45 protein-coding genes and 1 pseudogene are annotated in these 50,743 nt (G+C 38.2%); 21 read left to right on the forward strand and 25 right to left on the reverse strand.

All coding sequences use genetic code 11. From position 1 onward, the window contains the following. The 4 genes from GN157_RS12280 to GN157_RS12295 all read right to left on the reverse strand — a co-directional run. Positions 1-1,613, reverse strand: a 1,613-nt coding sequence (locus GN157_RS12280; RefSeq protein WP_197429447.1) for a SprB repeat-containing protein, incomplete at its 3' end; no start/stop codon positions are given. Positions 1,614-1,915: 302 nt separating this feature from the next. After that, a complete protein-coding gene (locus GN157_RS18030) occupies positions 1,916-4,117 on the reverse strand; it encodes a S41 family peptidase (RefSeq protein ID WP_157483687.1) in 2,202 nt (733 codons plus the stop codon). Positions 4,118-4,210: 93 nt separating this feature from the next. Further along, positions 4,211-5,719 carry a histidine ammonia-lyase gene (hutH, locus tag GN157_RS12290; protein ID WP_157483688.1) on the reverse strand — a complete coding sequence of 503 codons (1,509 nt, stop codon included), beginning with the start codon at positions 5,717-5,719 and terminating at the stop codon, positions 4,211-4,213. A gap of 74 nt (positions 5,720-5,793) precedes the next feature. After that, the gene (locus GN157_RS12295) at positions 5,794-7,287 is read right to left on the reverse strand and encodes an NAD(P)H-hydrate dehydratase (protein ID WP_157483689.1); all 1,494 of its coding nucleotides are present in this window, start codon (positions 7,285-7,287) and stop codon (positions 5,794-5,796) included. 303 nt (positions 7,288-7,590) lie between these two features. Between GN157_RS12295 and GN157_RS12300 the strand changes: the two genes are divergently transcribed. From GN157_RS12300 to GN157_RS12320, 6 genes and pseudogenes are all read left to right on the forward strand, one after another. Further along, positions 7,591-8,175, forward strand: coding sequence for an SMI1/KNR4 family protein (locus GN157_RS12300; protein ID WP_157483690.1), 585 nt, complete (start codon positions 7,591-7,593; stop codon positions 8,173-8,175). A gap of 140 nt (positions 8,176-8,315) precedes the next feature. Then, positions 8,316-9,398, forward strand: a complete 1,083-nt coding sequence (gene gcvT / locus GN157_RS12305; RefSeq protein WP_157483691.1) for a glycine cleavage system aminomethyltransferase GcvT — start codon at positions 8,316-8,318, stop codon at positions 9,396-9,398. A 6-nt stretch (positions 9,399-9,404) separates the two neighbouring features. Beyond that, entirely contained in the window at positions 9,405-9,557 is a 153-nt protein-coding gene (locus GN157_RS12310; protein ID WP_157483692.1) for a hypothetical protein, read from the forward strand. 12 nt (positions 9,558-9,569) lie between these two features. After that, positions 9,570-10,241, forward strand: a pseudogene (locus GN157_RS18035) (PDZ domain-containing protein); the annotation flags it as partial. Positions 10,242-10,400: 159 nt separating this feature from the next. Next, on the forward strand, positions 10,401-11,447 hold the full coding sequence (locus tag GN157_RS18040) for a S41 family peptidase (RefSeq protein ID WP_394350073.1): 1,047 nt from the start codon (positions 10,401-10,403) through the stop codon (positions 11,445-11,447). Between the two features lie 91 nt (positions 11,448-11,538). Further along, positions 11,539-12,252, forward strand: coding sequence for a YebC/PmpR family DNA-binding transcriptional regulator (locus tag GN157_RS12320; protein WP_157483694.1), 714 nt, complete (start codon positions 11,539-11,541; stop codon positions 12,250-12,252). Between the two features lie 664 nt (positions 12,253-12,916). Here GN157_RS12320 and GN157_RS12325 read toward each other — a convergent pair. Beyond that, the gene (locus GN157_RS12325) at positions 12,917-13,411 is read right to left on the reverse strand and encodes a DUF6646 family protein (protein WP_157483695.1); all 495 of its coding nucleotides are present in this window, start codon (positions 13,409-13,411) and stop codon (positions 12,917-12,919) included. Between the two features lie 183 nt (positions 13,412-13,594). Here GN157_RS12325 and GN157_RS12330 point away from each other — a divergent pair, with 183 nt between their 5' ends. From GN157_RS12330 to GN157_RS12345, 4 genes are all read left to right on the forward strand, one after another. Beyond that, a complete protein-coding gene (locus GN157_RS12330; protein WP_231749130.1) occupies positions 13,595-14,149 on the forward strand; it encodes an RNA polymerase sigma factor in 555 nt (184 codons plus the stop codon). Next, entirely contained in the window at positions 14,146-14,694 is a 549-nt protein-coding gene (locus GN157_RS12335) for a hypothetical protein (protein WP_157483696.1), read from the forward strand. The genes GN157_RS12330 and GN157_RS12335 overlap by 4 nt, the downstream gene beginning before the upstream one ends. Then, positions 14,675-15,718, forward strand: coding sequence for a DUF4097 family beta strand repeat-containing protein (locus tag GN157_RS12340; protein ID WP_157483697.1), 1,044 nt, complete (start codon positions 14,675-14,677; stop codon positions 15,716-15,718). Before GN157_RS12335 ends, GN157_RS12340 begins: the two co-directional genes overlap by 20 nt. A 97-nt stretch (positions 15,719-15,815) precedes the next feature. Next, complete coding sequence (locus GN157_RS12345) at positions 15,816-16,547, forward strand: head GIN domain-containing protein (RefSeq protein WP_157483698.1); 732 nt, start codon at positions 15,816-15,818, stop codon at positions 16,545-16,547. Positions 16,548-16,746: 199 nt separating this feature from the next. On the opposite strand, the gene GN157_RS12350 is transcribed toward GN157_RS12345, so the two are convergent. After that, the gene (locus tag GN157_RS12350) at positions 16,747-17,787 is read right to left on the reverse strand and encodes a PLP-dependent cysteine synthase family protein (protein WP_157483699.1); all 1,041 of its coding nucleotides are present in this window, start codon (positions 17,785-17,787) and stop codon (positions 16,747-16,749) included. Positions 17,788-17,867: 80 nt separating this feature from the next. Further along, the gene (locus tag GN157_RS12355; protein ID WP_157483700.1) at positions 17,868-19,997 is read right to left on the reverse strand and encodes a S9 family peptidase; all 2,130 of its coding nucleotides are present in this window, start codon (positions 19,995-19,997) and stop codon (positions 17,868-17,870) included. A 266-nt stretch (positions 19,998-20,263) separates the two neighbouring features. Here GN157_RS12355 and GN157_RS12360 point away from each other — a divergent pair, with 266 nt between their 5' ends. Then, entirely contained in the window at positions 20,264-20,587 is a 324-nt protein-coding gene (locus GN157_RS12360) for a YbaB/EbfC family nucleoid-associated protein (protein WP_157483701.1), read from the forward strand. A gap of 62 nt (positions 20,588-20,649) precedes the next feature. On the opposite strand, the gene GN157_RS12365 is transcribed toward GN157_RS12360, so the two are convergent. Both GN157_RS12365 and GN157_RS12370 read right to left on the reverse strand, forming a co-directional pair. Continuing rightward, on the reverse strand, positions 20,650-21,090 hold the full coding sequence (locus tag GN157_RS12365; RefSeq protein WP_157483702.1) for a hypothetical protein: 441 nt from the start codon (positions 21,088-21,090) through the stop codon (positions 20,650-20,652). 67 nt (positions 21,091-21,157) lie between these two features. Beyond that, positions 21,158-22,183, reverse strand: a complete 1,026-nt coding sequence (locus GN157_RS12370) for a threonine aldolase family protein (RefSeq protein ID WP_157483703.1) — start codon at positions 22,181-22,183, stop codon at positions 21,158-21,160. 48 nt (positions 22,184-22,231) lie between these two features. Here GN157_RS12370 and prfB point away from each other — a divergent pair. The 3 genes from prfB to GN157_RS12385 all read left to right on the forward strand — a co-directional run bounded on the left by prfB (position 22,232) and on the right by GN157_RS12385 (position 26,052). Further along, positions 22,232-23,327, forward strand: a protein-coding gene (gene prfB / locus GN157_RS12375; RefSeq protein ID WP_157483704.1) for a peptide chain release factor 2 whose coding sequence is annotated in 2 segments (ribosomal slippage) — positions 22,232-22,294 and positions 22,296-23,327 — 1,095 coding nt in all. Because the reading frame shifts where the segments join, the coding sequence is not laid out codon by codon here. 152 nt (positions 23,328-23,479) lie between these two features. Continuing rightward, positions 23,480-24,703 (forward strand): GAF domain-containing sensor histidine kinase, encoded by a 1,224-nt coding sequence (locus GN157_RS12380; protein WP_157483705.1) that lies wholly within the window; start codon positions 23,480-23,482, stop codon positions 24,701-24,703. A 125-nt stretch (positions 24,704-24,828) separates the two neighbouring features. Beyond that, the gene (locus GN157_RS12385; RefSeq protein WP_157483706.1) at positions 24,829-26,052 is read left to right on the forward strand and encodes a GAF domain-containing sensor histidine kinase; all 1,224 of its coding nucleotides are present in this window, start codon (positions 24,829-24,831) and stop codon (positions 26,050-26,052) included. Between the two features lie 94 nt (positions 26,053-26,146). On the opposite strand, the gene GN157_RS12390 is transcribed toward GN157_RS12385, so the two are convergent. Then, positions 26,147-26,806, reverse strand: coding sequence for a hypothetical protein (locus GN157_RS12390; RefSeq protein WP_157483707.1), 660 nt, complete (start codon positions 26,804-26,806; stop codon positions 26,147-26,149). A gap of 145 nt (positions 26,807-26,951) precedes the next feature. On the opposite strand from GN157_RS12390, the gene GN157_RS12395 reads away from it, so the two are divergent. Continuing rightward, entirely contained in the window at positions 26,952-27,881 is a 930-nt protein-coding gene (locus tag GN157_RS12395; RefSeq protein WP_157483708.1) for an AraC family transcriptional regulator, read from the forward strand. Here the strand turns inward: GN157_RS12395 and GN157_RS12400 are convergent. The 11 genes from GN157_RS12400 to GN157_RS12450 all read right to left on the reverse strand — a co-directional run bounded on the left by GN157_RS12400 (position 27,878) and on the right by GN157_RS12450 (position 38,876). Next, positions 27,878-28,252 carry a DUF779 domain-containing protein gene (locus GN157_RS12400; protein ID WP_157483710.1) on the reverse strand — a complete coding sequence of 125 codons (375 nt, stop codon included), beginning with the start codon at positions 28,250-28,252 and terminating at the stop codon, positions 27,878-27,880. The two genes, GN157_RS12395 and GN157_RS12400, sit on opposite strands and share 4 nt — an antisense overlap. 140 nt (positions 28,253-28,392) lie before the next feature. Continuing rightward, positions 28,393-29,427, reverse strand: a complete 1,035-nt coding sequence (gene adhP, locus GN157_RS12405; protein ID WP_035134837.1) for an alcohol dehydrogenase AdhP — start codon at positions 29,425-29,427, stop codon at positions 28,393-28,395. Positions 29,428-29,516: 89 nt separating this feature from the next. After that, entirely contained in the window at positions 29,517-31,022 is a 1,506-nt protein-coding gene (locus GN157_RS12410; protein WP_157483711.1) for an aldehyde dehydrogenase family protein, read from the reverse strand. A 180-nt stretch (positions 31,023-31,202) separates the two neighbouring features. Then, positions 31,203-31,787 (reverse strand): SMI1/KNR4 family protein, encoded by a 585-nt coding sequence (locus GN157_RS12415; RefSeq protein WP_157483713.1) that lies wholly within the window; start codon positions 31,785-31,787, stop codon positions 31,203-31,205. Positions 31,788-31,819: 32 nt separating this feature from the next. Further along, on the reverse strand, positions 31,820-32,263 hold the full coding sequence (locus GN157_RS12420) for a hypothetical protein (RefSeq protein ID WP_157483715.1): 444 nt from the start codon (positions 32,261-32,263) through the stop codon (positions 31,820-31,822). 15 nt (positions 32,264-32,278) lie between these two features. After that, positions 32,279-33,196 (reverse strand): phospholipase A, encoded by a 918-nt coding sequence (locus GN157_RS12425; RefSeq protein ID WP_157483717.1) that lies wholly within the window; start codon positions 33,194-33,196, stop codon positions 32,279-32,281. A gap of 98 nt (positions 33,197-33,294) precedes the next feature. Further along, positions 33,295-34,914, reverse strand: a complete 1,620-nt coding sequence (locus GN157_RS12430; RefSeq protein ID WP_157483719.1) for a M1 family metallopeptidase — start codon at positions 34,912-34,914, stop codon at positions 33,295-33,297. Positions 34,915-34,982: 68 nt separating this feature from the next. After that, a complete protein-coding gene (locus tag GN157_RS12435; protein WP_157483721.1) occupies positions 34,983-35,477 on the reverse strand; it encodes a hypothetical protein in 495 nt (164 codons plus the stop codon). Positions 35,478-35,557: 80 nt separating this feature from the next. After that, positions 35,558-36,208 (reverse strand): class I SAM-dependent methyltransferase, encoded by a 651-nt coding sequence (locus GN157_RS12440; RefSeq protein WP_157483723.1) that lies wholly within the window; start codon positions 36,206-36,208, stop codon positions 35,558-35,560. Positions 36,209-36,307: 99 nt separating this feature from the next. After that, the gene (locus GN157_RS12445) at positions 36,308-37,213 is read right to left on the reverse strand and encodes an alpha/beta hydrolase (protein ID WP_197429449.1); all 906 of its coding nucleotides are present in this window, start codon (positions 37,211-37,213) and stop codon (positions 36,308-36,310) included. A gap of 34 nt (positions 37,214-37,247) precedes the next feature. Then, on the reverse strand, positions 37,248-38,876 hold the full coding sequence (locus GN157_RS12450; RefSeq protein ID WP_157483727.1) for an acyl-CoA carboxylase subunit beta: 1,629 nt from the start codon (positions 38,874-38,876) through the stop codon (positions 37,248-37,250). A gap of 198 nt (positions 38,877-39,074) precedes the next feature. Here GN157_RS12450 and cls point away from each other — a divergent pair, with 198 nt between their 5' ends. Further along, positions 39,075-40,547, forward strand: a complete 1,473-nt coding sequence (gene cls, locus GN157_RS12455) for a cardiolipin synthase (RefSeq protein WP_157483729.1) — start codon at positions 39,075-39,077, stop codon at positions 40,545-40,547. A 60-nt stretch (positions 40,548-40,607) separates the two neighbouring features. Here cls and GN157_RS12460 read toward each other — a convergent pair whose 3' ends face one another. After that, the gene (locus GN157_RS12460; protein ID WP_157483731.1) at positions 40,608-41,729 is read right to left on the reverse strand and encodes a hypothetical protein; all 1,122 of its coding nucleotides are present in this window, start codon (positions 41,727-41,729) and stop codon (positions 40,608-40,610) included. A 292-nt stretch (positions 41,730-42,021) separates the two neighbouring features. Here GN157_RS12460 and GN157_RS12465 point away from each other — a divergent pair, with 292 nt between their 5' ends. The 3 genes from GN157_RS12465 to GN157_RS12475 all read left to right on the forward strand — a co-directional run bounded on the left by GN157_RS12465 (position 42,022) and on the right by GN157_RS12475 (position 44,447). Beyond that, positions 42,022-42,666, forward strand: a complete 645-nt coding sequence (locus tag GN157_RS12465) for a DUF47 domain-containing protein (RefSeq protein WP_157483733.1) — start codon at positions 42,022-42,024, stop codon at positions 42,664-42,666. A 32-nt stretch (positions 42,667-42,698) separates the two neighbouring features. Then, complete coding sequence (locus tag GN157_RS12470) at positions 42,699-43,760, forward strand: inorganic phosphate transporter (protein ID WP_157483734.1); 1,062 nt, start codon at positions 42,699-42,701, stop codon at positions 43,758-43,760. A gap of 93 nt (positions 43,761-43,853) precedes the next feature. Next, positions 43,854-44,447 (forward strand): DUF4291 domain-containing protein, encoded by a 594-nt coding sequence (locus GN157_RS12475; protein ID WP_157483737.1) that lies wholly within the window; start codon positions 43,854-43,856, stop codon positions 44,445-44,447. Between the two features lie 393 nt (positions 44,448-44,840). Here GN157_RS12475 and GN157_RS12480 read toward each other — a convergent pair whose 3' ends face one another. The 3 genes from GN157_RS12480 to GN157_RS12490 form a co-directional block, all read right to left on the reverse strand. After that, positions 44,841-45,272 carry a hypothetical protein gene (locus GN157_RS12480; RefSeq protein WP_157483739.1) on the reverse strand — a complete coding sequence of 144 codons (432 nt, stop codon included), beginning with the start codon at positions 45,270-45,272 and terminating at the stop codon, positions 44,841-44,843. A 153-nt stretch (positions 45,273-45,425) separates the two neighbouring features. After that, positions 45,426-46,472 carry an AMP-binding protein gene (locus GN157_RS12485; protein ID WP_035134805.1) on the reverse strand — a complete coding sequence of 349 codons (1,047 nt, stop codon included), beginning with the start codon at positions 46,470-46,472 and terminating at the stop codon, positions 45,426-45,428. A gap of 17 nt (positions 46,473-46,489) precedes the next feature. Then, positions 46,490-47,401 (reverse strand): CPBP family intramembrane glutamic endopeptidase, encoded by a 912-nt coding sequence (locus GN157_RS12490; RefSeq protein ID WP_157483741.1) that lies wholly within the window; start codon positions 47,399-47,401, stop codon positions 46,490-46,492. Between the two features lie 75 nt (positions 47,402-47,476). On the opposite strand from GN157_RS12490, the gene arsC reads away from it, so the two are divergent. Then, complete coding sequence (gene arsC / locus GN157_RS12495; protein WP_157483743.1) at positions 47,477-47,818, forward strand: arsenate reductase (glutaredoxin); 342 nt, start codon at positions 47,477-47,479, stop codon at positions 47,816-47,818. 87 nt (positions 47,819-47,905) lie between these two features. After that, positions 47,906-50,398, forward strand: a complete 2,493-nt coding sequence (locus tag GN157_RS12500) for a TonB-dependent receptor domain-containing protein (protein ID WP_157483745.1) — start codon at positions 47,906-47,908, stop codon at positions 50,396-50,398. Positions 50,399-50,743 lie beyond the last annotated feature (345 nt).

Here is a 50,743-nt window from a genome sequence, read left to right on the forward strand (position 1 = left end):
AAACCTGTTGCAGTTGCTGTAGTTTGTGCGTTGATATCATCCCATAAGTATGTATAAGCACCTGTACCGCCTGTTACATCTATAGTAGCACTACCAGTTGCTTCACCATTACAAAGTACATCAACCTGGGTTGTAGCTGCTGTTGCTGTTATAGCATCTGGCTCAGTAATGGTAAAATTATGTGTATAAGTACAATTATTAACATCGGTAACAACTACTGAATAAGTTCCTGCGGTTAAACCTGTTGCAGTTGCTGTAGTTTGTGCGTTGATATCATCCCATAAGTATGTATAAGCATCTGTACCGCCTGTTACATCTATAGTAGCACTACCTGTAGCAGCTCCATTACAAAGTACATCAATCTGGGTTGTAGCTGCTGTTGCTGTTATAGCATCTGGCTCATCAATAGTAAAATTATGTGTATAAGTACAATTGTTAACATCGGTAACAACTACTGAATAAGTCCCTGCGGTTAAACCTGTTGCAGTTGCTGTAGTTTGTGCATTACTATCATCCCATAAGTAAGTATATGCCCCTGTACCGCCTGTTACATCTATAGTAGCACTACCTGTAGCAGCTCCATTACAAAGTACATCAACCTGGGTTGTAGCTGCTGTTACTGTTATAGCATCTGGCTCAGTAATAGTTACATTTAATGTTCCGCATCCATTACCATCAGTAAAAGTAACGGTATGATTTCCTGCTGCCAAATTTATAGCTGTAGGTGTTGTTTGACCATCACTCCATGAATAGGAATATGGAGGTGTACCATTTGTAATAGTAACTGTAGCAGAACCAGTGTTATCACCATTACATGTTGTTATATTATTTTGAGCAGTTATTGAAGCCTCAGGCCCATTAACAGTAACCGTAAATGATGTTGTTGACACATTTGATGAAGAATCTGTTACTGTATAAGTAACCGTACTAACTCCATTATTAAAAATTGTTCCACTTGCATCACCTGTCCCCGAAGCTGTTGTAGCTCCTGTAATATTATAAGTTATTGTAACAGGATCTGTACAATTATCTCCCGCTAAAATCCTAATACGGTTTATTTGCGTTATACAACTACCAGAACCATTAACTACAACATTTGCAGGTGGAATTAAAGTAGGTGTTCCGCCAACGTGGATAACTGCCACAGCAGCATAAGAATTATTAGGATTGAAGCCTGTTAAAAGCCCATCACAAAAAAATTCCCAAGTTGCTCTTTGTGTTATATAATAAGATCCCGGAGTTGTTGGTGCTGTAAAAGACAACGATTTTGAACCTGAAATTGGACCTGAAAATGGATCTAAGCTATGACACTCAGAAAAGATATTATTAATACCTAAATAATGCTGTGTAACACACCCAGGGCATTCGCCTCCAGCATTATATTGCATAGAATAATCATATGAAAAAGTAACGGTTGCTCCTGCTGCTACAAAGGCTTCGTTTGTACCAGTTCCATTAAGGTTAATATTTGAGTAAGTTGTAGTTCTTCCTGCCTGACTGACATTAATTGAACCTGAAGGTACACCTGCATAAGGAGTTTGTGTGTCTCCCGGGCATTGTCCCCGGGCATTCATAAAAAGCAATAATGCTAAAAATAGTAATATTTTTTTCATTGTAAATATATTTAATTGTATTTTTTGGACAGGCTAATATACAACAAGCCTACATTAAATTTAAGTTTTTATTAACATATTTTATTTAGTTAAGGCTCAACTTATTTTAAACAAAAAAGAAAGCGTTCGCGAATATAATTTTTTGATTTTGTTAATTTTAGAGTAGAATTACCTATTTTTAAATAACAGGTATTTATACGTAAGAGAATATACTTTTACCTCTTCATCCAAATATCTTTTGGATAAAAACAAAAAAATACCCTTTTAGGGTATTTTAAAACTTTGTTTCTAAATACTAATAATTAATGAGTTAATGTTTTAATAGCTTCATTAATAAACGCATCATTATCCTGTTTAATATCTGTTACAGACTCAATAACTAAAACATCAGGGATTACCCCTATTGAGTGAAACTGACTCCCATCGGGGTTTTTAACTTTCATTCCGGTAAATGAAACTCTAAAATTACCTAAAAGTGCAATACTGTTTACATTTCCATTAGCACCTGCTGTAGGCTTACCTATAACTGTTGCCAAATTATAATGCTTAATGTATTGCGCTAAAAACTCTGCATTGCTTAAAGTAGTTTTATCAACAAGTAACACGTTTTTGGTTTTTAAAACTGTTTTTGATTTATGCCTGTTAAGTCCATACCCGCTACAGTATTCCTCAATATTATTAAATTCAGGCTCCAAAAACCTTTGCCTGCACATCCATTTAGCAGTATCTGAAACCTGTAAATAACTCAGTATTCTATGAAACCTGTCTTTTGGATATCCTCTAAGGTCTATAATAAGGCCTTTATAGTTATTAATTGTTGGTATAAGCGAATCAACCTCTTTACTACTTAACTGATTAAGGTTTATATAAAAAATACTACTGTTAATTTCTTTGTATTTATCATGAGTACCTGCCTTACTGTAAAAATCTAAGTTCCTGCTGTAAGAAACATTGCGCTCTAAAATCATTTCTTTACCAAGAGTTGTTTTTACATTTATATGAGAATCTTTAAGCCCAAAATTTAACCTCTCAAGCAGTCTTACCTCCTTCCATTGTTTACTTCCCGATATATACTGCGAAATACTATCTAAAAATCTATTGACAGGAATACCGTTTATTTCTTTTATAACATCACCTTTTTCAAGACCCGAAACTCCATGTAATAAATTCTTTACAGTTAATTCACCATCATTAATCGTAAATTTTACAGGTGTAGCATATACATCATCAATAGGAGTATCTATATCTTTATTTCTTACATTTATATGCGCATCTTTAAATTTCTCAGTAAACTTTTCCAGCGTTAAACTATGCTCATTTTTCGTACTGCTATTAAAAGCGTTTTCTAGCCCAAAAGATAAAAGAGCATCCCAATCTAAATTAACTTCATTAAAGTAAGGGTAGAAATGCCTGAAAGCATTCCATAAAACAACAATGTTTGCTATAGATACATTAGTATTAAATTCATTTTTATCGATTGAAGCTATTTTATTTTGAAGCCTCTCAAATAACTGTGATTTAACAATAGGTAATGTTTGCTCTTTATTAGCATATACAACAGTAGGGACAATTACATCTCCAATACTTAAATGCAATGTAAAAAACGGGTTTAAAGGCAGGTTATCTTCTGTTTTACGCAATTGTTCACTACGAGCCATACCTAAAACTGTCAATTGATTTTCTTTCCTAATCAGGTAGTCGGCTTTGGGTTCTGCAAACCAATTTTTATATGTAAACAAAGGTAAATTTACAGTAGTGGTCTCATTATTTACATTTGTTACTGTAAGTTTTAAATTTCTGAAAGAACTGTCTCCTTCTTCAGAAAACAAACCTATTAAGAGTCTACTTAAATTATTAAAATTATTTATTAAAAGCTCCCTAGTCTCCCATTGCCCGCCTGTGTTTGAAATTTTACTGTTAACAGCATGAGTAATCAGTTTATTATTTTTATCAAAAAGCTTAATAATACCAGAAGAAAAGCCTTTAGTATTTACCTCATAAACCAGTTTTATAGCTTTACCTTTTTCTATATTAAAAGGCAGAAAAAGTCCTGCACTTTTTAAACTGAAATTAGCTCTTGTTTTATTAAATCTTTCACCAGAATACATGTTACTACTATTAGTATCCAGTCCTAATCCGTTATGTATCCAGTAAACAGGATATTTTGCTTCACTACCCCATTTATAAAAATTATTAGTAAATGAAATTGACGGAGCTACAGGTAAAAAAAGTTCATTAAGCTTTTCTTTAAAATCCTGTTTTGTTTTGGCTTTAGATATCTCATTTACTCCATGTACAGCAAAAGCTTTCCAGTCAATCAACGAAGCTTCATCACTGGGGTGAAAGTAACGAACAACACCATACAACTTTGCAAAATCCTGTAACTTTTGAATCTCAAAAGCATTTTGCCCAAAAGTAAATGAACTTGTAAGGATAAAAACCGATAAAATAAAAGTCTTTTTAAAACACTGCTTTACAAGGCTTTGTTTTGCTATATTAATCACTATAATACTAAAATTGTTTAGTTAAGTAATATAAGTAGAAATTACTGATTAATTCAATAAAAAAGCCTCCTTAATCAAGGAGGCTTTTTTATATTAGTCTGTTACAGTTTCGTCTATTTGCATGTTATTTAAGAAGGCTATAGTATTCTCAATATCATAGTGTAGTATTCTGTCGTCTTCCACTAGCGGAACTTCTTCCCTGTAGGACTTAAGGAACATTTCTATAAAGTCGCTTGATTTAAGCGGTCTTCTAAATTCAATAGCCTGAGAGGCATTCATAAGCTCTATGGCAAGTATACGCTCCAGGTTTTCTATAATTCTAAGTGCTTTTGTAGCAGCATTAGCTCCCATACTCACGTGGTCTTCCTGCCCGTTGCTCGATACTATACTATCGGCACTTGCAGGGGTACATAACTGCTTATTCTGGCTTACAATACTTGCTGCAGTGTACTGCGGAATCATAAAGCCCGAGTTAAGGCCCGGGTTTGCCACAAGGAATGGTGGTAATCCACGCAGGCCTGATATTAACTGATACGTTCTTCTTTCTGAAATACTACCCAGTTCAGACAGGGCTATACCTAAAAAGTCAAGCGTTAATGCCAGTGGCTGACCGTGAAAGTTTCCTCCCGATATAATCTGGTCGCTGTCAATAAATATATTTGGGTTATCGGTAACCGAATTAATTTCGGTACGGAATACCTTTTTCACATAATCAATAGTGTCTTTTGTAGCACCGTGTACCTGTGGTATACAACGGAACGAATACGGATCCTGAACGTGTTGTTTAGGGTGTGCTATAATCTCACTATCCTCAAGCAACTGGTTAAAACGTTGTGCTGTTACAATTTGTCCTTTATGAGGGCGCACCATGTGGATAAGTTCGTTAAACGGTTCTATTCTTCCGTCAAAACCTTCAAGGGAGATAGCACCAATAACATCGGCAAGGTAAGAGTACTTAATTGATTTAAGCAGTACATACACACCGTATGAACTCATAAACTGAGTACCGTTTAACAATGCAAGTCCCTCTTTAGATTTAAGCACAATAGGCTTCCACCCCATTTTCTCCAATACTTTTGAAGCAGGCTGACGGAAACCGTCCATATTTACCTCTCCCTCACCTAATAATGGTAATGAAAGGTGTGCCAACGGAGCAAGGTCGCCCGATGCTCCAAGAGATCCCTGATTGTAAACAACCGGTAAAACATCGTTATTGTAAAAATCGATAAGCCTTTGTACGGTTTCAAGCTGAACGCCCGAATGTCCGTAGCTTAACGACTGTATTTTTAAAAGAAGCATAATCTTAACGATTTCCTGAGGCACTTCCTCCCCTGTACCACAAGCATGTGATTTTACAAGGTTCTCCTGTAGTTTAGAAAGGTTTTCGTTAGATATTTTTACATTATATAATGAACCAAACCCTGTATTTATTCCATAAATAGGGTCACTGTGCGATTTCATTTTTTCATCAAGGTACGTTCGGCATTTTTCAATGTTAAGCCTACCTTCTTCGCTAAGCTCCAGTTTTTTTCCCTGAGTAATAATTTCGTTTACGACTTCAATAGAAAGCAGGTCGCTGCTTATATAATGTATAGTTTCCATTTATAACTTGAATTGAAGCCCCAAAATTCACTAAACCTTATTTAAAAAACAAGATTTTTATCAACTTTTCAATATTAAGGATGATTTGATTCGATTTCATGATAGGCTTTCCCTATATAATCGGGTATCATAGATGCAGTGAAAGCCTGCATTCCGGTTTTCGGCAGGGCAATATCTGCTGTGAGTCCGTGCAGGTATACTCCAAACACGGCAGCATCGGCAGCAGTGTAACCCTGTGCCAATAATCCGGTAATAATCCCTGTAAGTGTATCGCCGCTCCCGCCCGTTGCCAGTGCAGCATTACCCGATGCGTTTATGTGTACCTCATTACCATATACCACCATAGTACGGGCATCCTTAGCTACGAGTATTACATGGTACTTTTTACAAAAAACTTTCATTTTCTCTATTTTGTCAAAGCCGTCATTCCAAGCCCCCATTAAACGTTCCAGTTCTTTGGGGTGCGGAGTAAGTATGGTATTTTCAGGAAGTAGTTCCAGCCACTCTTTATTATAGGAAAGTATGTTTAGTCCGTCGGCATCTATAACTAACGGGTGTTTATACCGAATTAAAAAATCATGGAAAGCTTTTTGGGTTTCGGGATGCTGTCCCATCCCCGGGCCTATACCTATTGCTTTGGGTTCAAAATCAAAATTGATATGTGTAATATGTTCGTCACCATCGGTTATTGCCATTGCTTCGGGGAAGGCTGTTTGTATCACTACATAACCACATTTGGGCAGATAGGCCGTTATGAGTCCGCAACCTGATTTTAATGCCGACTTCGCTGCAAGGCATACCGCCCCTATTTTACCATAGCTACCACCAATAATAATCGCGTGTCCCTGTTTACCCTTGTGCGTAAAGGGATCTATAGGTATGTAGCGTTTGTGTGCTTCAAAACCATCAGTAAGGTAATAGTTGGTTTCAACAGTATTAATAAAACCTCTGTCTAACCCTATATCCAGTATCTCTACTTTTTTTAGATACTGGTAATTATCTGAAAGATAAAACGAAAGCTTGGGCTGCTGGAAAGTCAACACGGCATCACTGTGTACCGCAAAATTTGTTTTCCTGTCCATAAACACCCCCGAAGGCACATCTATAGAAACCACATAAGCATTACTGTGGTTAATTTTTTCGATCATTTCTTTAACCGAACCTTCCGGCTCACGGCTAAGCCCAATCCCGAAAATGGCATCTATCACCACCAGCTTACCATCGGTATACTGGTATATCTCTTTGTTATTGTATTTAATTCCGTCCTTATTAATACGCTTTAGGTTAGCCGTAAAATCAGGGGTTGGTTTACCGGCATCTTCCAGTATATCGAGTACAACGCGGTATTTGGACTCATACAGTAGGCGGGCAACTACCAGTCCGTCACCACCGTTATTACCCTGTCCGCATATTACATGAAAAAGCGTTTCCTTATCAGGGAAATTACGTTTTAACCACAGGAACACCTCTGTCCCTGCCCTTTCCATAAGCTCGTAGTAAGTTATACCCTGTCGTTCTACAGTTACCCTGTCGGCTTCCCTGTTTGCTGCAACGTCAAAAATTTTCATGGTTTATGGTATATTAGTACTACTTTTACTAAGTAAATTTATAATAATGCTTTTACATAGCAGGCAGATAAAACAAATATTTAACTTGAAGTTTAAGTATGTACACACTGCTGGCACGAGCGTCCCGCTCGTGCTAAAAATGTAATTTTAATTAATACAAAAAGTGCTCGTACCAGCGATGAGTATAATTAGTTTACCAAATAGAAGGTTTTAATTTAACAATGTATATTCAATTCGTATAAGTAAAATGCTCTGGTTATAGTTAGTAATCTAATGCATCAGTTTAATAAAAAAAGGTTATACATGATTCATATATTTAGGTCTACATCCAGCAAAGATGTTATATTCTTTTTACAAAAAATTTTAAATTCTTTACCTAAAGAGTATCAGTATTTATCTATTCAGTTGAATAACGAATTTATATTAGGTATTAGAAAATATAAAGATACTGATGAAAATTGGTATGGTTTAAAATTGAATTCATTACTCTACAAGAAAAACTGTAGTAAAGGAAATTTTCTTTTAAAAAAAATATACATAGACAATCAGGAATTAAAAATAGATGTTTCAAATGGTATAATAATCAGACTGGCTTGTTCAAAACGGAGTATACTTAAAATTAATAGCCTCCAAATTAACACAAAAAATATAGAGCGAATAGATTATGAAGATTCAGATTTACTAGAATTGAATAATATACTCAAAGGCAAAATAGTAGTGAAAGAAACATTTAAAATAAATTTAGACAATCATATATACTATGTAATTGAAGATTTAGGAGATGGGAACTATATTTCTATTGATAAAGATGCAAAAGTGTACAAAATGGAGCATGATCCTTATGAGATAACTTTACTATATCCTAGTTTGGATATGTATATAAAGTAATTGTTTTAATTACAACAATGCATATTCATTTAATATTAAAGCCAAAAATTGTGAAATAATTTGTATTTCCTGAAAATAGCACACCGTTAGTGCATTTTTTTCAATAAATTAGCGCCGTTGAAACTTTATTATTATTCTAGATGAAAAATACTGCGCTAACGCACATACACGAAGGCCTTGGGGCTAAAATGGTACCATTTGCAGGATACAACATGCCTGTACAATATGAAGGGGTAAATGTAGAACACGAAACCGTAAGGAACGGTGTGGGAGTTTTTGATGTATCTCACATGGGTGAATTTTTCATCACCGGGCCAAATGCCCTTGCACTTATTCAAAAAGTTACAACAAACGATGCTTCTACCCTAACTGTAGGGCGTGCTCAATACTCTTGCCTTCCTAACGAAGATGGTGGTATTGTAGATGACCTTATTGTTTACAAAATGGGAGAAGAAAAATACCTTTTAGTAGTAAACGCTTCTAACATTGAGAAAGACTGGAACTGGATTTCGGGTAAAAACGATGTAGGCGCTACTATGGAAAACGCTTCAGAAAACTATTCTCTACTGGCTATACAGGGACCTAAAGCTGCCGAAGCTATGCAGTCTTTAACTTCTGTAAACCTTACAGAAATTAAATATTATCACTTTGAAGTAGCCGATTTTGCTGGTGTTAGCGACGTAATTGTTTCTGCAACAGGATATACCGGTAGCGGAGGATTTGAAATTTACGTAAAAAATTCCGATATTGAACAAGTTTGGAACAAGGTGTTTGAAGCAGGTGCTGCTTATGGTATTAAACCAATAGGACTTGCTGCCCGCGATACTCTTAGACTGGAAATGGGCTTTTGCCTGTATGGTAACGATATTAACGATACCACTTCACCTATTGAGGCCGGTCTTGGCTGGATCACTAAGTTCACTAAAGATTTCACTAACAGCGAAGCCATCAAAAAACAAAAAGAAGAAGGCGTTAGCAGAAAACTTGTTGGTTTTGAGTTAACCGAAAGAGGTATACCAAGACATGATTATGAAATTACAGATAAAGACGGTAATGTAATAGGTATAGTAACATCGGGCACCATGGCACCATCTCTTGGTAAAGGTATCGGGTTAGGCTATGTGCCAACTGCCTATGCTGCACCAGACAGCGAAATTTACATCAGGATAAGGAAGAATGATGTAGCCGCAAAAGTGGTGAAGCTTCCTTTCTACAAAAAGTAAAGGCCTATGAAAAACATACTAGCGATAGCCTGTTTGTTCCCTCTGCTTGCAGGGGCACAAAAACACGAGCAGGCCTGCAGTGTGTTTTACAATATAAACGCGCTTTTACAAAGCGAACATTTTAATCCTAAGCCGACAGACGATAGCCTGTCGGCTTAGGTTTTTAATAGGGTTATGCGGGAAATGGACGATAACCGTATGCTCCTGCTACAGGAAGAGGTTGACCTGCTTTCCAAACACAAATACAAAATAGACGATTACATTACAGGGAACGACTGTTCCTTTTTTACCGATTTTGTTTCGGTATACAAAACAGCCCTGGAACGTAATACCGACATCATCAGTGAAATTGTTTACGACGGAATAAACCTTAACAGTACCGATTCTATTTACTACTCTAAAGAGCATTTCCCCTACCGTACCAGTAAAGAACAGCTTAAAAAATTTATAGGTAAAAAAATTGTGTATGATGTACTGGAGGATATTGCCAAACTAAGCAAAAACCGCGATTCCCTAAAGGCACAAATACCTGCAATGGAAAACAGCATAAAGGCTAAAATAGCCGATGCCTATATGTGCCGAACCGAAGCATTACTTAACCCTAAGGAAGGACTGGACCAAAACATGTATCATAGGTTTTATGAGGCATTTTGCTCCTACTTTGATCCGCATACCAATTACTTTAATTACGACGAAAAATCTACGTTTATATCGGCAGTGTCCGATGAAAATTATTCATTAGGGATTTATGTAAGCCAAAATGAAAATGAGGAAATCATAATACAGGAAGTGGTTCCAGGGGGACCTGCCTATAAAACCCAAAAGATTGACAAAGGCGATCAGATACTCAAATTGGCATCTGAAAATACCGAATACCCCGTTACTTGCGCCTCGCTTGAAACCATAACCAATATAGTGTTTAGTGATGCCTACAGAACGGTTGAACTTACCCTTAGAAAAAACGACGGAACTGTATACACTGTTAACCTTGAGAAAAAGGTAATGCGATCTGAAGATAATACGGTTTACAGCTTTGTTATTGGCGATACACTACCTATGGGTTATGTAAAAATACCCAGTTTTTATACCGCCCGCGATGAGAATAGTTTTCATGGCTGTGCCGATGATGTGGCGCGCGAAATCGCAAAACTTAACGAAGAAAACATAAACGGACTCATAATAGACCTTCAGTTTAACGGTGGCGGTTCTATGGAAGAAGTGACTAAGCTTGCCGGTATGTTTATAGACTTTGGTCCGCTAACAGTCGTAACCGGAAGAAACAGGTCGCGCAATGTGATTAAAGACTACCTTAGAGGCAGTATTTATAACGGACCTATAGTAATACTGGTTAACGGATTTTCGGCTTCAGCAAGTGAATTCTTTACCGGAGTAATGCAGGATTACGGCCGTGCTATTGTTGCAGGGAACACCACTATGGGTAAGGCTACCATGCAAACTATTTTTCAGCTACAACAAAATAACCCTACCGATTTTGTAAAGGTTACCATAGATAAGTTTTACCGCATTACAGGCAAAAGCAACCAATACATAGGCATAGTGCCCGATATTGAGATTCCCTCCTACCTAAACGACTTTTTACCAAGAGAAAATACCGATGCTACTGCCCTGGCTAACGACAGTATTGATGTAAGGCTGAAATTCCGTAAGGAAAAGTTAGACTACAGGGAGTATGCCATAAAACAAAGCAGGGAAAGAATAAGTCAGGATGCCGACTTTAACGAGATACTTTCGGTTAACAAAACCATCAAAAAAATGTATGAGGAAGACAAAGCCCCTGTTGCCCTTAATTTTGACGGCGTTTTTAACGATGTACACACTATGGATGCCATTTGGAAAAGCATAAGCACCTTTGAAGACAAACTACAAATAAACTACATAAAAACGCCGCGCGACACCTATCAGCGCATTATGTATGACGACTTTTTGGTCAATACAAACGAGTACCGCGAAAAGCTGGTAAAAACCAATCCGTACATTAAGGAAGGCATAAACATACTTACTGATATTTATAATTTAGAAAATAAGTAAGTTATAACGTCTTTTTTTACAATCAGCCCTAATAAGATTTTGCAAAAACAGCTAATAACCTTATTTTTGTTCCTCCAAATAAAATTAATTTATGGGAAGAGCGTTTGAATTTAGAAAAGCCAGAAAAATGAAACGTTGGTCGGCAATGGCCAAAACGTTTACCAGAATTGGAAAAGATATAGTAATTGCTGTAAAAGAAGGTGGTCCAAACCCTGAGACCAACGCACGTTTAAGGGCTGTTATACAAAATGCCAAAGCGGCAAACATGCCTAAAGACAACGTTGAGAGAGCAATTAAAAAAGCAAGCGATAAAGATACCGCTAACTTTAAAGAGGTATTATTTGAAGGTTATGCACCACACGGTATCGCCATACTTATAGAAACAGCTACCGATAATAATAACCGTACAGTAGCAAACATTCGTAGTTACTTTAATAAATGTAACGGTACTATGGGTACTCAGGGATCGGTTGAGTTTATGTTCGACCATACCTGTAACTTCCGTATCCCGGCAGAGGGTCAGGATGTAGAAGAGCTTGAGCTTGAAATGATCGACTTTGGTGTTGAGGAAATTTTTGCCGATGAGGATGGCATCATGATGTATGCTCCTTTTGAAAGCTTTGGTGCTATACAAAAAGAACTTGAAAGCCGTGGCCTTGAAATCCTTTCTTCAGGATTTGACAGAATCCCTCAGGTAACTAAAGAGCTTAACGAAGAGCAACAGGCAGACGTTGAAAAACTTCTTGAAAAAATTGAAGAAGATGACGACGTAATGAACGTGTATCATACTATGCAGGAATCTTAATATTCCCTGTTATATACCATATAAAAAAGCAACCCTAAAGGGTTGCTTTTTTTGTATCTTCCCTTCTGCATACAAAATATGTTTATTATGAATATTGTTTCAAAAACTGAAAAATTAAGGAATACAATCTATACCGCTATTGAAACGAAATCCCCCTAGCTGGCGCGAGCGTCCCGCTCGTGCCAAAAAAACATTAGTCGGTACGAGCGAGACGCTCGCACCAGCATTACACTTCTATTTTGAAAAAGCTATTATCTTATGATGTTTTAACTGATACCCCTTGTTCCAACACGACAAATTCCGTTTTTATTGAACTGAATTACTTTATGGAACTTGTTGTCCCAAACCGAAAAATCTCTATCTTTTAAGGTAGCTACTACTTTTTTTATGATTTAAGACTTCTGAATTTCATGTGAATCATCCCTGCGTAAAACAATATACAGACTGTTATTTAAAAAAGTTTGATTAACAATCTCTGTAATCTTTTCTTCATTAATATTTTCATTCCCTATAAAATACCACTCACTCCCGTTATTAACGAAATCCCAAGTAACCTTATTAAGATAAGTTGTGTTAGATTTATAGATTAATCTTGATTCCATATAAGAACTATTAATTTACAATAAAAGCTGCCAATCGGCAGCTTTTATTGTGTTGTATCTTCTTAAAAATTAAACGACACCCCTATTTGCCATACAAACTGGTTGTTGTATTTATCAAAACCTTCGGGGTTGCTTTTATAGGTAGCGATTGGAATACCACCTTCGGTATACAGTCCGAAACCATCTGAGAAAAAGTAACGGAAGCCCAGATGTCCGCCAAAATTACGTAACCCTAAATCAAGCCCCGGGTAAACATCAAACTGATCCCCTATCCCAAATATGTTACCAATGTTGGCGTTAAGTCGGGCTTTTACATCGGCTCTGTCGCCAAAATCGGCTTCCTGACCCAAAATATCATCGGCAGAAAGCATATAACTAGCCGAAAATCCGAACGAAAGATTATCTGCCAGTCCAAAATCAGTAGTGGCAACAATACCGCTACCACCATCCTGTACGGTAGCCCCTATTTGCAGTTTAGTATCTCCTTTTCCGTTAAATGCCTGTGCATTAATAAAGTTGGCACACAATAAAGCGGCCATGGCAATAATAGTCCTCATGCTGTAAAATGTAAAAATTTTCTAACGTAAATATACTTTAAAAACAAGTTAGTCACAATCAGGAAAAGGCAGAAAATACGGGCATAATTTAAAAAATCATTAAATTTAGAAAACTTTTTTTCATTGTAACTGTAACAATAAGGTTATCCTGCCAGTCATTATATTAAACCAGGCAAACAAAAGTTGGAAAGAACGCAAACCGATATAAACCATCTCATTACACTATGTAAGGCGGGCAACCGCAATGCGCAGTTTGAAGTCTATAATATGTACTATAGAGCTATGTACAACACTGCATTACGTATTGTAAAAGATGAACATTGGGCCGAAGATGTTATGCAGGAATCGTTCTTAAAAGCTTTTACAAAACTGGATTCGTTTAAAGGAGAGGTGGCCTTTGGCGCCTGGCTTAAAAAAATTGTAGTAAACCATAGCCTGGACAACTACAAAAAATTAAACAAGGATGCCACCCAACCTATAGACAACATGCTGTATAAACTGGAAGACAGCGATAATGGTGAGGAGGCTAAAGTTGATTTTCAGCAGCTGCAATTGCAACAGGTTTCGCAAGCCATAGCGTCGTTAAAGGAAAATTACAGGATAATATTAACCTTACTGTACATAGAAGGTTACGACCAAGAGGAGATAAGTGAAATAATGCAGATAACAGCCGGCAATTGCCGCACAACCATTAGCAGAGCTAAAGAGAGCCTGCTAAAAAAATTAGCAATGTCATGAACGAGGATAAAAATTTAAACGAGCTATTTAAAAACCTGGAGGGACAGTGGGATAACCACGAACCCCTACTGGGACATCAGCAGCGATTTTTAGACAGACTGGAGGGTAAGAAAAAGCGTTCACCACTAACCCTTATACTGCCTATAGCTGCCGCTATACTTATACTGTTTGGAATTTTTAGCGTGTACAATAATAACGGTACTACTGATGCTACGCAAGAACAAATGGCAAATGTATCGCCCGAAGTACAGGAAACCCAAATGTATTTTGCCTCTATTATAGAAAAAGAACTGGCAAAAGTAGAAAAGGAAAAAAGCCCCGAAACAGAAATGATTATAAGGGATGCCCTTGTACAAATGAAAAAGCTGGAAGACGATTACAACAAGCTCACCCATGAGCTTATTGATAAGGGCGAAAACAAACAGATTATTCATGCAATGATAACTAACCTGCAAACACGTATATCCTTCCTTGAAGAAGTGCTTACACGTATAGAAAACATCAAAAAAATTAAAGAGAACTACCATGAAAACACTACCGCTTAAACTTTTGGTTTTTCTTCTCTTAATTCCGTTTGGCTTGAATGCCGGGCAGGTTAAAGGGAAGTATACCAAAGAGAAAAAGATACAGAAAGTATACCTCGTTAATCCGGATGCCGGACTCGAGGTAGGTAACCAGTACGGAAACATTTATGTGACCACCTGGAATGAAAGCAAAACCAGTATTGATGTGGTTATAAAGGTATCGGGCAATAATGAAGATCAGGTAAATAAAAGAATTAACGGTATAGATGTTAGGCTTAACGCTACCAAAGGACTTGTTGCCTGTAAAACCGACATAAGCAGCTCTAACTCACGCACCAATATTGAGATTAACTATACCATTAAAATCCCGAAAAACGGAAGTATTGTTCTTCATAACCAGTATGGTAACATTGTACTAGGCGATATTAAAGGACATTCGGAATTAAAATGTGAATATGGTAATATTCAAGCCAGTCAACTTAATAATGTGATTGCCAAACTGGAGTACTGCAACGGATCTGATATAGGATACATATATGACGGTGAAATAAAAGCTGAATACTCAAATCTTACAATTGAAAAAGCTTATAAAGCTTTTATTAAAAGCTCTTACAGTAATATCAATATTAAAGAGGTAGATAAAATTATTTTTGATTCAGAATATGGCGATATAAAAATAACAGATGCCGGTTTTGTTAGCGGTAACAGTAACTATATAGGTATTAAATTAGGTACTATAAGCGAGGCTCTTACCATAAAAGCAAATTATGGTAATATTGATATCAAAGAGATTAAACAAAGTACCAACTCTGTATCTGTAATGTGTACGTACACTAATATCAATATCAATTTCAACGAGAACTATGCCTACAATTTTGAGTTCGACCTGCAATACGGTAGCTTAAGAGGTAGCAACAACCTCAATTTCACCGAAAAAAATATACGAAATACCAGTGCCAATTATAAAGGTTACTACAAGAAAAACGGAGCCAACAAAGTATACATAACATCACAGTATGGCAACATCAATTTAGGAAGAAATTAATAAAGTAAGTAATTAAAGTGTAACATTTTATGAAGTACATCGTCTTTAAATAAGACAAAAAAATCATCAATCATCATCAATCAAATCAATTTTTATTATGAAACGACAGTTATTACTGTTAGCAGCGTTATTCACACTGCTAACCGGTACCGCACAGGGTACCCAGGAACTTATTACCGGAAACGGAAACAATGTTAAACAGGAAAAGACAATTACAGCTTACCAGTCACTTAGAATAAGTGGTCCGTTTGAAGTAATCCTTATGTCTGACGAACACGATAACGTGTTAACGCTTGAAGGAAGCGAAAACATTGTTAACCTACTTGAAGTAAAAAACAGTAACGACACCCTGTATATAGGCCTGCCAAAAGGTTTAAACTTCAGGGCACACAAAAACAATAAGGTAAAAATTAAAGTACCTTATTACACTTCACTAAACAATATCTATTTAAAAGGATCGGGTACAGTAAACAGTAAAGCTGCACTAAGAAACAATGTAAAGGTCCAACTGGAAGGTTCGGGGTATATTGACCTTAGGATTTTTAACGCCAGTAGCGAGGCTTATGTATTGGGATCGGGCAATATTACACTAAAAGGTACCGTTCAGGATTTTAAATGCAAGGTTATAGGTTCGGGCAATATTGAAGCCAAACGCCTTGAATGTGCCAATGTAGACATTGACCTATCGGGATCGGGCACTGCCGATATTGTTTGTAACAAAGCCATTAAAGGAAAAATTAGCGGTTCGGGCAAAGTAGTTATTGCCGGACACCCAAAAGAACAGGATTTAAAGCGCCAGGGAACCGGTGAGTTCACGGCAGCTTTATAACCTCCTTTTTATACTTACTTTTACTCACTTCGTGAAAACCATCCCCTGAGCCGGGATGGTTTTTTTAGCACTACACTAAAAAACACATAAATATTATAATAAAATACGGGAAGTAGTAGTCCCGGATATCCTGCATCCAAAAAAAGCCATCCTGTTAAGGATGGCTTTTTGATATCTTTTTGGTACTAATCTCTTATTATTATTTGATGAACTCTATTTTTTGAGTTGCTTCCATGTTAATGCTGTCAAAGAAGCCCTGTTCGTTCATCCATTCATCGCTAAATACCTTGCTCATGTAACGTGAACCATGATCAGGGAATATAAGGATAACATTACTGTTTTCGTCAAATTCACCAGCTTCAGCATACTGTTTAACAGCCTGTAATGCTGCTCCGCTTGTGTATCCTACAAAAAGACCTTCTGTTTTGGCAATATGCCTTGCAGTGTGGGCACTATCTTCGTCAGATACTTTTATGAACTTGTCTATAACATCAAAATCTGTTGCGGTTGGGATAAGGTTTTTACCTAAACCTTCAATTCTGTAAGGGTAAATTTCCTCGTTGTCAAACTCTTTAGTTTCGTGGTATTTTTTAAGTACCGAACCATAAGCATCAACTCCCAGAATTTTAATATTTGGGTTTTGCTGTTTTAAATAACGTGCAGCACCCGATATGGTACCTCCTGTTCCGCTACAGGCAACAAGGTGGGTAATTTTCCCGTTTGTTTGTTCCCAAATTTCAGGACCTGTAGTAGTAAAGTGAGCATCTACATTTAAATCATTAAAGTACTGATTGATATAAACAGATCCTTTTATCTCCTCATGCAGTCTTTTAGCTACATTGTAGTAAGAGCGAGGATCATCTGCCGATACGTTTGCCGGGCAAACATATACCTTAGCACCCATGGCGCGAAGCATATCAATTTTATCTCTTGATGATTTAGAGCTAACTGCCAGTATGCAGTCATAACCTTTAATAATGCTAACCATTGCTACACTAAAACCTGTATTCCCCGAAGTAGTTTCAATAATAGTGTCTCCCGGTTTCAGGATACCCTTTCTTTCGGCTTCTTCAATGATGTATAGTGCAATCCTGTCTTTGGTTGAATGGCCCGGATTAAATGCCTCTACTTTTGCGTAAAAATTTCCTTTTAACCCTTGTGTAACTTTATTGAGCTTAATTAGTGGTGTATTCCCAATTAATTCCAATACATTATTATAGGCTTTTATTTCTTCTTTCATAAAAAATAAGTTAGTAAGGTAAACTATGTACAAAGTTTAATTGACCTCAAAACCTTGCAAATCTAACAAAAAAAATTTAATTACTCCTGAATTCCTTCCAAATCTAGTAAAAAACTATACTCTTTAGCAACCTCTTTTAGTGCCTCAAATCTTCCGGAAGCCCCGCCATGCCCTGCGTCCATATTGGTGTCAAGATACAGCTGGTTTTTATCGGTTTTTACGGCTCTTAATTTAGCTACCCATTTGGCAGGTTCCCAGTACTGTACTTGGGAATCATGTAGTCCTGTTGTTATCAGCATATTAGGATATTCCTGAGCTGTTACGTTGTCATAAGGCGAATATGATTTCATGTAATCATAGTACTCTTTTTCGTTAGGGTTCCCCCACTCGTCATACTCTCCTGTTGTTAACGGTATAGAATCGTCAAGCATGGTAGTTACCACATCTACAAACGGTACCTGTGCAATAACACCGTGGTACAGTTGCGGAGCCATGTTTACCACAGCACCCATTAGCAGTCCTCCTGCCGAACCACCCTCGGCATACAAATGCTGAGCCGAAGTATATTTCTGTTCTATTACATATTTGGAACAGTCTATAAAATCGGTAAAAGTGTTTTTCTTTTTAAGCAGTTTTCCGTTTTCATACCATTCACGGCCTAAATCTTCACCTCCCCTAATATGGGCAATGGCATAAATAAACCCTCTGTCTAACAAACTAAGCCTTATGGATGAGAAGTATGGATCCATACTTGCACCATACGAACCGTAAGCGTATAATAACAACGGATTATTACCATCCATTTTAATACCCTTGCGGTATACCATAGAGATAGGTACTTTGGTACCGTCTTCGGCAGTAGCCCATACCCTTTTCTCTTCGTAGTTGTTTTTATCAAACTTACCACCCAGTACCTCCTGCTCTTTCCTTACGGTCTTTTCGCGGGTTTTCATATTAAAGTCGATAACTGAACTTGGTGTCGCCATAGACTGGTAGCCATAACGAAGCACATCGGTATCAAAATCAACATTGGTAGTAGTATAAGCAGTATAAGTTTCTATATCAAAAGGAAGGTAGTATTCCTCGCTACCGTCCCAAGGGCGGATGCGTATTTTGTTAAGTCCGTTAGAACGTTCGCTTACCACAAGGTAGTTTTTAAAGATATCTACCCCTTCAATAAGCACATCCTCACGGTGAGAAAGCAGGTCTTTCCAGTTTTCCATACCTGTAGCCGTTTCCGGAGTCTCCATTAACTTAAAGTTGGTCGCATTGTCCTTATTGGTTACAATGTAAAACTTATCACCATAATGGCTAATATCATACTCCAGTCCGCGTGTTCTTTTCTGGAAAAGCTTAAACTCGCCATCAGGAGTTTGGGCATCAAGTATCCTGTATTCGCTGGTAAGCGTACTGCTTGAACCTATTACAAGATATTTTTTTGATTTCTCTTTATATATAAACGTGTTAAAGGTGTCGTCTTCCTCGTGGAAAATCAATTCATCTTTAGCCACATCGTTACCCATTTTGTGTTTGTATATCTTTTCAGATCGTAGGGTAACAGGATCTTTCCTGGTATAGAAAAGTGTTTTGTTATCGCCGGCCCAGGTTGAACCTCCCGTTGTATTTTCAATTTTGTACGGAAGCACCTCACCCGTAACCAGGTTTTTAACCTGAATGGTATACTGCCTTCTTGAAACGGTATCTACCGCAAAAGCAGCCCACTGGTTGTCCTCACTAATATTGATTCCTTTTAGCTGAAAGTAACTGTGTCCTTTTGCAAGCTCGTTGCAGTCAAACATAATTTCCTCAGGGGCATCGAGGTTTCCTTTCTTACGGGCATAAATAGGATAGTCTTTACCTTTTTCATAACGGGTAATGTAGTAGTAACCGTTGTAAAGGTAAGGGACAGAAGAATCGTCCTCTTTAATCCTGCCCTTCATTTCCTCAAATAATTCCTTTTGGAACTCCTTGGTGTGGGCAGTACACTGTTGGTAGTATTCGTTTTCTTTGTTTAGGTAGTCTATTACTTCCGGGTTTTCCCTCTCATTTAACCAGTAGTAATTATCGATCCTAACATCTCCGTGTTTTTCCAGTTTTTCTGGTTTAATTGCGGCCACGGGTGCCGCGACGGTTTCTGTCATTTCAGATTTTTTAGTTTGGTCGCATGCAAAAATAACACAAACACAACTTAAAAGTAAGTGTTTTTTCATTCTTTTAAATGATTATTATTCAAACCTGCAATTTAATATTTTTAGCAGATAATTTTTATTAAATACAAAAAATCTTTGCACAATCAATGGTTAATAACCTCCTTATTATAAAAAGAATGTAAAAACACTTTCTTCAAAAATCTTCCTCTTTACGGCTATCTGCCCCACAGCAGGCTACCACACCGTTAAAGCAGCATTAAAACTGTGTAAAAAACATTTTTATTTTGGTAATTTTACGGCAACAAAAACAAATAAAAATCAACACTATGTTTGGAGATATTATGGGTATGATGGGTAAGATTAAGGAAACCCAGCAAAAAATGGAAGAAACCAAAAAAAGACTTGACACCGTACTGGTAGATGAGCAAAGTAATGACGGACTGTTAAAAGTTACTCTTACTGCTAACCGCGAAATAAAATCGGTTACTGTGGCAGATGAACTGTTAGAAGATAAAGAACAACTTGAAGATTACCTGGTACTGGTTATGAACAAGGCTATTGCAAAAGCAACATCGGTTAACGAAGCCGAGCTTGGTGCTGTAGCTAAAGACGGCATGCCTAACATACCGGGAATGGATATGTTTAAATAAAATCTATTTAAAATTTAAGATTGAAAGATTTAAAAAAGCGCGGATTAATTGTCCGCGCTTTTTTAATTGTAAAGAGATTGCCTAATATAATTCAGGATTTCTGTTTCAAAGTATTGCTTTTCAAGCCTGTTTTCTTTACTTGAAAAATCTTTATTTATATACTTCCAGTTACCTAATTTCAAACCATCATTAACTGCTACAAAAGCAAATGAACAGCCCTCATCAGACGTTCTTACCCAAGTATAAAGTATTTTATTTTGAGTTTTGTTATAAAAATAAATATGATACCAATGATCATCAGGCCGATCACTCTTACCATCGTATAATCCTACGGAATCTGGTACAATATATTCCGGATGAGTCCTTTTAAATTCCTCAACCGCCTGTATCAAATTATTATATCCAACTTCTATGGTATATATTTCTGCATATGGATAGCTACCCGGAGCAAAATTACACGATACCAAAAACATCAATGATAAGAAAATCAAGTATTTTTTCATGATATAATTTTAAGATTCTTCCTCCGTAAAGATGACAAATCGAAACAAACAACCCGGAGCCCTAAAACTACAAAGTAAGCTTCTGCAATGTTTCCATTACAAAATCGTGCATTACCCCTTTGTAATCCAAGTGTGTTACTATACGCAGTTTTCCTTTTCCCAGCGAGCTGATATGGATACTTTTATGCTTTAGCTTCTCCATAAGGTCGGCTTCACTGTATTGTGGTTTAAGGGAAAATATAAGTATGTTGGTTTCCACAGGCTCAACCTTGTCTATCCACGGTAACTGCTGTAACAGGTTACCTATATCTTTAGCTCTTTTATGGTCTTCTTCCAGCCTGCCTACATTGTTTTGTAAAGCATATAAACCTGCCGCCGCCAGATAACCTGCCTGACGCATACCGCCGCCTAATATCTTACGCACACGCAACGCCCTGTTCATATCTTCCTTACTACCTAACAATACCGAACCCACCGGAGCGCCAAGCCCTTTACTAAGGCAAACCGAAATGGTATCAAACAGCTCTCCAAACTGCTTAGGGTGTTGCCTTCTTGCCACAAGGGCATTCCACAGGCGGGCACCATCAAGGTGGTATTTAAGGTTGTTTGCGGTACAAACTTCTTTTATCTGCTTCAGGTTTTCCATGTCATAACATGCCCCTCCGCCTTTATTTGTAGTATTTTCTATAGACACTAAGCTCGTTAACGGACTATGGTAAAAATCGGGCGGGTTAATCGCCTCGGCTACCTGCCCTGCTGTAATCATCCCTCTGTCACCATCCAAAAGCCTGCATGAAACTCCGCTGTTAAACGAGGCTCCTCCGCCTTCATAATTATATATATGTGCCCATTTGTCGCATATTACCTGCTCTCCCGGGTTAGTGTGCAATTTAATGGCGGTTTGGTTTGCCATGGTTCCCGACGGAAAAAATAAAGCGGCCTCCATACCAAAAAGTTCTGCAACTGATTCTTCCAGTTCGTTAACCGTAGGATCCTGCTTATAAACATCGTCGCCCACTCTCGCCCTAAACATATGCTGCAACATGTCGTGAGAAGGTTTGGTTACTGTGTCGCTTACTAAATTTATTTCCATATTATGAAAAGTATAGCTTATTTTTGCAATACAAAACTACATTTATTTATGACAAATACCGAACAAATTAAAGGTATTATAGAGCGCCTTGGTGCGCTGAGGAGGTATCTTTGACATCGATAGGAAATTAATCGAGATTACTAACGAAGAAGAGAAAACCTTTGCTCCTGATTTTTGGAACAACGCCAAAGAGGCCGAAATTGTTGTACGAAACCTGCGTTCTAAGAAAAAGTGGGTGGAAGACTACGAAAAGGGAAATGCGATGGCAGAAGAGCTACAGGTTATTTATGAGTTTTTCAAGGAAGGCGATGCTACCGAAGAAGAACTGGATAACCAGTACAGCCAAACCATAGCTCACATAGAAAACCTTGAGTTCAAAAACATGCTTAGCGACGAAGGGGATTCTCTTAGTGCCGTACTGCAAATTACTGCCGGTGCCGGTGGTACCGAAAGTTGTGACTGGGCTTCTATGCTTATGCGTATGTACATTATGTGGGGCGAGAAAGAAGGTTATAAGGTTCGCGAACTTAACTTTCAGGAAGGTGAGGTTGCAGGAGTTAAAACCGTTACCCTTGAGTTTGAGGGCGAATATTCCTTTGGTTACCTAAAAGGCGAGAACGGCGTGCACAGACTGGTACGTATTTCTCCGTTTGACAGTAATGCCAAAAGGCATACTTCATTTGCATCGGTATACGTGTACCCGCTTGCAGACGACACCATTGAAATTGATATAAGCCCTGCAGACATCTCTTGGGAAACCATGCGTTCCAGCGGTGCGGGAGGTCAAAATGTAAACAAGGTAGAAACAGCGGTGCGACTGCGCCACCACCCTACCGGTATTATTATTGAGAACTCCGAAACGCGTTCGCAGCTGGATAACAAAACCAAAGCCATGCAGTTGCTAAAATCGCAGCTTTATGAAATTGAGCTGAAAAAACGTCAGGCGGTGCGTGACGAGATTGAGGCAAACAAAATGAAAATTGAGTGGGGATCGCAAATAAGAAACTACGTTATGCACCCGTACAAACTGGTTAAAGACGTGCGTAGCGGCTATGAAACCAGCGATGTAGACGGCGTTATGAACGGTGAAATAGACGAGTTCCTTAAGGCCTACCTAATGATGATGGGACAAAAAGAGGAATAGCCTTTTTACGGGAAAACCTCAAAAGTTAAAAAAAAGCCAAAATAACACTCTAAAGCTCAGTGTTTTTACGAAAAAATATTGTACTTTAGAGTGTTTTTCACACGCATTTAACACTGTGGAAGTTTTTTTAACTTCTAATACCACACAACCCCATGAATCACACTGCAGACATACTTGTCCCGGAGAATGACAGCCTGCGCTTAAAAAAGCTGTATGAGTATCAAATTCTTGATACCCACCCGGAAGATACCTTTGACAAAATTGCCCTGCTCGCTTCAAAAGTTTTTAAAACCCCTTATGCTTTTGTCACTTTTGTAGATCATGACCGTGTATTTATAAAAGCCAATATCAGTCCGTTTGAAGGTAATGTTATACCCCGCGAAAAATCACTGTGCGGTATGGCAATTATTGATGACGAATGTACCATAATACATGATGCTACAGAAAACGAATGCATGAAAGACAGCCTTTTGGTAAAGAAAAAAGGAGGCGTTCGTTTTTATGTAGGAGCACCACTGCGAAGTCCCGAAGGGTATTTACTGGGAACCGTATGTGTTGCCGATAAAAAACCTCGTTACGGTCATATTAGTAAACGCAAACAGGAAATGCTTAAAAACCTTGCCGACCTGGTTGTAAATAAACTGGAAATGCGCCTTAGGTATAAAACCCAGCTAAAGGCACAGCATGAGTTAATGAACATTACCCTCCACGAAATAAAAAATCCGTTAGCATCTATTAAACTGGCTAACGATGTAATTAAAAAAGACCCCACCCGTTGTGAAAGCATGTATGTAAGGGTTAAAGACAGCATTACCCGTATACAGACAAAACTTCACGATCTGCTTAAAAACAGTGAAGACGAAGAGGTACAGCAAAAACTGTGTATGGAGGAAACCAACCTGAAAGAAATTTTCGAATCGCTTTTAGACACCTTTCAGCTACAGGCTAACAAAAAGAAACAAACCGTAACACTGAGTTATGACACTAACATCCCTCCTGTTTTTATAGATCGGAAAAAGATAACCGACGTGTTTCACAATCTGCTTAGTAACGCGTTAAAATATTCTTATCCTGATTCAGATATTAACATTTTTGTAAGCCGTAACTGCACCTCGGTCGATGTGGAGTTTAGGGATGAAGGTCAGGGACTGGATGAAGATGACATCAATAAACTTTTTACCCGTTTTGCTAAGCTCAGTTCCAAGCCTACAGGTAAGGAAACCTCAAACGGACTGGGGCTTTCCATATGTAAGTTTCTCGTAGAAATGCATAACGGAAAAATATACGCTACAAGCCCCGGTAAAGACATGGGTACTTCCTTTTTTGTATCGCTTCCGCTTATCTATGAGGTGGAAAAAGAACACCAAATGCGTTAATTTATACTTTAACACGGTAAGTGTTATAACATTCTGCTAAAGTTTTATTTGTACGAAATTAAGACTTACCTTCGATGAAGAATAGGAGTTTATTCCCACACAAAAGCACTGTTCTTTAACGAAGTATGATATATACAAAACCTACATCCATAATCCCGTCAAACGACATGCAAAGGCTTGAAAAGCTGTATGAGTATCGCATACTAGATACTCACAGCGAAGAGGCGTTTGACAAGATTGCATTGCTGGCTGCACAAATATTTAACACCACCAGTGCTTTCATTTCGTTTGTGGATCAGGACAGGGTATTTTTAAAGTCTAACCTTAGCCTACTGCCTCATAATGTGATAGATCGCAGAGACAGTTTATGCTCACTGGCTATACTTAATGACAATGTTACCGTTTTTAACGATACCCATACTTCACCTGATTTAATGGAAAGTCCTTATGTTGTAGGCGAAGACGGTATACGATTTTATGCCGGAGCACCCTTAAAAACACCCGAAGGTTACCTTGTAGGTACTGTTTGTGTGATAGACAACGTAGCCCGCGAAGCTACCGATGCTCAAATGGACATGCTTAAAACACTGTCTAAAATTATTGTAAACAAACTGGAAAGCCGCCTGCGCTACCGCAAAAGTATTGAGTCGCAAATAGATCTTACCAATATAGCACTGCATGAAATAAAAAATCCGTTGGCCTCCATTAAACTGGCTAATGAGATTTTAACCAAAGACAGTTCGAAAGTTGAAAGGATGAGCGGCATGATTAAAGCCTGCGTACTCCGTATACAAAACAAACTTGCCGATGTTTTAAAACAGGCCGAGGAAGACGAACACAGACTTACGCTTTCTATTGAAGAGGTAGACCTTAATGAAATGTTTACCAAAATACTAACGAGTTTTGAATTACTGGCAAACAGGAAAAACCAGGCTTTATTGCTGGAACACGACCCTGAGCTGCCTAAAATATATGCCGATAAAGCCAAGATCTCTGATGTTATGCACAACCTTGTAAGCAATGCGCTTAAATATTCTTATGCCGGCACTACCGTAAGAATAATTGCAAGGCAGGAAGAAAACATTATCCGTATAGAGGTACAGGACGAAGGACAGGGATTAAGCCAGGCAGACATTAGCAAACTGTTTACCAAGTTTGCTAAACTAAGCTCCAAACCTACGGGTAAGGAAACCTCAACAGGATTAGGGTTATCCATAACCAAATCGTTTGTAGAGCTACACCACGGTACTATTGAAGCCAAAAGTGCCGGAAAGGATAAGGGCACATCCTTTATCGTTTCACTTCCACTTAAATATGAAAAGGAAGAATTGCAGGAATATTTCGGATAGGTATTTCCTGTTTTTTTGATTCAATATCTATATTCTTAAACCGAAAAAATCCCGTGGGTTGGTGATTAACCACGGGATTTTTCATTTTTATGATTTACTTTTTCTTCATAATATATTGCATTATATCTCCCGCATTCAAGATTGGGGTTGATGTTGGTAAGTAAGCCTCACTAAAGATTAAAAGATAAACACTATCTTCTTTCCTAAAAAAAGCAATATCAGACCTAAGTTTACCTCTTTTATTCTCTTCAACATACATCCTTACATCAGGTTTATCATTAAAATAAGCAGTAAGATAATTATACTCTGTACTATAAACACTAAGGGTATCATTTGAAAATATTTTTTCCATTTCACCATCAGAAGAAAAATGTATTGATTCCTTTTCCTTTATTTTAGACAGTTTAGCCAGATTATATTTTAACTCATAGTTTCCTCCTTCAAGTATATTATATGAAGAGTTAACATTGCTAAAAGATTTATTACCTACAACATTTAGATTATAGTTTTTAGTTAAACTATCAATTTTAATAATGTGAAGCGTATACTTATCATCAATAATATAATCACCTATAATAGCTTTACCCTTATAACTATAACTGCCTAATAATTGATACTGAAAACTTTCGTTTTTAAAAAAACGTTTCAGTCCAATTAAATCCTGTTCGTTACTATAATCAAAAAACTCTATAGGCTCCATACATGAAATAAAAGACAATGGTATAAACAGTAATATCAAAAAGTATTTCTTCATTATTTAAGGTGTTTGGCTAATTTTTTTTTCAAATATAAACAATCGCAACCAGCATAGATTTTCATTAGGATTTTAATTTTTAACACCACCTCTAATTGTATTATTCAAAAATTTTTAGTAATTTTTAACTCTTTAATTTACTGCCATGCACTCCAAAAAATTACTCACCACCCCTGCGCTTACTACAGAAAAATCACTAAAAACGCTGGTGGAAAACAGGTCGGTTTATTCACTGGATAACTGCGAACTCAACATATTTGAAACCTACAAGGAAGCACAGCTGGTTCCGTTAAAGTTTAACGATCTTGTAGTGACCAGTATGCTAAGAGGAAAAAAGGTAATGCATCTTTTTGATGACCCTGAGTTTGAGTACCTGCCGGGAGAAACGGTTATTGTACCCTCTAATGTAGAAATGCGTATTGACTTCCCCGAAGCCTCTACCCACAACCCTACACAGTGCCTCGCCCTTGCCATAGACCATGACAAGATTAGCAGTACCCTTAATTTTTTGAACGAACGCTACCCTAAAGACGGTAAGAACATCTGGAAGCTGGACCACGAAAATTACTTCTTTTATAATAATACCGAACTGGCTACATCTATCAATAAACTGATAAAGGAATGCATGAGTACATCGGTCACTAAAGATGCGTTAGTAGACCTCAGCCTTCAGGAGTTACTGGTTCGCATTGTGCAGTCACAAACCATACAGGGGCTTAACAGCCCTAAAACCTTACAGTCAGGAGGTGACAATGAAAGTGCCATGCATGTAATTGCCGAATACATTAAAACCAATATTACGCAAAACCTAAGCCTTAAAGACCTTAGTGAAAAAGCATGTATGAGTACCACATCGTTTTATCGCTACTTTAAGCGCGAACTGGGCATGACACCACTGGAGTTTATATTAAACGAAAAAATAAAACAGGCCAAGCAGCTTTTAAAACACCCGGGCATACAGGTAAACGAGGTATGTTTCCAGTCGGGGTTTGAGGACTGTAATTATTTTATCAGGCTGTTTAAAAAACATGAAGGTATTACCCCTAAGCAATACCAACAGTTATACATTAATTAATCTTCAAGATATTTAAGCGGTTCAAGGTCATTGGCTTCCTCTTCGGTAAACAGCCTCGACTCTATTAAAAACCGCATACCATAAGGTATTTCGAGCGAAAAACTGGCTCCCCTGCCCTCTACCGCTGTAAGGGTAAGATGCGTGTGTTTCCAGTATTCAAACTGGTCTTTACTCATCCAAAACTCACAGCCTTCAACCACGCCAAGGCACACATCGCTGTAACCCAGCTTAAAGTCTCCTTTCTCAAAACACATGGGCTGACTTCCGTCACAACACCCACCACTTTGATGAAACATGAGTTCGCCGTGCCTGTCTTTTAGTTTTGCAATAAGTTCTGCTCCCTGTGGTGTACAGTCAATTCTTTTATACATAACAGTAGTTTTAGTAAAGTTACTCCGAAAGTTCTATTTTAACCTTGTAGAAAAATCCAAAAAGCGATTATGAGATTTCTCTACTTCATTGCATTACGCCCTAAATGGAAAACAGAACTTCCGGAATAACCGATAACATATTATCCTTCGGCTACCTGAAGCACCATACGTCCTTCAATTTCTCCTTTTTTCATTTTGTCAAAAACATCATTAATATCCTCCAGTTTAGCAGCAGTAACATTAGCTTTTACCTTTCCTTCCTGTGCAAACTGTATGGCTTCCTGCAAGTCTTTTCGTGTCCCAACGATAGATCCCCTCACGGTAATCCTGTTAAGTACGGTATCAAAAATAGGCAGGTCAAAACTTCCCGGTGGCAGTCCGTTAAGAGCAAGCGTACCTTTACGCCTAAGCGTTTCCAGTCCCTGTTTAAAGGCTATGGGCGAAACTGCCGTAACCAGTGCACCATGCATACCTCCGGTTTCCTTTTTCAGGAAAGTCCCGGGATCCTGTTCTTTAGCATTAACAACTAAGTCGGCACCCAGTCGTTTTGCCAGTGCCAGTTTATCATCGGCTACATCAATAGCAGCCACATGCAGCCCCATCGCTTTGGCATACTGTACGGCTACATGCCCCAGTCCGCCGATGCCCGATATGGCAACCCACTCACCCGGCTTGGTATCGGTTTCCTTTAAGCCTTTATATACGGTAACCCCTGCACAAAGTATAGGAGCCATCTCTAAAAAGTTAGGATTATTCCCAAGGTGACCCACATAACGGGCATCGGCAATAACATATTCGGCAAAACCACCGTCTACACTATACCCTCCGTTTTGCTGACTCTCACACAGGGTTTCCCATCCGGTAATGCAGTGTTCACATCCTCCACAGGCACTATACAGCCACGGCACTCCTACAGCATCACCTTCTTTCACATTATGAACATCTGGCCCTACGGCTACAACATAGCCTACCCCTTCGTGTCCCGGTATAAGCGGCATTTTAGGTTTAACAGGCCAGTCGCCATCTACAGCATGCAGATCGGTATGGCAAACGCCACTGGCGATAACCTTAACCAGTACCTGATTGCGCCCCGGGCGCTTTACTTCTACTTCCTCAATTTGCAATGGCTTGCCAAACTCGCGCACCACTGCAGCTTTCATGGTTTTTGGTAACATAGTAATTATTTTTGGTTGGTTGTATCAATATCATATTATAAAAAAAGACAGGCTATGGTACGGCCTGCCTTTTAATCCAAACTCTAAAATCAGAAAAAGCCTAATTTCTTTTTGTCGTAAGAAATCAGCATGTTTTTAGTTTGCCTGTAATGCTCAAGCATCATTTTATGGTTTTCACGGCCAAAGCCCGATTTTTTATATCCGCCAAACGGAGCATGTGCAGGGTATGCATGGTAATTATTTACCCAAACCCTACCGGCCTCTATGGCTCTTGGAACCTGATACAGCTCGTGTGCGTCGCGTGTCCATACACCCGCACCAAGTCCGTAAAGAGTATCGTTAGCAATCTCAATAGCCTCCTCGGTCGTTTTGAAGGTAGTAACACATACCACAGGACCAAATATCTCTTCCTGGAAAATTCTCATTTTGTTATTCCCTTTAAAGATTGTTGGCTGAATGTAGTAACCTGTACCCAGTTCGCCATCCAGTTGGTTTACCTCACCACCTGTTAACACCTGTGCACCTTCATCTTTACCAATTTTAAGATAGGATTTGATTTTTTCATACTGGTCGTTTGAAGCCTGTGCTCCCATTGCAACGGTTTTATCCAGCGGATGCCCTATTTTAATAGCCTCTGTACGTGCTATTACCCTTTCTATAAACTTGTCGTAAATATCTTCGTGTACCAGCATACGTGACGGACACGTACAAATTTCACCCTGATTAAGGGCAAACATTACAGCACCTTCTACTGCCTTATCAAAAAACTCATCATCGGCATCGCCTACAGATTTGAAGAAAATATTAGGTGATTTACCTCCCAGCTCCATAGTAGACGGGATAATGTTTTCGGCAGCATACTGCATGATAAGCCTACCGGTGGTGGTTTCTCCCGTAAACGATACTTTACTTATTCTTGGTGAGGTTGCCAGTGGTTTACCTGCCTCAACACCAAAACCGTTTACAATGTTTATTACTCCCGGCGGCACCACATCTTTAATAAGCTCCATTAATACGATAATGGAAACCGGAGTCTGTTCGGCAGCCTTAACCACTGTACAGTTACCTGCGGCAATAGCGGGTGCAATTTTCCAGGTAGCCATAAGCAGCGGGAAATTCCACGGGATAATTTGTCCCACAACACCTATAGGCTCATGCAAAACGATGCTAACCGTGTTTTCGTCATGTTCTGATATTGTACCTTCCTCTCCTCTTATTACTGAGGCGAAGTACCTAAAATGATCTATACAAAGGGGTAAGTCGGCTGCAAGGGTTTCGCGTATTGCTTTACCGTTATCTATGGTTTCTACCGTTGCCAGGTATTCCAGATTGGCTTCCATAACATCGGCAATTTTATTAAGTACACTGCTACGGTATGCCGGAGAGGCCTTACCCCATGTTTTAAATGCTTCATGGGCAGCATCAAGAGCAAGGTCTATATCTTCTTTAGTAGAGCGGGCTGCTTTTGCAAAAGGTTTTCCGTCTATAGGGGAAATGTTGTCAAAATACTCGCCTTTAACAGGTGGTACAAATTTGCCGCCAATAAAGTTATCATACTTTTCTTTAAACTGCGGTCTTGAAACTATTGAACTCATACTTATAGTAATATTAAAGGTTATATTACCAAAAGTAGATTACTATAACGTTTTAGGATAGCACAATCTTTTCAAATAATAGCACAATTTTGCCACTTTTATTATTTTACTATTATTTTTTTGAATTAATGATAAAATATAAGTGTAATAAATAGAGAGTAGATAATAACAGATTTTTATTTAGACAATATTTATGGTTACGCTAGTTCCATCAGGAAGATTATAAATTTGCCGTGCTATATTAGCATTGATAATTATATAATCAGGAAAATTCATACTGCGTAAGTTTTCCTTTTTGTACTCACCTCCGGTAACAAAAGGTATTTTAGGACATAGTCGTAATTCATGATTAATTATGATGTCTGAAAAAATTTGTCCTGTCAAATAATCTGTCTCATTTTCTAACATAAATAACCATTCGTCAAAAGTTAAACATAAAAAATCCTTTTCTCCTATCTCTATATTAAAAAAGAAAACTCCTTTAGCTGAAAAACAAAACTGATTACCAAAAATATCTTCTCCAAAACTATATAGCCCTTCGAAAATACTTCCATATTCATTCAAAAGTAGCCGATTTACATGTTTAATATCATGATTATCTTCTGTATTAAAACCATACAAATGTAATGCAGAGTTAAAGAAATATCCTCCATTAGTATATCCTATAACAAACTGTAAAAAACCTGCATCAATTAAACTATCCGGCTGATTAACATCTACAATCGATTCAAACTTAACATTAATATTATCAATTAATATCTTCATAACATTATTTATATTACATCAACTCTACAAAGTTATTCTCTATCTTTTAAATCCTGTGCTATCAATATGTCAATCAGTTTAAAAAAATCAGGATTATTTTTTCTCTGTACCCCATTAATCACTATATGTGTATTCCTGCTCATACAAACAGTATCTGTAGTGTGTTGCTTGTGAACCAACATTTGGATTCTCGCATCAAAATCATAATTGGTATTTTCAAGAGCTTTCAGTTGACTGTAAATAGTATCAAATTGTTCAATAAAATTCCCGCTTGTAATATTTTTATAGAAAAACATACTCTCATCATCTTCTCTTACAAAAGTCTTCATACAGCCAATTCTGTAAGGATACAAATGATAAGGTGAAATATATAGAAGTTCAATTGATTTTACGGAATCATGCTCTTCGTTATCTGTTTTTTTACAACCGATAATTAAAAAAGTAAAACCTATTATTACTGCTAACTTAATTTTCATACTGTTCCTGTTTTATTACATCCATTCCACTAATGATATCCCAACCCCAACAATGGTTTGTAACTGGTTATAATCAATAAGCGTTTCGCCATAACCGTGAAAAAACTGTGCATGAAACTTTAGGTTTCCTTTTATACTTCGTGCCCAGTTAAGCTCAATACTGCCCTTCATGTTTTTATTAAAACTGAAATTAGGTACTACCGTGGCCGAAAAAATATCCTTATCGGTCGCATAGGTTACTGTGGCATCGCCATAACCTACATAATGACAAATGTTAGGATTATCGTCTATATCATCGGGAACGCGATACCATGCCCTTACAAAAACCTGCCAGTTCTCCTTCTCAAAAGCGGCATGGGCTATTATCCTATTCCAGCTTCGGGATAAGGGGTACGACCTTCCGTTTGACTGATGGTTAATACTTATCCCTGCCATTCGCCCTTTAAAGCCAAACAGACTGTAATGTGTAGTGAAATTCAAAATGGCTTCGGGCTCGTAGTTGATTTCCCTAAAAGGTCGCGACAGTGAGGCATTATACACCTGCCAGTGCGCTTTTTGTGAATAAGCTCCCCACAGGTCGCCATTACCCCAAAAAAGTCCCTGTGCTACCTTTACCTTAAAGCTTATCTGGAACTTGGCCTCGAGGTTATTAAGGTTCAGGTTATCGGTCACGGTATAATCCGGACTGCTGTTGCCACTACGGGGTTGTCCGTTTGGCGAACTAGACCAACGCAAAGGCAGTATATAAACCGGTTTATAAGGAGTAATTACAAACGTGGCAGGCTTTGATAGCGAATCAAGCTCCCAGCGTTGTGCCAGGCTGTTTAGCCGTTGCCTGTTGAAAAGCGAATTGGTTTGTGCCGTAGCAAACCAACAAAACAGCATTAGGGTAAAAGTAAAATAACGTTGTAAGGCGTTTGGTATTTGTGGCATAATACACGTGTTTCCTAACAAATATAACGTTTTTAAAGAAAAGCTGGGTTATTTGATTCTCCCATATTCTTCATGAGTTATTTTACCAATTATAACTTTTACATCTTATCCACTTTAATGTAAAACTCCTTTGTTTTTGGCTGTACATCTTTAATCTTATCGGCTTCAACAGTTAAGGTTTGCCAATCGTTGGTTCCGTTAAGTCGTATGTTTTTACCATAAATATGAACATCTACCGGCATGGCAAAGTTTTCCTCGTCGGTTACCCAGCGGTACTGTAACTGATGATCTTTCAGCTTTAACTCCAGTTTAGGTATACTTCTGTATCTCAGGTATTGGTTAAATACAGGCTCAAGGTTTATACCGCTTTCTTTACTGAAAAAGCTGATAACATCCTGCCCTTCTATCACCTGTTTTTTATAGGTTTCGGCATATTTAAGCAACATCGCCCACCATTTGTCATCATTGTTTACAATATGCCTTATGGTATTAAGCATTAACGCCCCTTTGTAGTACATATCGCCCGATCCTTCATTGTTCACACCAAATATCCCTACAACAGGTTTATCGTTGCGTACTCCCATGCGCTGACCGTATACATACTGCATTGCCTTATCATAACCCAACATACATTCTAAATACACGGTTTCGCTATACGTCGTAAAACTCTCATGAATCCACATATCGGCAATATCCTTAGAGGTTATACTGTTACCAAACCATTCGTGTCCCGTTTCGTGTATAATGATATAATCAAATGTTAGCCCTACACCAGTATACGACAAATCGCCTCCCCTATACCCCATTTTATAGTTGTTACCATAAGCAACGGCACTTTGGTGTTCCATACCCAGGTAAGGAGTTTCTACCAGTTTATAGCCGTCTTCCTTAAACGGATATTCGCCAAACCTGGTTTGAAAACATTCCATCATCGGTTTTACCTGCTTAAACTGTTCTTCGGCCTTTTCCTTATTATAACTTAATACGTAGTAATCAAGATCAAGTCCTTTGTAGTTATCGTGCATATGCACGTAATCGGCAATGTTTACCGTAATATCGTAGTTGTTAATTGGATTTATAACCTCCCAGTCCCATCGGGTATATCCGTTTTTAAGGTCTTCACTGCCTTTAAAACGTCCGTTAGAAACATTCATAAGTCCGTTTGGAACAGCCACTTTTATAGAGGCTCCGTTATCGGGCTCATCGCTTTGGTGGTCTTTTACAGGGTACCAAAGGCTCGCACCTGTTCCCTGTACTGCCACACCTATCCATGGCTTACCATTACCGTCTTCTGTAAAAACAAAACCACCGTCCCACGGAGCATTGCGTGCCACTTTAGGATTTCCCGAATAGTTAAACCTTAGCGTATGTTCACTCCCTGCTTTAAGCTCGTTAGGGAACGATATAAAAACAGCATCATTATCACGGGTATATTTCAGCTTTTTATTTTTAAGCATTATGCTTTCAATCTTCATATTCTCAAAAAGATCAAGCTGAATTTTTTGGGTATTGCTTACCACTTTAAAAGTAATATCATTATAGCCGCTTATAAATCTTTTATCAGGGTTTACCGTGATGTTTAGATCATAGCGAAGTACGTCAAAACTTGTCCTTTCAGGGCGCAGTCCGCCATGCAGGCTATCCCTTCTGGAAAATTCCTGAGCACTTGCAAAAACAAAGGCAAATAATGAGGCGATAAGCAATAAGGTGTTTTTCATGATAAACAGTTTACACTATTAGTCATGAAATGTAAGAATTTGTTACCAATAAAAAAACAGTAAGTGGTTTAAACCATATTTTGAGGCAATACCTCTGGGTTAATAACCGGCACCGGAATACTACTTTCGGCAGTAACGGCGCAGCCCACCTTGTTAAGGTAATCTACATCTATTTTTAGTTTCAGTAAATCCAGTTCCTTTTTGTTTACTTTTTTGTAATTGTCCAATAAAAAGGTTTTCATAGCATCATACAACACAAACGATAACTGAATATGTAAATCGCCTGCATTTTTAATGCTCTCACCCATTGAGATAAGCACAGGGAATACCTTTGCATTATCGGTTTGGCAAATAAACGGAGGAAGTGAATTAATATATAGCCCGCTTTCAATTAGGTTAATACTAACCTGCACAAGTGTTTTGTACTTGGCGTTCACAGCTATGCCCTTGCGCGCTAAGAGTTCTGAAGTGAAAAAATATTCGAGATAGTTGGTTATCTTCTCTACAGATACCACATTTCGCAGCTCGTCATCACAAGCTACATCAATAGTTAGCTTTTTCATGGCTGATAAGGTTTGGTTTGTTAAAAGTATATACGAAGGATACTTATGGTTGGTTTTCAAAAAAGCGAAAAAAATTCAACTTATTTTAAAACCCCTGTAACTATAGTAATTTCGCGGTCAATATTCTCACCACTGTTACTTAGTACCTGCTCTGTATCTTCATATACATTCCGGATAACAAAACCGGCCTTATCTAATAATTCTGATGTATGCTCTGCCGTATACATGGTAAAGCCATACTTAGCAAACGGAATTTTTATCATGGTGCTTTGGGGAATTAAGCCTATTGATAAAACACCTCCGGACTGCATAACGCGTGCAATCTCGTTAGCATACTCCTGTGGGTTTTGCCAAAAGTAGATTGTGTTTACTGTAAATGCCTTATTGAACTGATTATCCTGAAACGGAAGGGAGTTTCCGTTAGTAAGCACAAAAGAAGCATTAATGTAACCTTTATTTAGCTTTTGCGCCTGCTCTATCATAGTGCCCGATATTTCGGCACCCGTATACCGCATGCTTTCGTTTAAAAGAACATCACCTACGTGGGCACCGTTACCGGGGCCTATTTCCAACACGCTGTCGTTTACAGCCAACGACAAACTGTTTATGGTTTTAATAATGAGATTACTGTTAGTAAAGTTCATCATCTCGGCCACCTTTAACCCGGTATCACCTTCGGGATGGCTTAGCTGGCGTGCCAGCTCCTGTAGTTCGGCGTCTGTCAGTTTCATGTGTGGGAAGTTCTTCAATTAGCAATTACGTTAAATGTACTAATAAAAAACCGACTGCAAAAGCAGTCGGTTCAACAATTGTTAATTATTTACAATATCTTATTTTTCAAACAGAAATAAAAGAACCTCATCAAATCGTTGCCTCCATGCTTTTTCTGTATCCTCTGCTCCTTCAAAAACTTTTGTTACATAGTTAACATTCCCTTTATAACCTGAATTAACCAGTAATGCATCTACCTGTTTTTGATATGGCAATGATATAGCATCCAGCCCTTTTGTTCCCTGATCAAAGTAAAAACGATGATTTTTTGACGAAGGCATATGTGACTCCATGTATTTACTTACTGCATCAAACGGATTAGTATTGTTCTCATCAAACAAAACTGGCCAGTGTGTAGAAAGGCATGCTGCATTACCAAATACCTCAGGATATTCAAAAGTAGCGTACATAGAAATTAACCCACCCATAGAGCTACCGCAAATAGCTGTGTTTTGAGCATCGGTTAAAGTTCTGTACGTTTTATCTACATATACCTTTAATTCACCCACAAGGAATTTTAAATAATCATTCCCCATAAACTCCTGTTTTGAAGCACCTGTTGCTTTAGCCACCTCCAGTGCTTCTTTCAACTCATCGTTAGTAAGATTTTCTAATACTTTTTCAGGAAGATATTCCAAATACCTGTTTTCCGTACTCCAAACAGCAACAATAATAACAGGCTTAATTTTTTTTTGTGCAGCTAAGTCCATCGCTGTATTCCCTGCATTCCATGAAATATAATCCCTTGCTATATCATCATTTAATACGTTTTGCCCATCCTGCATATACAGCACCGGGAAACGCTGGTTTTTATCGGCCTCATATTCTTTTGGCAACCAAATATCTACCCTGCGGGCAGCTACATATTGTGAAGGAAAATGATCAATAGTCTGTACAATTTGCGCCTGCGCAGCAGGTGCAAAAACAGCAAAGCAAAGCAATGCCGTTAAAAAAGCTCTTTTCATACTCATTGTTTATGTTGAAACGTAAAAGTAAAAATTATACCTGTATTACGCCAAGGTTAAACGGTTTTTCTATTGGAGCATGGTTTGCAGCCTCTATCCCTATAGAAATCCATTTACGGGTATCAAGCGGATCGATAATTCCATCGGTCCATATTCTTGATGCGGCATAGTATGGTGACACCTGTGCATCATACCTTGCCTTTATTTTATTGAAAAGTTCTTCTTCTTTCTCCTGAGTAATTTCTTCTCCCCTAGCCTTTAATGATGAAGCTTCAATCTGTAATAATACCTTCGCAGCCTGCGTACCACCCATAACGGCAAGCTCGGCACTTGGCCATGCAAATATAAGCCTTGGATCATATGCCTTACCACACATAGCATAGTTACCCGCTCCATACGAGTTACCCACTACTACGGTAAACTTAGGCACTACCGAGTTACTCACGGCATTTACCATTTTAGCACCATCTTTAATAATACCGCCATGTTCGCTTTTTGAACCTACCATGAACCCGGTTACATCCTGCAGGAACACAAGCGGAATTTTCTTTTGGTTACAGTTGGCTATAAAGCGTGTAGCCTTATCAGCACTGTCAGAATAAATCACACCACCAAACTGCATTTCGCCTTTTTTGGATTTTACCACCTTACGCTGGTTTGCCACAATACCTACAGCCCATCCGTCAATGCGGGCATAGCCTGTAATAATTGTTTGTCCGTATCCGGCTTTATATTCTTCAAACTCGCTGTTATCAACAAGTCTTTTAATAATCTCCATCATATCATACTGCTCAGAACGTTGTTTAGGCAGTATACCGTAAATCTCATTTGGGTCAAGAGCCGGCTTTTGCGGAGCCGTACGGCTGTATCCTGCCTTCTCAAAGTCGCCTATTTTGTCTACAATATTCCTTATTTTATTAAGGGCATCCTTATCGTCTTTGGCTTTATAATCTGTAACCCCCGATATTTCACAGTGTGTAGTAGCACCACCAAGGGTTTCGTTATCAATATTTTCGCCAATAGCCGCTTTTACAAGGTAGCTACCCGCAAGGAAAATACTTCCTGTTTTGTCTACTATAAGTGCTTCATCGCTCATAATAGGCAGGTAAGCACCCCCCGCAACACAACTCCCCATTACGGCAGCAATTTGGGTAATACCCATACTACTCATAACAGCATTGTTACGGAAAATACGACCGAAGTGTTCTTTATCAGGGAAAATCTCATCCTGCATTGGCAGATATACCCCTGCACTGTCTACAAGGTAAATAATAGGCAGTTTGTTCTCTATGGCAATTTCCTGAGCACGTAGGTTTTTCTTTCCGGTAATAGGAAACCATGCTCCTGCTTTTACAGTAGCATCGTTAGCCACAACTATACATTGCTTACCGCTAACGTAACCTATTTTTACCACAACACCACCCGATGGGCAGCCGCCGTGTTCCTCATACATCCCCTCGCCTGCAAAAGCTGCTATTTCAACACTCTCGCTATTTTTATCTAAAAGGTAATCTATACGCTCGCGCGCTGTCATTTTACCTTCGTTATGTAGTTTTGCTATTCTTTTTTCACCACCTCCAAGCTTTACTTTTGCCAGTTTGCGTTTTAGCTCAGAAAGCAACAGTTTGTTATGATCTTCATTCTTATTGAAGTTAATATCCATGGGAATTATATCTTTTTTTGTGATAGTTGTAATTTTCGTGGTGCTAAAATACGAAATCGTTTGAAATTTTCAGTAAAACAGCCTAAATGATTAATATTCATTAAATGTTAAAAATTGAGCTGGCTAAAACTCACTTTCGCCCTACTTTAAAACCTAATCATAAATTTAGTAAATTGTGTAGTACAAAACCACCACTGCATGTTAGCACAAATAGATACAAAATGGATCTTACTCATTGAGATTGTTTATGTACTTATTGTAATTGGCGTATGCATACGCATTATTTATGATACCCGCGCTGTAAGCAAAGCCCTTGCGTATGTACTGTTTGCCGTATTTGTACCCGTTGTGGGCGTAATATTTTATTTCTCATTTGGGATAAATTACCGTAAGCGTAAAATATATTCCAAAAAACTTATGGTAGACGAAAAACTCGCCAAACGATTTAGGGAAAAAATTGCCGAAGCCGACCGTAACGTATATGCTTCACACAACCCTTCTATAATTCAGAATAAGGATTTATACCAACTGCTGTTTAATGAAAAAACAGGACGAAATCCGTTGGTTCCAAATAACAAAGTCACCCTGCTTAAAAACGGAGAAGCATTGTTCCCCGAACTAATACAGGCTCTTAAAGAAGCTCAAAGTCATATCCATATCGAATTTTATATTTATGAAGATGATGCTATAGGCAATACCATTAAAGATGTACTGATAGAGAAAGCCAGACAGGGAGTGGAAATACGGTTTATGTATGATGATTTCGGGAGCAGAAGCATACGTAAAACCATAGTGAAAGAACTGCGCAAAAGCAATATAGCTGCTTTCCCTTTTTATAAAATCAGACTTATGCCTGTGGCTAATCGTATAAATTACCGCAATCACCGTAAAATAGTGATTATAGACGGTAAGACATCGTTTATAGGCGGCATTAACGTGTCCGACAGGTATATCAATACAGGTAAAAACAAAGTGTATTGGAGGGATACCCACATCAGGATAGACGGTCCTGCAACTTATTCACTGCAACGCGTATTCCTTAGCGACTGGAACTTTAGTAGTGGGGAATCTTTAGGGATAGACAGCACTTACTTTCCGCTCTATCCGTTTAATAAAAAGGCTACCGCTAATATGCAGGTGGTTTCCAGCGGACCCGATTCTGACCTACCTAATATACTCTACACCGTAATCAAAGCCATTAGCCTTGCCAAACAGGAAATACTGCTAACCACCCCCTACTACATTCCTGACGAAGCTCTGCAGGAAACCCTCATCATAGCCGCACTTAGCGGTATTGAGGTAAAACTGCTTGTCCCTAAGGAATCGGACTCTAAAATAGTAAACCTTGCCTGCCGTGCTTATTTTGAAAACCTGTTAAGGGCTGGCGTGCGCATATTTTTATACGAAAAAGGATTTATACACAGTAAGACTTTTGTGGTAGACAGGACACTGGCATCTGTAGGAACGGCCAATTTAGACCTGCGTAGCTTTGACCTTAATTTTGAGGTCGCTACTGTTATTTATGACGAAAACATAGCACAGCAACTTGCCACTCACTTTGATGAAGACTGCCAAACTGCAACCGAAATACAGCCACAGGAGTGGTTTAAACGATCTAAATCCATAAAAGTGACCGAACGTTTGGTAAGGCTCATATCGCCCTTTATGTAAAAAGGGGATGCTTTTAAAAAACATCCCCTTTTTAGCTTAACTAATAAACTAAAACAATATTTAAATTAAGCCTATAAAGCTTAATACATCATTTTTAATAGCCGGGTTTACCGTTGCTGCAAGAGCAACAGATATTATAAGACCTATAAAAGCGAAAGAGAAATCTTTAGCAATCATCTTAAGTGCTTTGTTTTTATGTTTTTTACCTTTTTTCAAACGGGCAAGGTTAATAGCAATTTCACGACCGCCTATTAAACCAAGGAAAACCCATGTTGTACTCATTGGTACAGTACTGATAAACAGCTTGTAAATAAGTATAAGTGCATACGAGAAATCGATTAGCGTAGCAGCCCTAACGTCTGAAACGCGTGATTTTTCACTAACCACTTTCTGGATCCTGTCACCACGAAGGTAAAACAGTATACCAAGACCAAGGAAAATTACAAGTCCGAATATTACAAACTGAAAGCCATCCAGCCTTCTTGGTAAGAATACCGCAACGTTTGCACCATCCTGCATTACCCAAACAGACCATAATATACCACTCACAATCCACTGAGCTACCATCCATGACGGGTGTACTTTACGCCCTTTAAACTTCCTACGGATGTAGTTATAACCAAAAAACCATATAAGTACCGAGAATACAAAAGCAATTACATAACCAGACAAACTCTTGGTAATCATTGAGGTAATACCACTTGAACTTGAACTGAATACACTCAGCATAAGGAATGTAGTAGAAACCGGCATTCTTAACCTTGTAAGGATAAGCAGTACAAGCGGCGCCATAAGCATAAAGAACGAGAAGTTCTCAGGGTGCGGATACTTACTTACCTCTTCAGCATTAATAAGCCTACCGTAAGTAACATCTCCGTTAAGGGTAAACCAGCTTATGGAAATGGTTACTAAAAATATAATACCTATATACAACCAAAGTGTATACCATTTGCGGTGTTTGTTACTTTCAATAAAGGTACCAAGCGACTGTATACTGTCGTTAGAAACCGTTGCATAGGCTGCCGTAAGGAAACCTATCCACATTGCCACCTGCGGCTGATTGTAAAAAAGTGCACTGAAAATGAAGATAGTTGATATAATTACCAGGAATATCTTTTCATTCGAAAACTTCTCAATTAAACTTAAAGGAGGAATCGACTTTTTCTTGTATTTCATTTTCATGTGTAGGGTAGTTTAAAAATCGTTGCAAAAGTAACCAGTTAATAAAGTTAGTTACAAGGTCTAATTTTAAGTTATTGTTAATTAATCGATAATTAAAAATTAATTTTGAAGATAACTATTTTTTAATTCATTTCCAGTAGTTTATTTGCATCGTCCCAAAAATTATTTTCCTGATTTTTAAAATAATGTAAAATTAACACTCGCAAAACACCTTGTTTTAATAACACTCGGTTCACTATAACTTAACGATTTCTTAACATTGGTTGAGTACATTTGCGGCAAAATGTTATTCATGTCAATAAACAGTATCTTCCAGTTTCTTGTTCCGAAGGATAAGAAATTTTTCCCGCTATTTGAGCAGGCAACGCAAAACCTTGTAATACTTGCCGAAACACTACATGAAGCGGTTAACGCTCCTAAAGGCAAAAGAGATGAGTACTTTACCAAAGTAGAAGAGTTAGAAGGCATTATTGAAGGCATTGCCCATAAAACAAACCTTGAACTTAGCCGTAACTTTATCACACCTTTTGACAGGGAAGATATCTACTCGCTAATCACAGCTATTGACGATGTGGCCGACTATACCTATGGTGCTGCCAGCAGAATGAGACTGTACCAGGTAGAGAAAATTACCAAGTCGATTAGAAAGATGACGGAAATTAACCTGGAAGCCTGCCAGCTTATACAGGGTGCCGTTGCCGACCTGAAAGACATGAAAAACCTTAAAGGTATTACAGATGCCTGCAAGAAAATTGCAAAATTGGAAAACAAATCAGACAGCGTTTTTGACAAGGCTGTAGCCGATATATTTGAAAACGAAACCGATGCTATTAACGTGATTAAGTACAAAGAAGTACTATCGGCACTGGAGTCGGCATCAGATAAATGCAAAGGGGTAGCAAACGTTTTAGAGTCTATTGCTGTAAAACATTCGTAAAACAAACCAAAACCCCTAGAAACTGATTCATCATGGTTTTACTCTTTATAATCATATCTTTAGCATTAATATTCGACTATATTAACGGATTTCACGATGCGGCAAACTCTATTGCAACCATAGTTGCAACAAAAGTACTTACGCCATTTCAGGCTGTGCTATGGGCTGCATTCTTCAACTTTATGGCTTACTTTATATCCAAGTACTGGATTGGTGAGTTTAAAATTGGTAATACCATAGCCAAAACCGTTAGTGAAGACTTTATTACGCTCGAGGTTATCCTTGCCGGGCTTATAGCTGCCATTACATGGAACCTGCTTACCTGGAAACTAGGTATACCTTCGTCGTCATCACATACCCTTATAGGGGGCTTTATGGGAGCTGCACTGGCACATGCCTTTACAATACCGGGAGCCGACCTGAACACGGTTGTTAACTATGCTAAAGTACTTCCTATTGTACTTTTCATATTTATGGCTCCGTTTATTGGTATGGTGGTCGCTTATTTTCTGGCTATATTGGTGCTCAACATCTGCCGCAAGGCAAACCCTTCTAAGGCCGATAAATGGTTTAGGAGATTACAGTTGGTATCTTCGGCATTATTCAGTTTAGGTCACGGTGCAAACGATGCTCAAAAGGTTATGGGTATTATTGGAGCTGCCGTAATTTATTATCAGGTTAACATAAAGCACAATGTAGAATACATAACTTCAACTAACAAGTTCGCCTATTTTGTAGATCACTGGAGCTGGGTGCCGCTTGCTAGTTTCGTTATGATAGGTTTAGGTACTATGAGTGGCGGTTGGAAAATCGTTAAAACCATGGGATCTAAAATTACCAAAGTAAACTCGTTTGAAGGTGTTGTTGCCGAAACTGCAGGTGCTATTACCCTGTATACTACAGAGCATTTTGGTATCCCTGTATCTACAACCCATACCATTACCGGTTCTATTATTGGTGTTGGTGTTACAAAAAGGGTATCGGCAGTACGCTGGGGTGTAACCATAAGCCTGCTTTGGGCATGGATATTAACCATTCCAATATCTGCAATAATCGCTGCATTGGTATACTATTTTATTACGATTTTTAGCTAAAAGAAATAAAGCTTACAAGCATCAAAAAAGCATATATCTTTTGGGTATATGCTTTTTTGTTTACTTTTATTTTTATTACACACTTTACAAATTATGACAAACAATCAAATCAGAGCCGAGCATAACGACACTACAATAACTGTATATCAGGCCTACAACAGTGCCATAGCAAAAGGCGCTGTAGAAAACCAAACCTTTGTACCCCCGTTCAAAATGGAACGAATGACTTGGATTAAACCCTCTTACTTATGGATGATGTACCGTTCGGGCTGGGCACAAAAGGAAGGACAGGAACACATTCTTAAAATAAAAATTAAGCGCGAAGGGTTTGAATGGGCTTTAAGCAACGCCTGCCTTTCTCATTTTGACAGCAATACCCACCAAGACCGTGAAAGCTGGAAAACAACACTACAGCAAAGCCCGGTAAGGATACAATGGGATCCTGAGAAAAATATCTTTCTGGAAGCCCTTCCCTACCGTTCTATACAAATAGGACTATCGGGTGAAGCAGTAGGTAAATATGTAAACGAATGGATTACAGAAATTGAAGATATTACCGATGACTGTAAAAAAATTCATCAGCTTATAACCGATGGCAAAATCGAGGAAGCCAAAACCCTTTTACCTGTAGAGGAGATTTATACTGTCCCTACTGCAATTGGCGAACCTATTGCTGCGTCGATATGATATAAAAAACTATTTAAATAAAGAAAACATGACAGCATTAGAGATAGATAGAGTCTTAACAAATATGATAAAAACTAATCACTATTTACAGGCGTTATAGCATTTACTTTTTTTATGTAATATACTTTTGTATCTTCTTCAAAAACAAGTTTTTCACCATCTTCGTTAACCCTATTTACAGGAAGGATACCATGATAGATGCACAGTAAATCTACTTGATATAAATAGTAGGTAATACAACCGTCAAAAGTATATTTTACAGTCCCTCTTTTGTCTTTTATATAGTTTTTTTCTACATTATTTACTTCCTTTTTTAAAAAATGCCTAATGCGTTTAACCTGCTTCTTAGAAAGACAAACATCAAGAGAATCAGCTATTAAAGTTTATTAACCGTTACTCTGAAACTAAGTCGCATCCGTTTTTAATAACTCTTGTATCACTCAATAATTTTATATAGTCTTTATTATCAAGAGGAATATAATTGAGCTGTATCGTTTTAAACTCTTCTTTCACAGCTACTCTGTTTTCTTTTTGAAAGAAAATAGTAAGCGTATCACCACTAAATTTATATATAAAGGGATCCAACCCTTTAATTCCGCTTATGGTGTCTTTTCTATCTTTGAGTAAAGTGCTGTTTTTAGTAACAACGGTGTATTGATAATCATCTGTCACTCCCCAGTTTAAAGTATTGATATAAATTTTTTCCCCCTTACCCGAAACCAGCATTTTACTTTTAAAAGTATCATGTACATCAACACAGCTATTCAATACCACCACTGATAGTACCATAATTAAATACCTGCCTGATTTATTAAACCGTTTCATGTGTAAGTTATTATAGATTACAAAAAAAACTGTCTCAAATATAGTGTCACTTTGCAAAGTGGAGAACCTTTAAAATTCTGGCAAGAGATTTATTGGCACCACTCAGTTGCACTCAAAATGACATTTGAGACAGTTATATCAAAATATATTTTATTAGGCGCTTTCCAGCGTTTTATCCCTTATTACCTTACCGCTAACGGTTTCTATAAACTGAGGGACAAATACCACCTCTTTTGGTTTTTCAAATTTACCAAGGTGCTTAAACGCGTCGGTTGGCAAATCAAAAGGTTCACCTTCTACAACAAGTATCAGTTTTTCACCCAGTGTATCATCCTGACTGCCTTGTACAAAGTAGCGTCGGCCTATGTATTCAGACAGTTTTTCTTCAATCTGCTCCGGGAACAGTTTTACGCCACCGCTGTTAATTACATTATCATATCGACCTAACCATATAAACTGCTTGTCGTTTACAATCTCAACCACATCATTGGTTACCACAGGTTCGTCGCAAATCACATAAGGATCAATTACCAGGCATTTACGCTCATCCTGACTTATATTAACATTAGGCAGTACCGTGAATGCCTCATCCCCTACCGGCTTAGCCGCAATGTGGGTAATGGTTTCGGTCATACCATAGGTTTCATAAATTTTGGTAGGAAGCCCTTTTAGTTGCTTTGTAAGCGCTTGGCTCACTTTTGCACCACCCAGTATAAGCTTTTTCACCTTTTTAAGCTTCATAAGGCTGTTTTGTGCCTGTAGCGGTACCATAGCACTAAAATTATAAACCGTATCCAGTCGCTCTAACGGATTTGCCACAGGGGCAATCATATCCATATCCCAGCCCAGTATAAAGGCGCGCACCAGCATCATTTTACCTGCCACAAACTGTGTAGGCAGGCAGTGAAGCACTTTAATACCTTCATCAAGCTCAAAAAAGCTGCCCGTTGCGAGAGCCGAGTTTACCATAGCCTGTTTATCTACCCTAATCATTTTAGGTGCTCCTGTAGTTCCGGATGTTTGCATCTCTATAAAATCGCGATGATCAAACCAGTCCAGTAAAAATTCACCTACCGCTTTTTCATGCGGTTCTCCTTCTTTAATGTAAATGTAAGCCGTACGGCACAGGTCATCTTCATTAAGATGAAACCCATTCAGCTTAAAGCTGTTGTGCACAAAGTGATAATCTGGATTACTCATGTGGGGTTAGTGTTTTGTTAGTAAATTTCGTGGGTTGGCAGCACAACCTTACCAGTAAGTTTTTCTTTCCAGTTGTGCCATTTATATTTCTTACTAAAGATAAACAAAAGAATCGGAAAAATAATAACCACCGGAAACACTATACTTATTCCGGCTTGTGGTTCGGTTACTTCTTTTAAAACCGAATTGGTTTGGAATGCTGTCCATTCAGATGTCACAAGCAGTGCCGTTACCAGGTTATTAGCCGCATGGAAACCCAGTGCAAGTTCCATCCCTTCGTCCATAAGTGTAATAATTCCTAAAAACAATCCGGTACCTATATAATACACCATTATAAGCATCCCCATTTTACCTACCTCGGGGTTGGCAATATGCAGTAATCCAAAAATAACCGATGTTGTTAACAGGGCTGCCAACCTAGTCCTTGTAGCAATACCAATACCCTGCATAAGGTAACCTCTAAACAGGTATTCCTCAAAACTGGTTTGCATAGGTATAAGCACTATAGAAAGCACTGCCAGTATGGCAAAAGGTACGGGTTCAAAATTCCATTCGTAATGCCCCGGATTAGAATAAAAGTCAATTAAGGTTACCGCAATGGTAAATGATGCCCAAATACCAAAGGCAAAAAATATACGGCCCCAGTCAACTTTTTTGCGGGAAGTGGTTAAGCTCCTAATGGTTTGCTTATGTACATATTTTACCCATAACAGTAATAAAACAAGTGCTACAGAAAGTGGTGCTATAAGCTCTACAAAAACTCTGTTCTCTCCTTTTTCTTCCACCTGCTGCCTAAGTAAATCTTCAGTATTAATGTTTAATAATTTAATGGCAACATAGTTTAATACCATCATTACTAAAAAAACAACCGGTATAGGTAAATACAGTGCAAAGTTAAATCCTTTGCGATAAGCCTGTTCAATATACATTAAGAATAAAATTTAGTTTGCCCTAAGTTAATTCAATTTTAAAATTATAATACCGTTCTTTGCAAAAAAATTATCATGATTACTATATACCATAACCCACGTTGCAGCAAGTCACGCGAGGGATTACAGTTTTTAGAACTGGAAGGAAAACCATTTACAACGGTAAAATACCTAAACGAACCACTTACCAAAGAAGAGCTTACAACCCTTATAAAAAAGCTTGGAATAGCTCCTATTGAACTGGTTAGAACTAAGGAAAAAATATGGATTTCTGACTATAAAGGAGAGGAACTTACTGACAGTGAAGTTATTGAAGCCATGCTGCAACACCCTAACCTTATAGAACGCCCTATAGTGGTTAACGGAGACAAGGCTGTTGTTGCCCGCCCGGCCGAAAAGATAAAAGACATCCTCTAAAAAACTTTAACATTTTTTTATGGGGTATCCATTAAACTTGGGCTGCTTTTTGTAGTCAAACCCCCAATAAAAAAACCAGAATCATTCATGAAAAAAATACAATCCGTATTCTTATTACTCTTACTTTTTACCTCAATAGGAGCAATAGCACAAGGAAATCCGGGCAATGTTACCATTAGCGGTAAGCTTATTGACCAGGAAACGAAACAGCCCCTTGAATTTGCAACAGTAACAATACAAAAACCCGATAACACAACCGTAAACGGCGCTATGACCGATATGAACGGTGAATACAGCATTAATATAGCTCCGGGTACATACAATATTAAATACGATTTTATATCGTTCAAGTCGGTTGTTGTAAGCAACAAGCAGGTTAATACCGATACTAATTTAGGTACTACGGCTATGGCTCCAGATGCCACCCTTTTACAGGAAGTGGAAATTCGTGCAGAGCGTTCTACCGTAGATATTAAACTGGACAAAAAAGTATACAACGTAGGTCAGGACATGATCGTTAAAGGTGGTACCATTAGTGACGTGCTTGATAATGTACCATCGGTTACCGTAGACGTAGAAGGTAACGTAAGCCTTAGAGGTAACGAAAGCGTTACTATTATGATAGACGGAAAACCGTCTAACCTGTATGGTTCTAATCTTGCCGATGTACTTAGAGTACTTCCTGCCGACTCGGTAGATAAAATTGAGGTTATCACTAACCCATCTGCACGTTATGATGCCGAAGGTGGTGGTGGTATTATCAACATTATCCTTAGAAAAGGAAAAGCTCAGGGCTTTAACGGTTCGGTTACTGCAAACACAGGTACGCCCGATAATCACGGTGTAATGGCAAACCTAAACTACAGAGGAGAAAAATTTAACGTTTTCTCTAACCTTGGTTACAATTACAGAAACAGCCCGGGTAACAGCATGACCGACTCAGAATATTTTGATGAGGACGGAAACACCACAAGCTTTATAAACGAACGCAGGGAGAACAAAAGAAAACGTAAAGGATATAACGCTACTCTTGGTTTTGAGTGGTATATAGACAGTACTTTTAGCTGGACCAACTCGGTTTCTGTCAGAAACAGTAATGGTGACAACCCTACCGATACATATTACTACAATTATAATGCAGACGGTTTGTTTAACAATACCCGTTACCGTTTTAACTCGGAAGACGAGGAAGACAGAAACTTTAACTACACTACCAGCTTCCTTAAAAAGTTTAACGAAGACGGACACGAACTTAAAGTAAACGGTACGATTTCAAGAAGTACTGACGATGAGAACTCGCAAATTAGCGACATGATACTGGGCAGTATAAACCCTGATGACAGCTCTACAGAAAGAACGCTTAACCATGAGGAGGAAAACCGTACGCTTATTCAGGCAGATTATGTTTTACCGTTTAACGAAAACAGTCGTTTTGAAGCAGGTTACCGCGGTAGTTTTACCGAAATAACCACCGATGCTAAAGCTCAGATTCTTGACGAAAACAACGAATGGCAACAAAACGGAAACTTTTCCAGTATGCTTGAGTACAATGAGTATGTAAATGCACTTTACGCTCAGTATGGCTCTAAATTTGGCTCTAAGTTCTCATACCTGTTAGGACTACGTTGGGAAGATTCTAATATTGATGTAAACCTTTTAAACAGGGATGATTACAACAATAAACGTTACAACAACTTCTTCCCTAGTGCTTTCCTTACTTACGAATTCACCGAAGGAACAAGTGCCAGCATAAGCTATAGCCGTAGGATAAACAGACCGAGAGGACGTTTTATAAACCCATTCTCAAGTCTGCAAAGTAACATTAACATCTTCCAGGGTAACCCGGATCTTAATCCGTCTATGACCAATGCATTCGACCTTGGTTTCCTTAAAAAATGGAGAGATGTTACTCTTAGCACTTCGGCTTACTTAAATGTTACTAACGATTCATTCCAGTTTGTGAGAAGAACAGAAGATGCACAACCGGGACAAACTCCTATTACATACATAACACCTATTAACCTTGCTAAAGAATACCGTTTTGGTTTTGAGTTTACCTTAAACTATAACCCTTTCAGATGGTGGAAACTTAATAGTAACTTTAACTTCTTTAGGGTTGAAACCGATGGTGATTACAGCTGGACATACACAAACGGTGATGGCGAAGAAATTACCGATTTACAAAACTTTGATAACACAGCATACACCTGGTTTACCCGTGTAAGCAGTAAAATGAACCTGCCTTGGAAAATAGACTGGCAGCTAAACGGAACATATAATGCTCCTCAAAATACAGCACAGGGACGTAGCCTTGGTATTTTAAGCTTCAATACAGCATTAAGTAAAGATGTATTAAAAGACAAAGGAACCGTTACACTTAACGTGAGCGATATTTTTAATTCAAGAAAAAGAAAAGGATACACTAACCTGCCTACAGTTTCATCATACAACGAGTGGCAGTGGAGAGAAAGGCAAATTACCCTTTCATTCACTTACCGCTTTAATATGAACAATCAGCAACGCATGAAACAAGAAAGACAGGGACAGGGCGGTGACGACGACTTTAATATGGGAGGTTAATTATTAATTTTTACAGATACTCCTAAAAAAAGGGCAGCTTTTATAAGGCTGCCCTTTTTGCTTATTTGATATAATGAGTTTTTTACTGAGGTTCTTCCTTCATCAGGATGACAAACTCATCTGTCATGTCGACCACAGGAGACATCTTTATTCAAAATGTAAAAGAGATTTCTCCACTACACTTCGTTTCTGTCGAAATGGAAAAACAAATTGCTTCGTACCTCGCAAAGACAACACTGTAACATGACATTAGAGTAAGCAACGGCATCAGGCTCCGTAGCGTAAAGAAAATTACAAACGAAGCGTAAAAAGCATCCGCTGTTTGAGGCGACAGCCGAGTTCGGA

The organism is Flavobacterium rakeshii, from assembly GCF_009741375.1.
GTDB classification, from domain to species: Bacteria; Bacteroidota; Bacteroidia; order Flavobacteriales; family Flavobacteriaceae; genus Flavobacterium; species Flavobacterium rakeshii.

Coding starts and splice junctions, on each gene's coding strand:
- GN157_RS12395 (WP_157483708.1), top strand. CDS start 26,952: ATGCACTCCAAAAAATTACTCACCACCCCTGCGCTTACTACAGAAAAA.
- GN157_RS12370 (WP_157483703.1), bottom strand. CDS start 22,183: ATGGAAATAAATTTAGTAAGCGACACAGTAACCAAACCTTCTCACGAC.
- GN157_RS12300 (WP_157483690.1), top strand. CDS start 7,591: ATGATTCATATATTTAGGTCTACATCCAGCAAAGATGTTATATTCTTT.
- GN157_RS12390 (WP_157483707.1), bottom strand. CDS start 26,806: ATGAAGAAATACTTTTTGATATTACTGTTTATACCATTGTCTTTTATT.
- GN157_RS12490 (WP_157483741.1), bottom strand. CDS start 47,401: ATGTATATTGAACAGGCTTATCGCAAAGGATTTAACTTTGCACTGTAT.
- GN157_RS12460 (WP_157483731.1), bottom strand. CDS start 41,729: ATGAAAATGAAATACAAGAAAAAGTCGATTCCTCCTTTAAGTTTAATT.
- GN157_RS12365 (WP_157483702.1), bottom strand. CDS start 21,090: ATGAAAAAATACTTGATTTTCTTATCATTGATGTTTTTGGTATCGTGT.
- GN157_RS12465 (WP_157483733.1), top strand. CDS start 42,022: ATGTCAATAAACAGTATCTTCCAGTTTCTTGTTCCGAAGGATAAGAAA.
- GN157_RS12355 (WP_157483700.1), bottom strand. CDS start 19,997: ATGAAAAAACACTTACTTTTAAGTTGTGTTTGTGTTATTTTTGCATGC.
- GN157_RS12480 (WP_157483739.1), bottom strand. CDS start 45,272: ATGAAACGGTTTAATAAATCAGGCAGGTATTTAATTATGGTACTATCA.
- GN157_RS12310 (WP_157483692.1), top strand. CDS start 9,405: ATGAAAAACATACTAGCGATAGCCTGTTTGTTCCCTCTGCTTGCAGGG.
- cls (WP_157483729.1), top strand. CDS start 39,075: ATGTTAGCACAAATAGATACAAAATGGATCTTACTCATTGAGATTGTT.
- GN157_RS12450 (WP_157483727.1), bottom strand. CDS start 38,876: ATGGATATTAACTTCAATAAGAATGAAGATCATAACAAACTGTTGCTT.
- GN157_RS12340 (WP_157483697.1), top strand. CDS start 14,675: ATGAAAACACTACCGCTTAAACTTTTGGTTTTTCTTCTCTTAATTCCG.
- GN157_RS12385 (WP_157483706.1), top strand. CDS start 24,829: ATGATATATACAAAACCTACATCCATAATCCCGTCAAACGACATGCAA.
- GN157_RS12425 (WP_157483717.1), bottom strand. CDS start 33,196: ATGCCACAAATACCAAACGCCTTACAACGTTATTTTACTTTTACCCTA.
- GN157_RS12325 (WP_157483695.1), bottom strand. CDS start 13,411: ATGAGGACTATTATTGCCATGGCCGCTTTATTGTGTGCCAACTTTATT.
- GN157_RS12470 (WP_157483734.1), top strand. CDS start 42,699: ATGGTTTTACTCTTTATAATCATATCTTTAGCATTAATATTCGACTAT.
- GN157_RS12380 (WP_157483705.1), top strand. CDS start 23,480: ATGAATCACACTGCAGACATACTTGTCCCGGAGAATGACAGCCTGCGC.
- GN157_RS12335 (WP_157483696.1), top strand. CDS start 14,146: ATGAACGAGGATAAAAATTTAAACGAGCTATTTAAAAACCTGGAGGGA.
- GN157_RS12445 (WP_197429449.1), bottom strand. CDS start 37,213: ATGAAAAGAGCTTTTTTAACGGCATTGCTTTGCTTTGCTGTTTTTGCA.
- GN157_RS12440 (WP_157483723.1), bottom strand. CDS start 36,208: ATGAAACTGACAGACGCCGAACTACAGGAGCTGGCACGCCAGCTAAGC.
- GN157_RS12475 (WP_157483737.1), top strand. CDS start 43,854: ATGACAAACAATCAAATCAGAGCCGAGCATAACGACACTACAATAACT.
- arsC (WP_157483743.1), top strand. CDS start 47,477: ATGATTACTATATACCATAACCCACGTTGCAGCAAGTCACGCGAGGGA.
- hutH (WP_157483688.1), bottom strand. CDS start 5,719: ATGGAAACTATACATTATATAAGCAGCGACCTGCTTTCTATTGAAGTC.
- GN157_RS12345 (WP_157483698.1), top strand. CDS start 15,816: ATGAAACGACAGTTATTACTGTTAGCAGCGTTATTCACACTGCTAACC.
- GN157_RS12485 (WP_035134805.1), bottom strand. CDS start 46,472: ATGAGTAATCCAGATTATCACTTTGTGCACAACAGCTTTAAGCTGAAT.
- GN157_RS12400 (WP_157483710.1), bottom strand. CDS start 28,252: ATGTATAAAAGAATTGACTGTACACCACAGGGAGCAGAACTTATTGCA.
- GN157_RS12415 (WP_157483713.1), bottom strand. CDS start 31,787: ATGAAGATATTAATTGATAATATTAATGTTAAGTTTGAATCGATTGTA.
- gcvT (WP_157483691.1), top strand. CDS start 8,316: ATGAAAAATACTGCGCTAACGCACATACACGAAGGCCTTGGGGCTAAA.
- GN157_RS12420 (WP_157483715.1), bottom strand. CDS start 32,263: ATGAAAATTAAGTTAGCAGTAATAATAGGTTTTACTTTTTTAATTATC.
- GN157_RS12500 (WP_157483745.1), top strand. CDS start 47,906: ATGAAAAAAATACAATCCGTATTCTTATTACTCTTACTTTTTACCTCA.
- GN157_RS18040 (WP_394350073.1), top strand. CDS start 10,401: ATGCGATCTGAAGATAATACGGTTTACAGCTTTGTTATTGGCGATACA.
- GN157_RS12430 (WP_157483719.1), bottom strand. CDS start 34,914: ATGAAAAACACCTTATTGCTTATCGCCTCATTATTTGCCTTTGTTTTT.
- adhP (WP_035134837.1), bottom strand. CDS start 29,427: ATGTTACCAAAAACCATGAAAGCTGCAGTGGTGCGCGAGTTTGGCAAG.
- GN157_RS12435 (WP_157483721.1), bottom strand. CDS start 35,477: ATGAAAAAGCTAACTATTGATGTAGCTTGTGATGACGAGCTGCGAAAT.
- GN157_RS12295 (WP_157483689.1), bottom strand. CDS start 7,287: ATGAAAATTTTTGACGTTGCAGCAAACAGGGAAGCCGACAGGGTAACT.
- GN157_RS12410 (WP_157483711.1), bottom strand. CDS start 31,022: ATGAGTTCAATAGTTTCAAGACCGCAGTTTAAAGAAAAGTATGATAAC.
- GN157_RS12360 (WP_157483701.1), top strand. CDS start 20,264: ATGTTTGGAGATATTATGGGTATGATGGGTAAGATTAAGGAAACCCAG.
- GN157_RS12320 (WP_157483694.1), top strand. CDS start 11,539: ATGGGAAGAGCGTTTGAATTTAGAAAAGCCAGAAAAATGAAACGTTGG.
- GN157_RS12350 (WP_157483699.1), bottom strand. CDS start 17,787: ATGAAAGAAGAAATAAAAGCCTATAATAATGTATTGGAATTAATTGGG.